Origin of the sequence: Streptomyces sp. SAI-135, from assembly GCF_029893805.1 — a bacterium.
GTDB lineage: Bacteria > Actinomycetota > Actinomycetes > Streptomycetales > Streptomycetaceae > Streptomyces.
This window is the reverse complement of the sequence record NZ_JARXYP010000002.1, coordinates 6,450,816-6,507,272: the sequence shown is the minus strand read 5'-3', so window position 1 is coordinate 6,507,272 and position 56,457 is coordinate 6,450,816. Positions and strand designations below refer to the sequence as shown.

General features: G+C 71.2%; 54 protein-coding genes and 1 pseudogene (2 of these 55 running past the window's edge). 13 read left to right on the top strand and 42 right to left on the bottom strand.

The genetic code is table 11. The features are described 5' to 3' along the window. The 17 genes from whiG to proS all read right to left on the bottom strand — a co-directional run. A protein-coding gene (whiG, locus tag M2163_RS34090; protein WP_280849072.1) for an RNA polymerase sigma factor WhiG crosses the window boundary here: on the bottom strand, positions 1–776 show its 5' portion. The gene continues 67 nt to the left of window position 1, outside the view; the window shows 776 of its 843 coding nt (coding positions 1–776); its start codon is at positions 774–776; its stop codon lies beyond the left edge, outside the window. A 243-nt stretch (positions 777–1,019) separates the two neighbouring features. Continuing rightward, complete coding sequence (gene dprA, locus M2163_RS34085; protein WP_280895864.1) at positions 1,020–2,177, bottom strand: DNA-processing protein DprA; 1,158 nt, start codon at positions 2,175–2,177, stop codon at positions 1,020–1,022. Then, on the bottom strand, positions 2,174–3,799 hold the full coding sequence (locus M2163_RS34080; RefSeq protein WP_280895863.1) for a YifB family Mg chelatase-like AAA ATPase: 1,626 nt from the start codon (positions 3,797–3,799) through the stop codon (positions 2,174–2,176). Before M2163_RS34080 ends, dprA begins: the two co-directional genes overlap by 4 nt. Before the next feature lies 1 nt (position 3,800). Next, on the bottom strand, positions 3,801–4,163 hold the full coding sequence (locus M2163_RS34075; protein ID WP_280849075.1) for a YraN family protein: 363 nt from the start codon (positions 4,161–4,163) through the stop codon (positions 3,801–3,803). A 140-nt stretch (positions 4,164–4,303) separates the two neighbouring features. Continuing rightward, positions 4,304–4,612, bottom strand: a complete 309-nt coding sequence (locus M2163_RS34070) for a DUF2469 domain-containing protein (protein ID WP_003965949.1) — start codon at positions 4,610–4,612, stop codon at positions 4,304–4,306. Positions 4,613–4,668: 56 nt separating this feature from the next. Next, a complete protein-coding gene (locus M2163_RS34065; protein ID WP_280849076.1) occupies positions 4,669–5,193 on the bottom strand; it encodes an NUDIX hydrolase in 525 nt (174 codons plus the stop codon). Next, positions 5,183–5,956, bottom strand: coding sequence for a signal peptidase I (gene lepB / locus M2163_RS34060; RefSeq protein WP_280849077.1), 774 nt, complete (start codon positions 5,954–5,956; stop codon positions 5,183–5,185). The genes M2163_RS34065 and lepB (M2163_RS34060) overlap by 11 nt, the downstream gene beginning before the upstream one ends. A 114-nt stretch (positions 5,957–6,070) precedes the next feature. Then, entirely contained in the window at positions 6,071–7,042 is a 972-nt protein-coding gene (gene lepB / locus M2163_RS34055) for a signal peptidase I (RefSeq protein ID WP_280849078.1), read from the bottom strand. Continuing rightward, the gene (lepB, locus tag M2163_RS34050; RefSeq protein ID WP_280849079.1) at positions 6,930–8,024 is read right to left on the bottom strand and encodes a signal peptidase I; all 1,095 of its coding nucleotides are present in this window, start codon (positions 8,022–8,024) and stop codon (positions 6,930–6,932) included. The genes lepB (M2163_RS34055) and lepB (M2163_RS34050) overlap by 113 nt, the downstream gene beginning before the upstream one ends. After that, positions 8,017–8,712, bottom strand: a complete 696-nt coding sequence (lepB, locus tag M2163_RS34045) for a signal peptidase I (protein WP_280849080.1) — start codon at positions 8,710–8,712, stop codon at positions 8,017–8,019. The genes lepB (M2163_RS34050) and lepB (M2163_RS34045) overlap by 8 nt, the downstream gene beginning before the upstream one ends. Positions 8,713–8,757: 45 nt before the next feature. Then, positions 8,758–9,108 carry a 50S ribosomal protein L19 gene (rplS, locus tag M2163_RS34040; protein ID WP_053848457.1) on the bottom strand — a complete coding sequence of 117 codons (351 nt, stop codon included), beginning with the start codon at positions 9,106–9,108 and terminating at the stop codon, positions 8,758–8,760. 132 nt (positions 9,109–9,240) lie between these two features. After that, positions 9,241–10,074: a tRNA (guanosine(37)-N1)-methyltransferase TrmD gene (trmD, locus tag M2163_RS34035; protein WP_280849081.1), complete on the bottom strand. Its 834-nt coding sequence runs from the start codon at positions 10,072–10,074 to the stop codon at positions 9,241–9,243. 3 nt (positions 10,075–10,077) lie between these two features. Next, positions 10,078–10,620 carry a ribosome maturation factor RimM gene (gene rimM, locus M2163_RS34030; protein ID WP_280849082.1) on the bottom strand — a complete coding sequence of 181 codons (543 nt, stop codon included), beginning with the start codon at positions 10,618–10,620 and terminating at the stop codon, positions 10,078–10,080. A gap of 101 nt (positions 10,621–10,721) precedes the next feature. After that, positions 10,722–10,961 (bottom strand): RNA-binding protein, encoded by a 240-nt coding sequence (locus tag M2163_RS34025; RefSeq protein ID WP_003973401.1) that lies wholly within the window; start codon positions 10,959–10,961, stop codon positions 10,722–10,724. 2 nt (positions 10,962–10,963) lie between these two features. Then, the gene (gene rpsP / locus M2163_RS34020) at positions 10,964–11,383 is read right to left on the bottom strand and encodes a 30S ribosomal protein S16 (RefSeq protein WP_037708517.1); all 420 of its coding nucleotides are present in this window, start codon (positions 11,381–11,383) and stop codon (positions 10,964–10,966) included. A 252-nt stretch (positions 11,384–11,635) separates the two neighbouring features. Then, positions 11,636–12,238, bottom strand: a complete 603-nt coding sequence (locus tag M2163_RS34015; RefSeq protein WP_020138752.1) for a hypothetical protein — start codon at positions 12,236–12,238, stop codon at positions 11,636–11,638. A 261-nt stretch (positions 12,239–12,499) separates the two neighbouring features. Next, positions 12,500–13,915: a proline--tRNA ligase gene (proS, locus tag M2163_RS34010; protein ID WP_280895862.1), complete on the bottom strand. Its 1,416-nt coding sequence runs from the start codon at positions 13,913–13,915 to the stop codon at positions 12,500–12,502. A 200-nt stretch (positions 13,916–14,115) separates the two neighbouring features. Between proS and M2163_RS34005 the strand changes: the two genes are divergently transcribed. Beyond that, a complete protein-coding gene (locus M2163_RS34005; RefSeq protein WP_280849084.1) occupies positions 14,116–14,973 on the top strand; it encodes an SAM-dependent methyltransferase in 858 nt (285 codons plus the stop codon). A gap of 72 nt (positions 14,974–15,045) precedes the next feature. Here the strand turns inward: M2163_RS34005 and ffh are convergent, their stop codons facing one another. The 5 genes from ffh to M2163_RS33980 all read right to left on the bottom strand — a co-directional run bounded on the left by ffh (position 15,046) and on the right by M2163_RS33980 (position 22,636). After that, on the bottom strand, positions 15,046–16,593 hold the full coding sequence (gene ffh / locus M2163_RS34000; RefSeq protein WP_280849085.1) for a signal recognition particle protein: 1,548 nt from the start codon (positions 16,591–16,593) through the stop codon (positions 15,046–15,048). An 84-nt stretch (positions 16,594–16,677) separates the two neighbouring features. Next, the gene (locus tag M2163_RS33995; protein WP_280849086.1) at positions 16,678–19,125 is read right to left on the bottom strand and encodes a [protein-PII] uridylyltransferase; all 2,448 of its coding nucleotides are present in this window, start codon (positions 19,123–19,125) and stop codon (positions 16,678–16,680) included. Between the two features lie 25 nt (positions 19,126–19,150). Continuing rightward, the gene (locus tag M2163_RS33990; RefSeq protein WP_003997576.1) at positions 19,151–19,489 is read right to left on the bottom strand and encodes a P-II family nitrogen regulator; all 339 of its coding nucleotides are present in this window, start codon (positions 19,487–19,489) and stop codon (positions 19,151–19,153) included. After that, positions 19,486–20,817: an ammonium transporter gene (locus M2163_RS33985; RefSeq protein WP_280849087.1), complete on the bottom strand. Its 1,332-nt coding sequence runs from the start codon at positions 20,815–20,817 to the stop codon at positions 19,486–19,488. Before M2163_RS33985 ends, M2163_RS33990 begins: the two co-directional genes overlap by 4 nt. Positions 20,818–21,130: 313 nt before the next feature. Next, positions 21,131–22,636 (bottom strand): hypothetical protein, encoded by a 1,506-nt coding sequence (locus M2163_RS33980; protein WP_280895861.1) that lies wholly within the window; start codon positions 22,634–22,636, stop codon positions 21,131–21,133. 433 nt (positions 22,637–23,069) lie between these two features. Between M2163_RS33980 and M2163_RS33975 the strand changes: the two genes are divergently transcribed. Beyond that, positions 23,070–23,726 (top strand): bifunctional DNA primase/polymerase, encoded by a 657-nt coding sequence (locus M2163_RS33975; protein ID WP_280895860.1) that lies wholly within the window; start codon positions 23,070–23,072, stop codon positions 23,724–23,726. 108 nt (positions 23,727–23,834) lie between these two features. On the opposite strand, the gene ftsY is transcribed toward M2163_RS33975, so the two are convergent. Further along, positions 23,835–25,031 (bottom strand): signal recognition particle-docking protein FtsY, encoded by a 1,197-nt coding sequence (gene ftsY / locus M2163_RS33970; protein WP_280849089.1) that lies wholly within the window; start codon positions 25,029–25,031, stop codon positions 23,835–23,837. A 159-nt stretch (positions 25,032–25,190) separates the two neighbouring features. On the opposite strand from ftsY, the gene M2163_RS33965 reads away from it, so the two are divergent. Then, positions 25,191–26,162 (top strand): LLM class flavin-dependent oxidoreductase, encoded by a 972-nt coding sequence (locus tag M2163_RS33965; protein WP_280849090.1) that lies wholly within the window; start codon positions 25,191–25,193, stop codon positions 26,160–26,162. A gap of 52 nt (positions 26,163–26,214) precedes the next feature. Further along, positions 26,215–26,592 carry a hypothetical protein gene (locus tag M2163_RS33960; protein WP_280895859.1) on the top strand — a complete coding sequence of 126 codons (378 nt, stop codon included), beginning with the start codon at positions 26,215–26,217 and terminating at the stop codon, positions 26,590–26,592. A gap of 116 nt (positions 26,593–26,708) precedes the next feature. Here the strand turns inward: M2163_RS33960 and M2163_RS33955 are convergent, their stop codons facing one another. From M2163_RS33955 to M2163_RS33940, 4 genes and pseudogenes are all read right to left on the bottom strand, one after another. Next, a complete protein-coding gene (locus M2163_RS33955; RefSeq protein WP_280849092.1) occupies positions 26,709–28,127 on the bottom strand; it encodes a sugar porter family MFS transporter in 1,419 nt (472 codons plus the stop codon). Between the two features lie 168 nt (positions 28,128–28,295). Then, a pseudogene (gene smc / locus M2163_RS33950) lies at positions 28,296–31,879 on the bottom strand (chromosome segregation protein SMC). A gap of 239 nt (positions 31,880–32,118) precedes the next feature. Then, positions 32,119–32,322 carry a hypothetical protein gene (locus tag M2163_RS33945; protein ID WP_016432419.1) on the bottom strand — a complete coding sequence of 68 codons (204 nt, stop codon included), beginning with the start codon at positions 32,320–32,322 and terminating at the stop codon, positions 32,119–32,121. 382 nt (positions 32,323–32,704) lie between these two features. Next, positions 32,705–32,986, bottom strand: a complete 282-nt coding sequence (locus M2163_RS33940; RefSeq protein ID WP_037708496.1) for an acylphosphatase — start codon at positions 32,984–32,986, stop codon at positions 32,705–32,707. Positions 32,987–33,158: 172 nt separating this feature from the next. Here M2163_RS33940 and M2163_RS33935 point away from each other — a divergent pair, with 172 nt between their 5' ends. Together M2163_RS33935 and M2163_RS33930 are read left to right on the top strand one after the other, a co-directional pair. Next, positions 33,159–34,241, top strand: coding sequence for a CAP domain-containing protein (locus tag M2163_RS33935; protein ID WP_280895858.1), 1,083 nt, complete (start codon positions 33,159–33,161; stop codon positions 34,239–34,241). Positions 34,242–34,321: 80 nt separating this feature from the next. Beyond that, a complete protein-coding gene (locus M2163_RS33930) occupies positions 34,322–34,723 on the top strand; it encodes a helix-turn-helix domain-containing protein (RefSeq protein WP_007384945.1) in 402 nt (133 codons plus the stop codon). Here the strand turns inward: M2163_RS33930 and mutM are convergent. The 8 genes from mutM to recG all read right to left on the bottom strand — a co-directional run bounded on the left by mutM (position 34,696) and on the right by recG (position 42,001). Next, on the bottom strand, positions 34,696–35,556 hold the full coding sequence (gene mutM, locus M2163_RS33925; RefSeq protein ID WP_280895857.1) for a bifunctional DNA-formamidopyrimidine glycosylase/DNA-(apurinic or apyrimidinic site) lyase: 861 nt from the start codon (positions 35,554–35,556) through the stop codon (positions 34,696–34,698). The genes M2163_RS33930 and mutM overlap by 28 nt on opposite strands. Positions 35,557–35,664: 108 nt before the next feature. After that, complete coding sequence (gene rnc / locus M2163_RS33920) at positions 35,665–36,492, bottom strand: ribonuclease III (protein ID WP_280854082.1); 828 nt, start codon at positions 36,490–36,492, stop codon at positions 35,665–35,667. Between the two features lie 19 nt (positions 36,493–36,511). After that, on the bottom strand, positions 36,512–36,685 hold the full coding sequence (gene rpmF, locus M2163_RS33915; protein WP_006139588.1) for a 50S ribosomal protein L32: 174 nt from the start codon (positions 36,683–36,685) through the stop codon (positions 36,512–36,514). Positions 36,686–36,687: 2 nt separating this feature from the next. Continuing rightward, positions 36,688–37,341 carry a DUF177 domain-containing protein gene (locus M2163_RS33910; RefSeq protein ID WP_280849096.1) on the bottom strand — a complete coding sequence of 218 codons (654 nt, stop codon included), beginning with the start codon at positions 37,339–37,341 and terminating at the stop codon, positions 36,688–36,690. A 132-nt stretch (positions 37,342–37,473) separates the two neighbouring features. After that, entirely contained in the window at positions 37,474–38,556 is a 1,083-nt protein-coding gene (locus M2163_RS33905) for an ATP synthase F0 subunit B (RefSeq protein ID WP_280849097.1), read from the bottom strand. A 57-nt stretch (positions 38,557–38,613) separates the two neighbouring features. Then, positions 38,614–39,093, bottom strand: a complete 480-nt coding sequence (gene coaD / locus M2163_RS33900) for a pantetheine-phosphate adenylyltransferase (protein ID WP_020138732.1) — start codon at positions 39,091–39,093, stop codon at positions 38,614–38,616. Between the two features lie 26 nt (positions 39,094–39,119). Then, complete coding sequence (rsmD, locus tag M2163_RS33895; protein WP_280895856.1) at positions 39,120–39,707, bottom strand: 16S rRNA (guanine(966)-N(2))-methyltransferase RsmD; 588 nt, start codon at positions 39,705–39,707, stop codon at positions 39,120–39,122. Positions 39,708–39,784: 77 nt separating this feature from the next. Next, entirely contained in the window at positions 39,785–42,001 is a 2,217-nt protein-coding gene (gene recG / locus M2163_RS33890; protein ID WP_280895855.1) for an ATP-dependent DNA helicase RecG, read from the bottom strand. A 169-nt stretch (positions 42,002–42,170) separates the two neighbouring features. Here recG and M2163_RS33885 point away from each other — a divergent pair, with 169 nt between their 5' ends. Both M2163_RS33885 and M2163_RS33880 read left to right on the top strand, forming a co-directional pair. After that, on the top strand, positions 42,171–44,006 hold the full coding sequence (locus M2163_RS33885) for an HSP90 family protein (RefSeq protein ID WP_280895854.1): 1,836 nt from the start codon (positions 42,171–42,173) through the stop codon (positions 44,004–44,006). Further along, a complete protein-coding gene (locus tag M2163_RS33880) occupies positions 44,006–46,930 on the top strand; it encodes a tetratricopeptide repeat protein (protein WP_280895853.1) in 2,925 nt (974 codons plus the stop codon). The genes M2163_RS33885 and M2163_RS33880 overlap by 1 nt, the downstream gene beginning before the upstream one ends. 24 nt (positions 46,931–46,954) lie before the next feature. Here the strand turns inward: M2163_RS33880 and M2163_RS33875 are convergent, their stop codons facing one another. Next, positions 46,955–48,661, bottom strand: a complete 1,707-nt coding sequence (locus M2163_RS33875; RefSeq protein WP_280895852.1) for a DAK2 domain-containing protein — start codon at positions 48,659–48,661, stop codon at positions 46,955–46,957. A 255-nt stretch (positions 48,662–48,916) separates the two neighbouring features. Here M2163_RS33875 and rpmB point away from each other — a divergent pair, with 255 nt between their 5' ends. Further along, positions 48,917–49,102, top strand: coding sequence for a 50S ribosomal protein L28 (gene rpmB, locus M2163_RS33870; protein ID WP_020138726.1), 186 nt, complete (start codon positions 48,917–48,919; stop codon positions 49,100–49,102). A gap of 86 nt (positions 49,103–49,188) precedes the next feature. Here the strand turns inward: rpmB and thiD are convergent, their stop codons facing one another. After that, positions 49,189–49,989: a bifunctional hydroxymethylpyrimidine kinase/phosphomethylpyrimidine kinase gene (thiD, locus tag M2163_RS33865; RefSeq protein WP_280895851.1), complete on the bottom strand. Its 801-nt coding sequence runs from the start codon at positions 49,987–49,989 to the stop codon at positions 49,189–49,191. Beyond that, positions 49,986–50,954: a thiamine-phosphate kinase gene (locus M2163_RS33860; protein WP_280895850.1), complete on the bottom strand. Its 969-nt coding sequence runs from the start codon at positions 50,952–50,954 to the stop codon at positions 49,986–49,988. The genes thiD and M2163_RS33860 overlap by 4 nt, the downstream gene beginning before the upstream one ends. Before the next feature lie 207 nt (positions 50,955–51,161). Between M2163_RS33860 and M2163_RS33855 the strand changes: the two genes are divergently transcribed. Both M2163_RS33855 and M2163_RS33850 read left to right on the top strand, forming a co-directional pair. After that, entirely contained in the window at positions 51,162–51,395 is a 234-nt protein-coding gene (locus M2163_RS33855) for an Lrp/AsnC ligand binding domain-containing protein (RefSeq protein WP_003997603.1), read from the top strand. Between the two features lie 20 nt (positions 51,396–51,415). Continuing rightward, positions 51,416–51,898, top strand: coding sequence for a DUF3515 domain-containing protein (locus tag M2163_RS33850; protein ID WP_280895849.1), 483 nt, complete (start codon positions 51,416–51,418; stop codon positions 51,896–51,898). Positions 51,899–52,372: 474 nt separating this feature from the next. Here the strand turns inward: M2163_RS33850 and M2163_RS33845 are convergent, their stop codons facing one another. The 3 genes from M2163_RS33845 to M2163_RS33835 all read right to left on the bottom strand — a co-directional run bounded on the left by M2163_RS33845 (position 52,373) and on the right by M2163_RS33835 (position 55,383). Then, complete coding sequence (locus tag M2163_RS33845; protein ID WP_280849105.1) at positions 52,373–53,530, bottom strand: D-alanine--D-alanine ligase family protein; 1,158 nt, start codon at positions 53,528–53,530, stop codon at positions 52,373–52,375. An 81-nt stretch (positions 53,531–53,611) separates the two neighbouring features. After that, entirely contained in the window at positions 53,612–54,622 is a 1,011-nt protein-coding gene (locus M2163_RS33840; protein ID WP_280849106.1) for an NAD(P)H-dependent glycerol-3-phosphate dehydrogenase, read from the bottom strand. Beyond that, on the bottom strand, positions 54,619–55,383 hold the full coding sequence (locus M2163_RS33835) for a lysophospholipid acyltransferase family protein (protein WP_280849107.1): 765 nt from the start codon (positions 55,381–55,383) through the stop codon (positions 54,619–54,621). The genes M2163_RS33840 and M2163_RS33835 overlap by 4 nt, the downstream gene beginning before the upstream one ends. Before the next feature lie 156 nt (positions 55,384–55,539). On the opposite strand from M2163_RS33835, the gene cofC reads away from it, so the two are divergent. Both cofC and M2163_RS33825 read left to right on the top strand, forming a co-directional pair. Beyond that, positions 55,540–56,178, top strand: a complete 639-nt coding sequence (gene cofC, locus M2163_RS33830; protein WP_280895848.1) for a 2-phospho-L-lactate guanylyltransferase — start codon at positions 55,540–55,542, stop codon at positions 56,176–56,178. A 9-nt stretch (positions 56,179–56,187) separates the two neighbouring features. Next, the gene (locus M2163_RS33825; protein WP_280895847.1) at positions 56,188–56,379 is read left to right on the top strand and encodes a hypothetical protein; all 192 of its coding nucleotides are present in this window, start codon (positions 56,188–56,190) and stop codon (positions 56,377–56,379) included. Between the two features lie 72 nt (positions 56,380–56,451). Here the strand turns inward: M2163_RS33825 and M2163_RS33820 are convergent, their stop codons facing one another. Then, positions 56,452–56,457, bottom strand: the 3' portion of a protein-coding gene (locus tag M2163_RS33820) for an HU family DNA-binding protein (protein ID WP_280895846.1). The gene runs 642 nt beyond the window's last position; 6 of the gene's 648 nt are visible here — the last part of the coding sequence; the start codon falls outside the window, past its right edge; the stop codon is at positions 56,452–56,454.

Below are 56,457 nucleotides of genomic sequence, written 5' to 3'. Positions count from 1 at the left end.
CGGCTCTCGGTCACTCCCAGTACGTTCCCGATCTCGGCGAGCGTGAGGCCCTCGTAGTAGTACAGGGTCACGACGGTCTTCTCCCGCTCGGGCAGCGTGTTGATGGCCCGCGCGAGGAACCGTCTGAGCTCTCGGTCCTCGGCGACCTCCACGGGGTTGTCCGCGGCGGTGTCCTCCAGCGTGTCCATCAGGCTCAGCCGGCCGCCGCCCTCGCCGCCGACGTGCAGGAGCTCCTCCAGCGCCACCACGTTGGCCAACGACAACTGGCTGAAGACCGCGTGCAGATCGTCCACCGCGATGCCCAGCTCGCCGGCGACCTCCCCCTCCGTCGGCGTCCGGCGCAGCCGCGCCTCCAGCGTCGCGTACGCCCGTTCGACGTTGCGCGCCTTCTGCCGTACGGACCGCGGGATCCAGTCCAGCGCCCGCAGTTCGTCGATCATCGCGCCCCGGATCCGGGTGATCGCGTACGTCTCGAACTTGATCTCCCGGTCGACGTCGAACTTCTCGATCGCGTCGATGAGCCCGAAGACCCCCGAGGAGACGAAGTCCGCCTGCTCGACATTGGCCGGCAGGCCGACGCTCACCCGCCCGGCGACGTACTTCACGAGCGGTGAGTAGTGCAGGATCAGCTGCTCTCGCAGCCGCTCGTCTCCCGTGGACTTGTACGACCGCCACAACTCGTCGAGCGTCGAGGGAGCGGGCGGCCGCACGCTGCCACCGTCACGGGCGGCCTGGGGAATCGCCGCCCGGTCGGACCCGGAAGTGTGCTGGGGCATTCGTCGCCTTGTGCCGTTCTGCCGTGAAGTACGCGTTGTACGTGAAGTGCATCGGAATCCCCGTGAGCGTAGCGTGACTGAGGAGTCGCAGTGCGCAAACAGCGTGCCGGGATCCGCGCGCGGGCGCGTTCCGCGGGCCGTGTCCGCGCGGCGCGGCCGCCACCCTGTGTGATCAACCGAACACCCCAACTGCGGTAATTCCCAAGGATTTCGGGGTTCCCCCGGACGGCCGAACACGCTCGGTCAACACGGCTCGCGGCCACCCCGGACCGAGATCATCGCCTGGCGTGTCAACTTCCAGCCGTCGCCGTGTCGTTCGACGTAACCAAGTGCACGGAGTTCGTACAGTCTCGCGACGGCGTCGTCCTCTGTCGTCTGCGCACCGCGCGCGATCTCGGCCGCGCCGGACTCCCGCCGCGCGGGCAGCGCGGACAGGACCCTGCGTGCCGCCGGGGCCAGCAGATCCCGCGGCAGCACCGGTCCGCGCCGGTCGGGGGCCAGCTCCCCCATGTCGCCGACCAGCTCCACGACTTCCGCGGCGTCCGTGACCAGCGTGGCCTCCCCGCGCAGCAGCTCGTGCACCCCGGCGGACAGGCTGCTGGTGGCGGGTCCGGGCACCCCCATCGTGTGACGGCCCAGCCGCTGGGCCGCCCGTGCGGTGACGAGGGAGCCGCTGCGGTGGGCGGCCTCGACGACCACGGTGCCGCGGGTGAGGGCGGCGATCACCCGGTTGCGCAGCACGAATCTGCTGGGTGTCGGATGATCGCCGGGCGGCAACTCCCCGATCACCAGGCCCTGTTCCGCGATCCTGGTGATCAACTGGGTGTGTCCGCGCGGGTAGGGCCGGTCGACCCCGCAGGCCAGGACGGCGACGGTGGCGCCGCCCGCGCCGAGGGCACCGCGGTGGGCGGCACCGTCGACTCCGTAGGCCCCGCCGGACACGACGACCCACCCCAGCTCGGCGAGCCCGGTGGCGAGGGCGGCCGCCATGTGGGCCCCGTACTCGGTACAGGCCCGGGCCCCCACGAGCGCGACGGACCGCAGCGCCCACATCCGCAGGCTGGGCCGTCCCCGTACCCACAGTCCCAGCGGTCGCGCGTCACCGAGGTCGTCGAGCTGTCCCGGCCACTCCGCTCCCCCGGGCACGACGAACCGCGCACCGGCTTCGTGGGCGACGTCGAGATCCCGGCGCGGCGCGGCCACCGCGGCCCTCGCCCGCATTCCGCCCCACCGCTTCTCGCTCACGCCGGGCAGCGGCTCCCCGTCCCCGCGCAGCCGGGCGGCCACCTCCTGGACACCCCGCTCCCGGACCCACCGCCCCGCGACCTCGTCGCCGGGTTCGGTGACCCGGGCGAGGAAGACGCGGTCGAGCAGTTCGCCGTCGGGTTCGTCGGCGGTCATGCCGACGCCCCGATGGCCATCGGCACGCCCCGGGGCACGCCGGTACGCAGTTGCAGGGCCAGGGCGACGTCCGTCGCGTCCGGGCGGTCGTGTCCGACCAGGTCCGCGACCGTCCAGGCGACACGCAGGACGCGGTCGAGTCCCCGGGCGGTCAGGACGCCCCGCTCCAGATTGCGCTCTGCCTCGTCCATCGCCCCGGACACGGCGTGCCAGCGGCTGCGCAGCTCGCGTCCGGGCACCTCGCTGTTGGTCCGCCACGGGGTTCCGGCGAAGCGCGTCGCCGCGCGTTCCCTGGCGGCCCGTACCCGGTCCGCGACCACCGCGGTCGACTCGCCCCGGGCCCCGCGCCCGGCAAGCTGGTCCCGCGTGACACGGTCCACCTGCACCCGCAGGTCGACCCGGTCGAGCAGCGGACCGGAGAGCCGGGCCTGGTAGCGCCGGACCGCCGAGGGCGGGCACTCGCAGAAGTCGTCGGTCTGCGAGAAGCGGCCGCAGGGGCAGGGGTTGGCCGCGAGCACCATCAGGAACTTCGCGGGGAACCGTACGACGCCCGCGCTGCGCGCGATCACCACGTGCCCCGCCTCCAGTGGCTGCCGCAGCGCGTCGAGGGCCTGGGTGCTGAACTCGGGTGTCTCGTCCAGGAAGAGGACTCCCCGATGGGACAGGGACACCGCCCCGGGACGGGCGACCCCGGGGCCGCCGCCGACCAGCGCCTGCATGGTGGCCGAGTGGTGCGGCGCGCAGTAGGGCGCGGCGTCGATCAGGGGCTTGCCCGGTGGCAGCAGACCGGCCACCGAGTGCACCGCCGTGACCTCGAGCGACTCCTCCCGGGCGAGCCGGGGCAGCACGGCGGGCAGCCGTTCGGCGAGCATGGTCTTGCCTGCGCCGGGCGGTCCCTCCAGGAACAGGTGATGGCCACCGGCCGCCGCGACCTCCACGGCCGTCCGCGCCGAGGTCTGTCCGACGACATCGGCCAGGTCGTGGCCGTGGTCCTGCTGCGCGGCTCCGGCGCTGTGCATGCCGGTGGCGGCCCCGGTGCCCGGCACCCGCAGGCCGGCCAGCAGTGGATCGGGGCGGCCCGGCTCGTGCGGCTCCTCGTCGGGCACCGGTTCGTCCGCGAGGACCGCGATCAGCTGGCGGAGACTGCGCACGCCCAGCACGGAGACCCCGGGCACCAGTGAGGCCTCGGCCGCGGCGCACTCCGGCACCACGACCTGGACGTAGCCCGCGTCCGCGGCGGCCAGCACCGCGGGCAGGATGCCCCGGACCGGGCGCACCCGGCCGTCCAGACCCAGCTCCCCGATCATCACGATGTCGGCGAGCACCCGCGGGTCGATCCGCTCGCAGGCGCCGAGCACCGCACACGCGACGGCGAGGTCGAACCCGGAACCCGCCTTGGGCACCGACGCCGGACTGAGCCCCACCGTGAGCTTCTTCTGCGGCCACTCGGCCCCCGAGTTCACGACGGCGGCCCGCACCCGGTCCCGGCTCTCCGTCAAGCTCTTGTCCGGCAGCCCCACCAGGGTGAAGGCCGCGACCCCGGGCTCCAGGTCCGCCTGGACCTCGACCACGACCCCCTCGACGCCCACCAGCGCCACCGAGCACGTACGTGCGAACCCCATCTCAGGCCACCCCCCGCGCGTGCTCGACCACGGGCGCCCCGCGCCGGGGCAGGACGACGCCCACCAGATCGATGCGGACGCCTCCCGGTGGCGCTCCTCCGTGGGCGTGGATCCAGCAGGCGGCGAGACACCGCAGGCGCTCCGCCTTCTCGGGGGTCACCGCGGCCATCGGATGCTCGAAGGCACCCGTCCGGCGCGTCTTGACCTCGCAGACGACGAGGACCTCGCCCTCCCGCGCCACGATGTCGATCTCGCCCGTCCTGCCACAGCGCCAGTTGCGCTCCAGGACCGTCATCCCGGCCTCGGTCAGCCGCCTTGCGGCCAGACTCTCGCCGTACCTGCCGAGTGCACTGCGTGCGTTCATGTCGGCACCACCTCCGGCACCGACGATCACGCAATCCCGCCCACCGAGTTGATCTTGGTGGGCTACTCAGCGGTTGTGGAAAACCCCGTCACTCACACGGGCGAAACCACCCGCGACTCATCTGGGCGAAAAACCAGCCGTCACCCGCCCGGCAGCTCCAGATCGCTCTTGTTCAGCTCCTCGATGTTCACGTCCTTGAACGTCAACACCCGCACCTGCTTCACGAAGCGAGCCGGCCGATACATGTCCCACACCCACGCATCCGCCATGGACACCTCGAAGAACACCTCACCCTGGACCGAGTGCACCTGCATCTCGTAGTCGTTGGTCAGGTAGAAGCGCCGCTCGGTCTCGATCACGTATTTGAACAGACCGACGACATCGCGGTACTCCCGGTAGAGCTTCAGCTCCATCTCGGTCTCGTACTTCTCGAGGTCCTCGGCGCTCATGGCATGTTCCCCTTCAGCCGTGCGATCCCACCATTGTGCGCCAGTCCCGTCAGCACCTAGACGATTTCGGTGTCGAGGGTCACGGGCCCGGCCGGGGGACCTTCGTCGAGCAGCCTGCGCAGCAGCTCGGCGAGTCTGGTCGGATACACCGTCTCATGTGCCCGGGTCAGTTCCTGACACGTCCACCAGCGCGCTCCGGCGACACTGCGCCGCTCCAGGTCGGTCAGGGCCGTGGCCCGGGTGGCCGTCACCGTCGTACGGGCCAGGTAGTACCACTCGTCCTGGTCCCAGCGACGGCCCGCGAACGGGAACGAGCACGTCCGCCGCCAGAGCACCGGCCCGAGTTCCACCTCGGTGATGCCGGTCTCCTCGGCGAGTTCCCGCAGAGCGGCCTCTTCACGGGTCTCGTCGCCCTCCAGTCCGCCGCCGGGCGTGAACCACCAGTCGTCGGACGGATCGTCCGGCTCGTGCCCGTGCAGCAGCAGGATGCGGTCCTCGGGATCGAGCAGCACCACCCGGGCCACCTTGCGCAGTCCGCCCCCGGACGGCTCCCCGTAGGCGGCCGGCGCCTCAGCGGGCACCGACGGGCTCCGTCCGGACCTGGGAACGCCTGGCGAACAGCTTGGCCACGGGCCCGTAGGCACCGCCGCCCAGCACCAGCACCGCGCCGGCGACGATCATGATGAAGATCGTACGCAGCGGGCCGGGCGCGGAGAGCGCGCCGAGCGGCTCGAAGGCGGCGGGACGCTCGACCATGCCCTTCATGGGCCAGACCACGGCGTCAACACGGGCGGTCACCGCGGAGCGCGCGACGGTGCCCTGGGCGGCGTCGGTGAGGTGGGCCGAGGAGTCCAGCGAGCCCTGGCGCTCGTCACCGAGCAGGAACAGTCGGTCCTTGGGCACCTTCACGGTCGGGATGGACTTGTCCTCGACCGGCCCGCCCTTGAGGTAGGTCTCGTCGATCGCCTTGCCGTTGACGGTCAGCTTCCCGTCCGTGCAGCAGGAGACCGTGTCGCCGCCGACCGCGACGACGCGCTTGACCACAGGGGCGTTGCTCACCCAGGTCTTGTCGGTGAAGACGACGACGTCACCCCGGCGAATCTCGTCGCCGTCGACGCGCTGCGCCAGCACCCGGTCGCCCGCGTCGATCGTGGGCGTCATCGAACTGGTGGGCACGGTGTACGGCCGGTAGAGCACCGCTCCCCAGGCGAATCCCCCGAGGAACAGCACGATGCCCAGCGCGACGGCCAGTCCGGACAGTCGCTGTCCGGTCCGGCTGCCCACCGGGCCCGTGTCGGTGCCACCCCTGTGCGGGGCCGTACGTGCAGTGCTCTCGCCACCCATGGACCCGCACCCTACCCGGCGGTACCTGACCGGGGCAGCCCCTCCCGACCGGCCGGAGCACCAAGCTCCGCAAAGCTTTCACCAGGTGGGTGAAGGCCGCTCGGCGAGGAGGGCTCAGCGGGTCCGCTCGACCGCGGCCTTCCTGCGCCGCCACAGCGCCACCGGCACCACACCGACGAGGGCGATCCCCTGCGGCGCGACCGTCAGGGCCGCCGAGGCCGACGACTTGTCGTTGATGCCGGCCTGGTCGAAGGTGTCCGGCTTGGGCAGCGTGCCCCAGCGGTTGACCGGCCAGGCCTTCACGATGGCGCGGCCCACGACGTCGTCGACGGGGACCATGCCGTGGTGCTTGTCCGACTGGTTGTAGCGCGAGTCACGGGAGTTCTGCCGGTGGTCGCCCATCACCCAGATGTAGCCCTTGGGGACCTTCACGGTGAACTGGCCGCCCTGGTCGTCCTGGCTGCACGGGGTGTTGCCGGCGTAGACGTACGACGACTCGCTCAGCGCCTTGCCGTTGACCTTCAGCGGGCCGGTGCCCTCGCAGGAGACCGTGTCGCCGCCGACGCCGATGACGCGCTTGATGAGGTCCTTCTCCTCGGCGGACGGCATCAGGCCGATCCAGGAGAGGAAGGTCTGCAGGGCGTTCGGGTCCGCGGTCGGCTCGCCAGCCAGCCAGTTGTCGGGGTCGTGGAAGACCACGACCTCGCCGCGCTCGGGCTCGGAGCCGAACCACGGGGTGAGCTTGTCGACCAGCACCCGGTCACCCTGCTGGAGGGTGTTCTGCATCGAGTCGGACGGGATCGAGAAGGCCTGCACCAGGAACGTCTTGATCAGCAGCGCCAGCACGAGCGCGATACCGATCAGGATGGGCAGCTCCTTCCAGAAGGAGCGCTGCTTCTTCACCCTGGGGGCCGCGTCCCCGGGCCCACCGCCCCGTGCCTCCCTCGCCGTACCGTCCTCGGTCGCCCCGGAGTCACTCCCGGAGGTCACGGCGCTGTCCGCGGCCGGGCCGGCTGCGTCCACGGGGCGTCCGCGGTGCTCCTCGCCGTCGTGCCCGGATCGTGCACCAACCGCCACATCCCCCACGCCAACTCCTTACTCTGTGCCGCCGCCTGCCCCAGGTACGGCGCAGGCCCACCACTCCCATAACGAGCGGGAGTTCCGCAGGGCTCGGGAGTTGGATCGCTTCGTTCGGATCGTCCTGAGCAACCCTAAGCGACGGCTGGGAGGCTGCGGTCGTCCCGGGCACCGAGTCGGCAACGGAAGAGTAAGTTTTCGGTTCGTCCAGCATGCTCCAGTGGCCGAAAGGCCATGCGATGACCCGGGCCCGTCCGACCACCGAGTCCAGCGACACGGTGCCGCCGTAGTCGGTGTCCTGGTGCGAGCGGGAGTCCGCGGAGTTGGCACGGTGGTCACCCATCACCCACAGCCGCCCCTGGGGGACGGTGACGTCGAACTGCTGGGTGGAGGGGGCGTTCCCGGGATACAGGTAGTCCGTCTCGCTCAGGGGGACGCCGTTGACGGTGACCCGTCCCTCGGTGTCACAGCACTTGACCCGGTCGCCGCCGACCCCGACGACCCGCTTGATGAGGTCCTTCTCGTTGTCCGACGGCAGCAGGCCGATGAAGGTGAGGCCCTCCTTGACCTGCTTGACGACCACGGGGTCGTCCTTCTTCTTCGTGGTCTGCTCGTCCTGGAGCCAGCCGCCGGGATCCTTGAAGACGACGACGTCCCCGCGCTCGGGCTCGGAGCCGAACCACGGGGTGAACTTGTCGACCAGGACCCGGTCGCCGATCCGGATCGTCTGCTCCATCGAGCCCGACGGGATCACGAACGCCTGGACGAGGAACGTCTTCAGGACCAGGGCTATCAGGACGGCCACGCCGACGAGGAGCGGTATCTCCTTGACCGCGCCGCGCCTTCTGCGCCGCTTGACCTTGCGCTGGAGCTTGCGCCGCTCCGCGCGTGAGCGGCCGCCCGAGGGGCTGGCGGAACGCCGTACGCCGGTGGGCAGCAGGTTGTCGGCCGCGGTGCTCGCGACACCGCGGGGTTTGCCCCGGTTACCCATGCGCGCCCTCCGCTGCGGGCACGCGCGCGTAGGCGGCGGAACGGTGCAGGCGGGTGGCGTGGCCGGCGGGCCAGATGATCCAGTCGGCCCGTCCGAGGACGTCGTCGACGGGGATCATGCCGCCGCCCGGTGAGCCCAGATGGTCCCGGGAGTCGCTGGAGACGCTGCGGTGGTCACCGAGGACGAACAGGGTGCCGTCGGGCACCTCGACTTCGAAGGGCACCGAGGACGGGCTGTCGCCGGGGTACAGGAAGCCCGACTCGTCGACCGACCGGCCGTTCACCTCGATCCTCCCCTTCTTGTCGCAGCAGACCACATGGTCTCCCCCCACACCGACAACACGCTTGATGTAGTCCCCGTCCCCGAAATACCCGCTTCCGTCGAACACGACTACATCTCCCCGCTGCGGCTCGGCACCGAAACGGTACGCGAACCTATTTACGAGAACGCGGTCCCCGATCCTCAATCCGTTTTCCATGGATCCGCTGGGGATCTGGAAAGGTTTGACCACGAACGTACTGATCAGCAGGAGAAGGACCAGGCACAGCAGCAGGACCAGGGAGATCCGGCCGCCGGGCAGCCACTGGGTGATTCTCGACACCAACGCGAAACGCGACCGTCCCTCCGCGGCCCCTGAGGCGGGGCGGGAGGAGCGGTCGCGCTCCGTCGGCTGTGCTTCGGTGTCCATCGGGGCCAGATGCTATCCGGCCGCGCTGTGACGTCCGAAAAGCGCTCAGTTCTCGCGCTTCTCCTTGATCTTCGCGGCCTTGCCGCGGAGCTCGCGCAGGTAGTACAGCTTGGCGCGGCGCACGTCACCGCGGGTGACGAGCTCGATCTTCTCGACGATCGGGGTGTGCACCGGGAAGGTGCGCTCGACGCCCACGGAGAACGAGACCTTGCGGACCGTGAAGGTCTCGCGGACACCGGCGCCCTGACGACGGATGACTACGCCCTTGAACTGCTGCACACGGGAGCGGTTGCCCTCGATGACGCGGACGTGGACGTTGACGGTGTCACCCGGGCGGAAGGCCGGGATGTCGCTGCGCAGCGACGCGGAGTCGACGGAGTCGAGCAGGTGAGACATTTCGTCTGCTTTCTTCGCCCATGCCACAGGTCATCGGCGGTAGCTAGTGTTCGTGAGGAGGCTGTCCGTGTCGGGGCGGGCGTCGTGTCCCCCTGTGGCAGGGGCGCACGCCGGACGACGCACAACAGCGACTTATTCTTCCACGCCTTCCGGCCTGCGCCAAAATCGGCCGTACGGCTCCCCCGCCGGGTCCGGTGCCCAGCCCAGGATGGAGAGCATCTCCCGGTCCTTCTTGTCGAAGGCCTTGGGGTCGCAGCGCTCGATGAGGTCGGGCCGGTTGGCGGCGGTACGCCTGAGCGCCTCGTCACGGCGCCAGCGGGCGATCTTGCCGTGGTGGCCGCTGAGCAGGACGTCCGGGATGCCACGGCCGCGCCACTCGGGCGGCTTGGTGTAGACGGGGCCTTCGAGCAGGTTCGCCATCGCGCCGGGCGCGAAGGAGTCGTCGCGATGCGACTCGGCGTTGCCGAGGACGCCGGGCAGCAGCCGGGCCACCGCCTCGGTGACCACCAGCACGGCCGCCTCGCCGCCGGCGAGGACGTAGTCGCCGATGGACACCTCGTGGACCGGCATTCTGGTGGCGTACTCGTCCACGACCCGCCGGTCGATGCCCTCGTAGCGGGCCGGCGTGAAGATCAGCCAGGGGGACTCGGAGAGTTCCACGGCGAGTTCCTGGGTGAAGGGGCGGCCGCTCGGGGTGGGGACGACGAGCGCGGGCGAGTGCGAGCCCGCCTCGTAGCCGTCCGCCAGCACGGAGTCCAGCGCGTCCCCCCACGGATCGGTCTTCATGACCATGCCCGGGCCACCGCCGTACGGGGTGTCGTCGACGGTGTTGTGGCGGTCGTGGGTCCACTCCCGCAGGTCGTGGACGTGCACGTTCAGCTGCCCGCGCGCGCGGGCCTTGCCGACCAGGGAGACGTTCAGGGGTTCGAGGTACGCGGGGAAGATCGTGACGACGTCGAGGCGCATCTTCTACGACTCTTCCCGCGAGGACGCGATCTCGGCCTGGTCGTCGATCAGCCCGGGCGGCGGATCGATGACCGCCCGCTGCTCCTCCAGGTCGATCTCCGTGACGATCTCCTGCACGAACGGGATCATCACCTCGCTGCCGTCGGGCCGCTCCACGATGAAGAGGTCCTGGGAGGGCAGGTGCGAGATCTCGGTGATCCGGCCGACCTGCGTGCCGTCCTCGGTGACGACGTCGAGGTCCATGAGCTGGTGGTCGTAGTACTCGTCCTCCTCCTCCGGCAGTTCGTCGGGGTCGACCTCGGCGATCAGGAGGGTGTTGCGCAGCGCCTCGGCGGCGGTCCGGTCGCGGACGCCCTCGAAGCGCAGCAGGAGGCGGCCGCTGTGGACGCGGCCCGTCTCGATGGTGAGCGGGCCGGTGGCGGCCGGGTCGGTCGCCAGTACGGCGCCGGGGGCGAGCCGGAGTTCCGGCTCGTCGGTACGGACCTCGACGGTGACCTCGCCCTTGATGCCGTGGGCGCGGCCGATCCGTGCGACTACGAGCTGCACTTGCGAAGATCTCCTGTCCTGGGACCCGAGGGACCGTAACGACTACGGGCCGGGGACGGCCCGATGGCCCTCCCCGGCCCGAGCCGGTGCTGCGTTTGACGTCAGCGGACGTGGTCGACGTCGACGAGGTCGACGCGGACACCGCGGCCGCCGATGGCGCCCACGACGGTCCGCAGGGCGCGTGCGGTGCGGCCGTTGCGGCCGATCACCTTGCCGAGGTCGTCGGGGTGGACCCGGACCTCCAGCACCCGCCCGCGGCGCAGGTTGCGCGAGGCGACCTGCACATCGTCAGGGTTGTCGACGATGCCCTTCACGAGGTGCTCGAGAGCCTCCTCGAGCATGCTCAGGCCTCGGTCGACTCGGACTCAGCCGCGGCCTCGTCCTTCTTCTCGGCCTTCTTCTTCTGGGTGATGGCCTCACCCTTGCCCTCGTCGTCGCCACCGAGGGCCTCGAACGAGGGACGCGCGGCCTTCTCGGCCGGCTGGAGCAGCGGAGCCGGGGCGGGCTCGCCCTTGAACTTCTGCCAGTCGCCGGTCTTCTTCAGGATGGCGAGCACGGGCTCGGTCGGCTGCGCGCCGACACCCAGCCAGTACTGCGCGCGCTCCGAGTCGACCTCGATGCGCGAGGGGTTCTGCACCGGGTGGTACAGACCGATCTCCTCGATCGCACGGCCGTCACGACGGGTGCGGGAGTCGGCGACGACGATGCGGTAGTGAGGCGAACGGATCTTGCCCAGACGCTTCAGCTTGATCTTGACTGCCACGGGAGTGGGTTCTCCTGGATTTGACGTGGTTGGGCACGGCGAGAATGCCGCGTGGGGTTGCGGTACCCGAGTGCCCGATGGACGCGTCAGCCGGAGGCGAGAGGGTTCCTGTGCGGCTGTCGAGTACAGCTAGCCATTGTGCCACACCCCGCGGCTCCGCTCCGACCGAGGCCGCGCACGAGCATGCCTGAGGGGCACCCGGCACTCCGGGTGCCCCCGGGCAGGACCGCGGCTGCCACGAGCAGCCGGGTCTCAGCTCGCCGCGGCCCCCACGATCTCGGGAATGCGGAAGGGCTTCCCGCAGCCCCCGCAGACGATGGGCGCCTGGGCCAGGACGGAGGGGACGACCCTCACGTTGCGGCCGCAGTCGCAGACCGCCTTGACCCGCACCCCGCCCCCGGAGGAGCCGTGGCGTGCCGCCGGTCCCCGGAAGGAGCGGGCGGTGTCGGCGGAGGTCGCCGCCGTGTGGGCCTTGAGGGCGCGCTGGAGCCGCTCGATGGTCGGGCGGTAGCGGCGCTTCGCCTCGGGGGTGAGCGTGACCAGGGAGAAACCGCTGCTCGGGTGCGGCTCCTCGGGGTGGTCCAGGCCCATCTCCTCGGCGATCGCGAGGAATCTGCGGTTGTGGTAGCGGCCGGCGCGGGAGGTGTCGCGGATGCCTCGCGCGGCGGCGATGCCGTGGACTGCCTCGTGAAGCAGTCGCTCGAAGGAGAGCTCGTGACCGCACGCGGACGACGACTCCCCGATCAGGGACTCTGGCGCGGCAAGGTCCGGCAGCTCGGGGTGGTACCGCTGAATGTCGGCCCACGCCTCTGCCAGCTCTGCGGCGAGAACAGGTGGTGTCTGTGTCGTGCTCACGTAATGACAACGAGCCAGAGTGCCGCTGTGTTCCTATTCCGGGGCATCCCAAATAATTTGCACGTACCCGTCAGTTGCCGCTGATGCGTGGAGACGAGGGCGGGTGCGCTGATCTGCGGAGAAGCCTCACAGCTCGTCACAAGCTGGTGCGTAGTGTGAGGTACGCCCCGGCGCGTAGATCGTGTCCACGCGCCGGTGCGGTTGTGATCCGCAGGTGCGCAAGAGGCGTTTCGGTCGCTCTCGCAGCGGAAGGGCGCTGTCTCAGTAAGCGCGCGCGACCACTGCGACGTTACCGGGGGCGTCGTCGGTTCCCGGCACCGACCCGTCCTCCGCGATCAGACACCGTACGGTCACCCCGTGCTCGGCCAGCCTGGCCTCGCCTTCCGCCCCGAGCACGGCCCACGGGATCCGCGCCCAGCCGCCGGCCAGGGCGGCCTCGACCGCCTCGTCGAACGTCGACACCTCGGCGGTACGGGACTCGCGGCGCTCCCGGGACTGCGTCAGCAGCAGCGCCTGGTCCTCCTCCAGGACGGCCGGGAGCAGTCGTACGAGATCGTCGACGGCGACCGCCTCCTTGCCCCCGGGGATGCGGCGGGCCACCATCGCGGTGCCGCTCTCCAGGTCACGGGGCCCGATCTCGACGCGGACCGGCACGCCCTTGAGCTCCCAGTCGACCGCGCGGCGGCCGAAGGGGGTGTCGGTGCGGTCGTCGACGTGGACCCGCAGTCCCGCGGCCCTCAGCCGGTCGCCGACCTCGCGGACCTTGGCCAGAACCGGTTCGTCCCCCTTGATGGCCAGCACGACGACCTGGGTCTGCGCGAGCCGCGGCGGGACGCGCAGACCGTGGTCGTCGCCGTGCATCATCACCAGGGCGCCGATCATGCGGGTGGTGGAGCCCCAGGAGGTCTGCCAGACGAGTTCCTGGGTGCCGTCCTTCGACAGGTAGGAGGTGTTGAAGGCTTTGGCGAAGTTCTGGCCCAGCTCATGGCTGGTGGCCATCTGGAGTGCCTTGCCGTCGCCCATCATCCCTTCGAGGGTGAGGGTGTTGATGGCGCCGGCGAAACGCTCCTTGACGGTCTTGCGGCCGGGGACGACGTCCATCGCGAGGACGTTCGTCATGAAGTCCTCGTAGACCTGCCGGTGGATGTGCGAGGCGAACGCGCGCGCGTCCTCCTCGGTCGCGTGCGCGGTGTGGCCCTCCTGCCACAGGAACTCCGACGTGCGCAGGAAGAGCCGGGGCCGCAGCTCCCAGCGGACCACGTTCGCCCACTGGTTGATCAGCAGGGGCAGGTCGCGGTAGCTCTGCACCCACTTCGAGAAGTAGTCGTTGATGATCATCTCGGAGGTGGGGCGGACGACCGCGGGCTCCTCCAGCTCCTTGCCGCCGCCGTGGGTGACCACGGCAAGCTCGGGCGCGAAGCCCTCGACGTGGTCGGCCTCACGGGTGAGGTACGACTGCGGGATCAGCAGCGGGAAGTACGCGTTCTGCGTGCCCGTGGCCTTGATCCGGGCGTCCATCTCGGCCTGCATCCGCTCCCACAGCCCGTACCCGTACGGTCGGATGACCATGGTGCCGCGCACCGGGCCGTTGTCGGCCAGTTCTGCCTTGGTGACCAGATCCTGGTACCAGCGCGGGAAGTCGTCCGCCCGGGGTGTGAGAACAGGTGCCTTTGCCATGGCGCGATGTTACGGGCGCACATTGCCGGGATGTGAATTCTTTTCCCCGGCACATGCCAACCGGCAAGCGGGGCCCTTCTGCCTCTGGACGAGCGGTCGAGTGCGGAGTTACCTGGCATACGGGGGAACTGCAAGCGCACGTCACGGGGGCTACGGAATCGGGCACAGAGTCAACTCTCGGCGGATTGGGGCGCTTATCCATGACACCTACGCTCGTGCGGCAGCACCTGGCCTCGACGAGAGGGGCGTCCCGTGCGGACCTCGGTGCACGCGCGCGTGACTGGTCCGAGATCCAGGAGCGGATGCTGGTTCCGCTGTACGAGGCCGTCTACGAGCGACTGGAAGTGGGCCCTGCGACGCGGCTGTTGGGGCTTGGCTGCGGCAGCGGGCTCGCCCTGCTGATGGCCGCCTCCAGAGGCGCCGCGGTCGCCGGTGTCGAACCGTCCTCCCCCGAGCGGCTGGCGCTCGCGCGGGAGCGGCTGCAGCCGGAGGCGTGGGGCACGCGCGCGCGTGCCGGCGCCAGGCTGGTCGAGGCAGCGCCCGGGGACACCTCCGAGGCCCGGACCGCCCCGTACACCCTCGTCACCGCCTTCGAGCCGATCGGGTGTCTCGCGGGCGACGGGGAAGGGCTCGGTGAGCTGCTGGCCTCGGCGACACCGCTCGCCGCCCGGGGGGCGCCCGTGGTGCTCGTCGGCTGGGGTCCGCCGGAGCGGTGTGCCACGTCGTCCGTGCTGCGGGTGGCCACCAAGCTGGCGGATCCGCTGCGCGGCACGGGCAGGTGGCGCCCGGCCCTGCGCGACGACCTGGAGGAGGTCGCCCAGCGGGCCGGCCTCAGGCCCGACGGCTCGGGACGGGTCTCCTGCCCCTTCGGCTACGCCGACCTCGACAGCGCGCTCAAGGGGCTGCTGTCGACGGGACTGTTCGACGCGGCGATCACGGCGACCGACCGGGCCCAGGTGGACAAGGAAGTGACGGAGGCGCTCCATCCGCATCAGCGCCGGGACGGCACCGTGTGGATGCCGAACGTGTTCCGGTACCTGATCGCGCGCACGCCGTAGCTGTCGCCCCCCTTGCACACCGCAGGGGGCGCCCCTGCGAAGAGGAGCGCCCCCGGCGGCACGGCCGACGAATCAGCCCATGAACTTCTTGAACTCGTCCGGCAGCTCGAAGTCCTGCGGGGCCTGCTGGCCGGGCACCCCGAAGGCGCTGCCGGCCTGGGCGGCCCTGCGGGCGGCCTCCTCCTGCTCCTGCTGCTTGCGCTTCATCGGGTTGCCGGAGCGCTGCTTGCCCTTGGCCTTCTTGGGCTGCTTCCTGGCGCGGCCGGGACCGCCGCCCATGCCCGGCATCCCGGGCATGCCCGGCATCCCGCCTCCCTGGGCCATGCGGGACATCATCTTGCGGGCCTCGAAGAAGCGCTCGACGAGGTTCTTGACCGCGCTGACCTCGACACCGGAACCCTTGGCGATACGGGCGCGGCGCGAGCCGTTGATGATGGTCGGTTCCTGGCGCTCGGCCGGGGTCATCGACTTGATGATGGCGGCGGTGCGGTCGACGTCCCGCTCGTCCAGGTTGTTGATCTGGTCCTTGATCTGGCCCATGCCCGGGAGCATGCCGAGCAGCTTGGAGATGCTGCCCATCTTGCGGACCTGCTCCATCTGGGCCAGGAAGTCGTCCAGGGTGAAGTCCTGGCCCTTCTTGGACGCCAGCTTGGAGGCCATCTTCTCGGCCTCTTCCTGACTGAACGTCTTCTCCGCCTGCTCGATCAGGGTGAGCAGGTCACCCATGTCGAGGATGCGGGAGGCCATCCGGTCGGGGTGGAAGGCGTCGAAGTCCTCCAGCTTCTCGCCGTTGGAGGCGAACATGATCGGCTTGCCGGTGATCTGCCGGATCGACAGGGCCGCGCCACCGCGGGCGTCGCCGTCGAGCTTGGAGAGCACCACGCCGTCGAAGCCGACGCCGTCACGGAAGGCCTCGGCGGTGTTGACCGCGTCCTGACCGATCATCGCGTCGACGACGAAGAGGATCTCGTCGGGGCTGACGGCGTCGCGGATGTCCGCGGCCTGCTGCATCAGCTCCTGGTCGATACCGAGACGGCCCGCGGTGTCCACGATCACGATGTCGTGGACCTTCGCCTTGGCGTGCTCGATGGAGTCCTTGGCGACCTTGACCGGGTCACCGACGCCGTTGCCCGGCTCCGGGGCGTAGACCGCGACCCCGGCGCGCTCGGCGACCACGCTGAGCTGGTTGACGGCGTTGGGGCGCTGGAGGTCGGCGGCGACGAGCAGCGGCGAGTGGCCCTGCTCCTTCAGCCACCGGCCGAGCTTGCCCGCGAGGGTCGTCTTACCGGCACCCTGGAGACCCGCCAGCATGATCACGGTGGGCGGGTTCTTGGCGAACCTGAGGCGCCGGGTCTCGCCGCCGAGGATCGTGACGAGCTCCTCGTTCACGATCTTCAGGACCTGCTGGGCGGGGTTCAGCGCCCGGGAGACGTCGGCACCGAGGGCGCGCTCCTTGACGTTCTTGATGAACGACCGGACGACCGGCAGGGCCACGTCCGCCTCGAGGAGCGCGATCCGGATCTCGCGCGCGGTGGCGTCGATGTCCGCCTCGGAGAGCCGTCCCTTGCCGCGCAGGTTCTTGAAAGTCGCTGAGAGGCGATCGGAAAGAGTATCGAACACGGCGCTCGCGGTCCTCGGGGTCGGTGGCAGCTGGGAATCGCCCTCCAGGGTATCCCGGCGACACACGTGGCCGGGATCCCCCGGTCAGGCCCGCAGGGTCTCCTCCAGCTTCCGGGCCACGGCCGCCGCTTCACCGGCCCCGAGCGGGGCGCCCTTGCCGTCGGTGACGTAGAAGGCGTCCACCGCGTTGGCGCCCAGCGTCGACACGTGCGCGCTGCGCATCCGCACCCCGGCGTCCTCCAGCGCGCGTCCGATCCGGAACAGCAGCCCGGGGGCGTCCTGGGCGCGCACCTCGATCACCGTGGCGTGCCGGGAGGCGGCCGGGGCGACCGTCACGCGCGCGGGGGGCGCGACGACACCCCGGCGCCGCGGATAGGCGGCGTCCCGCTCGGCGAGGCGCCCGGCGACGTCCAGCGAGCCGTCCAGGACCCGTACGAGGTCGGCGCGCAGCCGGGCCGCCTGGGGCAGCGAGCCGTACTGGGCGGCGACCCGCCAGTTCAGCAGGAGCACGGAGCCGTCGACGCCGTCGGGCAGGTCCTGGGCGCTCAGTTCCGCGGTGCGCACGGTCAGCCGGTGCACGGCCAGCACTCCGGCGACCGCGGGCAGCACACCCGGCTGGTCCGGTACGGCGATCACGAGCTCCACGCCGAGCGGTTCCGGGTCGCCCGAGGGCTGGGCGTCCACGGGCGGCTCGGTCTGGGCGCGCAGGGACAGCACCGGGCCGCCGGTCGCGACCGCCTCGATGGCGAGCCGCTCCTGCTCGGCGGTGGGCGCGGCGGCCTCCGGTTCGTCGGGGGCGTCCCCGGCGAGCACCGCGGCCACCCGCTTGACCAGGTCGGCGACGAGCGAGCCCCGCCAGGACGACCAGGCGGCCGGCCCGGTGGCCAGGGCGTCGGCCTCGGTCAGCGCGTGCAGCAGCTCCAGGGTGCCCTGCGACCCGACCGCCTCGGCGACCGAGCGCACGGTGGCCGGGTCCTCCAGGTCACGCCGGGTCGCGGTGTCCACGAGCAGCAGGTGGTGCCGTACGAGGGTCGCGAGGACGGCCACGTCGTCGCGGTCGAAGCCGATCCTCGCGGCCACATCGCGGGCGATGATCTCGCCGGCCACCGAGTGGTCGCCGGGCCAGCCCTTGCCGATGTCGTGCAGCAGCGCGGCGACGAGCAGCAGGTCGGGGCGGTGGACGCGCCGGGTGAACTCCGAGGCGCGCACGGCCGTCTCGATCAGGTGCCGGTCGACGGTCCAGATGTGCACGGCGTTGCGCTGGGGGCGGCAGCGGACCCGCTCCCAGTCGGGCAGCATCCGGGTGATCAGTCCCTCGGCCTCCAGCGCCTCCCAGACGTCGATGGTGGGCTGACCGGAACCGAGCAGGGTGACGAGCTGTTCGCGGGCCTCGGCGGGCCAGGGCGTGGGCAGCGGGCGCACTCCGGCCGCCATGCGCCGCACGGCGTGCAGGGAGAGCGGGAGTCCGGCCTGTGCGGCGGCGGCCGCGGCGCGCAGCGGGAGCACGGGGTCCCGGTCGGGGCGCGCGGCCCGGGCGAGCACCACCTCGCCGTCCTGCTCGACAACGCCCTCCGCCAGGGGCGACCTCTCGGCGACCTGTTTGCCGCCCCCGAGCATGGCGCGCAGGCGCGGCCGCACGGCACGCGACCTGAGCACGCGCCCCACCTCGCGCCAGGTGACGTCACTGGCGTAGGAGATGACCCGGGCAGCCTCGTAGACCTGCCGCAGCAGGGTGTCGGCGTCCAGGAGTCCCAGTTCGGCGGCGACCTGGTCCTGCTCCTGGAGCGCGAGCCGGTCGGTCGCGCGGCCCGTGGCCAGGTGCAGCGCGTCCCGGACGTCGAGCAGCCGGCGCCGGGCGTCGTCGAGGCCCTCGCGCGGGGCGTCGGCCAGCCAGGAGGCGGCGACGGCCCGCAGGGCGGTGGCGTCCCGGAGTCCGCCGCGGGCCTCCTTGAGGTCGGGTTCGAGGAGGTACTGCAGCTCGCCCTGGCGCTCGGCGCGTTCGGCGCACAGCTCCTGGAGCTCGGGGAGACGCTTGGGCGCCTGGTTGCGCCAGTCGGCGAGGACGGCCGTGCGCAGACCCGCCGTCAGTCCCAGATCACCGGCGAGGTGACGGGCGTCCAGGAGGCCGAGCTGGACCTTCAGATCCTCCGCGGCCGTCTTGCGGGCCTCGGCGGGGGTCCGCACGGAGTGGTCGAGGGCGAGGCCGAGGTCCCACACGGGGTACCAGATGCGGTCGGCCAGAGCGGCGACCGCGTCCGAGTCGCTGCCGTCGTGCAGCAGGACCAGGTCGAGGTCGCTGCGGGGTGACAGCTCGGCGCGGCCGTAGCCGCCGACGGCGATCAGGGAGACCCCGCGCAGCTTCTCGGCGCCCGCGGTGAACAGTCCCGAGAGCCAGTCGTCCGTCAGTTCGGCGAGGGCGGAACGGCGCGGCGGCCCGGACCGCGCCCCCTCCTGGAGGAGGCGCAGCCGGGCCGCCGCATAGCCGCTGGGTCCCGAGTCCTCTGCATCCTTGCGCACGTTCGTGCTCGTCACCCAGCAGCTCCTGTTCTGTTCTCGGTCAGAGCGCGTCCGGGCCGCGCTCGCCCGTCCGGACCCGTACGGCCGTCTCGACCGGCAGGGACCAGACCTTGCCGTCACCGATCTTGCCGGTACGGGCCGCCTTGACGATGACGTCGATCAGCTGCTCGGCGTCGTCGTCCTCGGCGAGGACCTCGATGCGGATCTTCGGGACCAGGTCCACGGTGTACTCGGCACCGCGGTAGACCTCTGTGTGGCCCCGCTGACGACCGTAACCGCTCGCCTCGGTGACCGTCAGGCCGTGGACTCCGAAGGCCTGGAGGGCTTCCTTGATCTCGTCGAGCCGGTGCGGCTTGACGACGGCGGTGATGAGCTTCATGCGTCCACCTTCTTGCCCGCGTCGGCGACGGGGGCCGCGACGGAGGTCCGGGCGGCGCCGCCACCGGCACCGCTGAAGTCGTATGCGGTCTCGGCGTGCTCGGCCTGGTCGATGCCCGAGATCTCCTCGTCCTCCTCGACCCGCATGCCGATCGTCTTGTCGAGCAGGAAGGCGAGGATCGCGGAGGCGACCAGGGAGTAGGCGAGGACCGCGAAGACACCGGCGCACTGCTTCCAGAGCTGGTCCGCGTTACCGCCGTAGAAGAGGCCCTTGACGTCGGACTGGCCCGTGCCGCTGGCGAAGAAGCCGATCAGCAGGGAGCCGACGACACCGCCGACCATGTGGACGCCGACGACGTCCAGGGAGTCGTCGTAGTTGAACCGGTACTTCAGGCCGACGGCCGCGGCGCAGGCGACACCGGCGATGGCGCCGACGCAGATCGCGCCGATCGGGGTGACCGCACCACCGGAGGGGGTGATGGCGACCAGACCGGCGACCGCGCCGGAGGCGGCGCCCAGCGTGGTGAACGCGCCGTGGCGGATCTTCTCGTAGATGAGCCAGGCGAGCATCGCGGCCGCGGTGGCGATCTGCGTGTTGACGAACATCAGGGAGCCGACGCCGTCGTCGTTGCCGAGCCACGAGCCGGCGTTGAAGCCGAACCAGCCGAACCACAGCAGACCGGCGCCGAGCATGACCAGCGGCAGGCTGTGCGGGCGCATCGGGTCCTTCTTGAAGCCGACGCGCTTGCCGATGACCAGGATCACGCCGAGCGCCGCGGCACCGGCGTTGATGTGGACCGCGGTACCACCGGCGAAGTCGATCACACCGAGCTCGAAGGCCCAGCCGCCGGTGCCCCATACCCAGTGGGCGACCGGGAAGTACACGACCGTCGCCCACAGCGCGACGAAGAGCGCCCAGGCGGAGAACTTCACGCGGTCGGCGATCGCACCGCTTATCAGGGCCGGCGTGATGATCGCGAACATCATCTGGAAGACGGCGAAGGCGAGAACCGGGATCGTGTACCCGGACCAGATGTCGCCCTTGTCGATACCGGTCCATCCGAAGAAGTCGGATTCCCAGCCGATGAGCGAGCCGTGGTCCGTACCGAACGCCAGGGAGAAGCCGTAGACCACCCACAGGATGGTGACGATACCCATGCTGATGAAGCTCATCATCAGCATGTTGAGGGTGCTCTTGACCCGGACCATGCCTCCGTAGAAGAAGGCGAGACCGGGCGTCATGATCAGCACCAGGGCGGAACAGATCAACATGAAGCCTGTGTTGGCCACAGACAGCTTGTCTGCGGCGAGCGTGATGGCTGGTGCCATCGGCGTCTCCTCGTCGTAGGTACGGCCCCGTGCGGGCGAAGCCAGAGCGGATTGAGGGGTGGGCCGGTTATGCGCCATGAGATTGGCGCAGCGCGGTTTCGGTGGAAGCCCCTCGTTGTTTCGCCGCCGTGACGAAGACACCTGGTGTGTTACGCGTCGATGAACTGGCAGATTTGGGCCACGTCGATCGTTATCGTGGCGCAACCTTCGTAGAAGGAAAGAAACCGGCCGCGGTCGGCCTTCCGATGACCTGGCATGGGGGAGCCGAGTCGGGCAGTTCGGGAGGGCCGGCCGCGGCCGGGGTTCAGGGGATTCAGACGGCTTCCGCGGTCTCCGGGAGTTCCACGGCGAGCTTGTCGGTGAGATCCACGACCTCGGCAAGATCACCGAAATCGCGTACGGCCGTGTCGACCGTCTTTCGAATACGAGTGTTCACACGCTCGGAGCGGACCTTCTTGGCGATCTGCATGGCCTGTTCCACCAGTACGGTGCTCTGTTCGGGCTCGCGCCGCAGCAGGTGCACGGTGGCCATGCCGACGAGATTGAGTGCGTACGACCGCTGGTGCTCGCCGTCGTCGGAGAAGAGCTGCACCGCCCGCTGCATGAGGGGTTCGGCCAGCGAGGCGTAGGTCGGGCTGCGGCCGGCGACGTACGCCAGGTCGCGGTAGGAGTGGGAGTTCTCGCCGTACAGCTCGGCCTCGGAGAAGAAGCGGATCCAGTCGGGGTCCGGCTCGTCCCATTCGTCGGCCTCGGCGAAGGTGTCCTCGGCCATCCGGACCGCCCGCTTGCACTTGCCGGGCTGCCCCATGTTGGCGTACGCGCGGGCCTCCATCGCATACAGCATCGACTGGGTGCGCGGACTCGCGCAGTCCCGGCTGCCGTACTGCGCGAGGTGGATCAGCTCCAGGGCGTCCTCGGGCCGGCCGAGGTGGATCATCTGGCGGCTCATGCTGGACAGGACGTACGAGCCGAGCGGCTTGTCGCCGGCCTCCTTGGCGGCGTGCAGGGCGAGGACGAAGTACTTCTGGGCGGTGGGCTGGAGCCCCACGTCGTACGACATCCAGCCCGCGAGCTCGGCCAGTTCGGCGGCGACCTTGAACAGCTTGCGGGTGGTGGTCTCGGGCTGGGGCTCCTGGAGGAGGTCCGTCACCTCGTGCAGCTGGCCGACGACCGCCTTGCGGCGCAGGCCGCCGCCGCACTGGGCGTCCCACTGGCGGAACATCACCGTCGTCGACTCGAGGAGGTCGAGCTCCGGCTTGGAGAGCCGGCCGACGCGACGGGAGGCGGCCGGGTCGGGCTCCCGGTGCGGGGTGGCGGCGGGGCCGGGGACCAGCCAGCGCTGCATGGGCTCGATGAGGGACGGGCCCGCGGACAGGCCCAGCGAGGTCCCGAGGAAGCCGCGCCGCGCCAGCATGAGGTCGCTGCGCGAGAACTCGCTGAGCAGGGCCACGGTCTGCGGACCCGTCCAGGGCAGGTCGACCCCGGTCGTGGACGGCGACTGGCGGGCGGCGCGCAGTCCGAGGTCCTCGACGGAGACGACGCATCCGAACCGCTCGGAGAACAGCTCGGACAGGATCCTGGGGATCGGTTCGCGGGGGTTCTCGCCGTCCAGCCAGCGGCGCACCCGCGAGGTGTCGGTGGAGATGTGGTTGGCCCCCAACTGCCGGGCCCTGCGGTTGACCTGGCGAGCGAGCTCGCCCTTCGACCAGCCGCTGCGCACGAACCAGGAGGTGAGCAGCTCGTTGGGGCGCTTGTCGGACTGGGAGAAGCTCTGCGCGGCGCTTCCGGTGCCCGTCCCGCTTCCGCTGTTGCCGCCCACTGGAACGCCCCCATCCCTGAGACCACTTGTCGCCGAGTGCGCCAAGCCTTATCAGAATGCCGGTAAATACGGCCGTTCGTCCGGCGGTTGTCAGCCTTCGAACGGGGAACCGACTTGCCTCCGGCATACCCACAAGTGCATGTGCCCCCAGGACTCGTGCACTCAAAGTAATCCTACGATCACGCGTCCAGCCATGGCGATCCCGGAAACGCCACCATTCGCCACCCCTTCGAATGAACTCACGGTCGCCTCCACACGATTCACTTGACATAGACCGAGCGGGATGGGCGGAGCGGTGCACTCGGGGGCGCGCATGCCCCGGCACACCACCCTGAGCACTTCCAGGCGCCACCGTCGCCCGGAAGGGGCAACGGAGAGTGACCGGACGCGTCCGCCTCGTAACCACCGGCGCGCTGGACCCGTTGGAGGGGGCATGGGCTTCACGATCGGCGGCATTCGGGAGATTCGTTCCGGTACGCGCAGGCGCGGCCGCTCCTCGGAGTGCACCGCCGTCGCCGAGTTCACCGGACTCTGGGGCTGGGACGTCGTGCCGGGAGCGCGCGCCTCGGTCGGCGCCTGCTCCTGCGGCCGCGCGGACTGCCCTCACCCCGGCGCCCACCCCCTCGGCTTCGCGCCCCCGGTCCCGGCCGGTGCCACGCTCGACGACGTGACCAAGGCGTGGTCCGAGTTCCCCGGTGCCTCCGTGATGCTGCCGGTCGGCCGCGCCTTCGACGTCGTCGAGGTCGCCGAGCCGGCCGGGCGGCGCGCCCTGGTCCGCCTGGAGCGCATGGGCCTGCCCCTGGGCCCGGTGACGGCGACCCCCGAGGGCCGCGCCCAGTTCTTCGTCGCCCCCGGCGCCGCGGCCGACCTGCCCGAACTCCTCTACCGCATGGGCTGGGACGACCCGACCTCCCTGGACCTGCGGGGCCTCGGCCCCGGCACGTACATCACGGCTCCCCCGTCGGACCGCGGCGGCCTGGGACCCGTCCAGTGGCTGCGGCCGCCCTCGCTGGACACGGCGAGCAGGCCGCCGGCGGCCCGTCTGCTGCTGGGGACGCTGGCCTACGTGGCACACCGGTCGCGCGCATAGCCGTACACAGCGAAGCGCCCGCTCCCCACTGCACCTGGGGGGCGGGCGCTTCTTCGTTCCGCGGCGTGCGCCTCGCGCGACGGCAGGACGGTCGCCGACAACGGCGTCTCAGTCGCCGATGAGGGCATCCACGAACGCCTCCGGCTCGAACGGCGCCAGATCGTCCGCGCCCTCGCCGAGGCCGATCAGCTTGACCGGTACGCCCAGCTCGCGCTGGACCGCGACCACGATGCCGCCCTTGGCCGTGCCGTCCAGCTTGGTCAGGACGATGCCGGTGATGTCGACGACCTCGGCGAAGACGCGGGCCTGCACCAGGCCGTTCTGTCCCGTCGTGGCGTCCAGCACCAGCAGCACCTCGTCGAGCGGGGCGTGCTTCTCGACGACCCGCTTGACCTTGCCGAGCTCGTCCATGAGGCCGGTCTTGGTGTGCAGGCGCCCCGCGGTGTCGATGAGGACCACGTCGACCCCCATCTCCTTGCCCTCCTTCACCGCGTCGAAGGCGACGGAGGCGGGGTCGCCGGCCTCCGGCCCGCGCACGGTGTGGGCGCCCACCCGCTCGCCCCAGGTCTGGAGCTGGTCGGCGGCGGCGGCCCGGAAGGTGTCGGCGGCGCCGAGCACGACGGTCCGCCCGTCGGCGACGAGCACGCGTGCGAGCTTGCCGGTGGTGGTGGTCTTGCCGGTGCCGTTGACCCCGACGACCATCACGATGCCGGGCTTGCGGTCCTCCGGCTCGGTGCGCACCGTGCGGTCGACCTCGGTGCCGACCAGCTTGAGCAGCTCCTCGCGGAGCAGTCCGCGCAGTTCGTCGGGGGTCCGGGTGCCGAGCACCTTCACCCGCTCACGCAGCCCGTCGACCAGCTCCTGGGTGGGGGCCACGCCGACGTCGGCGGTGAGGAGGATGTCCTCGATCTCCTCCCAGGTGTCGTCGTCGAGGTGCTCGCGCGACAGGAGCGTGAGCAGCCCCTTGCCGAGCGCGTTCTGCGAGCGGGAGAGCCGGGTGCGCAGCCGGACCAGGCGTCCGGCGGTGGGCTCCGGGATCTCGATCCCGGCCGCCGCCGGGAGCTCTTCGGTGACGGGCGGCGCGGAGCCGTCCGGGAGATCCACCTCCTCAATGGTCCGGCGCGCTTCGTCGCGCGGCGTCTCGGCCTCGTCGCCGACGTGCGGCTCGGCCGGAGGGGCGGTGATGTCGGGGGCGGCGGGGGGCGGCGGGGGCAGCGGCTTCTTGCGCCGGCTGCCGACGACGAGCCCGCCGAGCACACCGAGCACGACCACGGCGATGACTACAGCAAGGATGACGGTTTCCATAACCCGTCCAGTATCCATCCCGCCCTCCCGGGAGCGACCGCGCCGCCGCGCCCACGTCGGGCATCTTGCCCGCCCGTGCGTGCCACCCCATGGAAATCTGACGCGGCGTCAGCTACCGTCCCCGCCACCACCCGCCTGCCCGGTGAAGGGGGACCCCCCATGCCCGTCACGGTCGTCCGTTTCAACCTCGTCGAGCCCGGCGCGACACCCGCCTCCCTCAGCGCCCGCTACCGGGCCGCCCTGGACATGGCCGCGTACGCCGACGAGCACGGCATCACCACCGTGCAGACCGAGGAGCACCACGGCGTCGACAACAACTGGCTGCCCTCGCCGTTCGCCTTCGCGGGCGCGGTGTTCGGCGCGACGCGCAGGATCGCGGTCACGGTCTCCGCCGTGATCGGCCCGCTGCACGACCCGCTCCGCCTGGCCGAGGAGATCGCCGTACTGGATCTGCTGAGCGGCGGGCGGCTGGTGACGGTCGCCGGGATCGGGTACCGCCCCGAGGAGTACGCCCTGTTCGACGTGGAGTGGAGGCGCCGGGGCAGGATCCAGGACGAGCTCCTGGAGACCCTCCTCAAGGCCTGGACCGGCGAGGAGTTCGAGTACCGCGGTCGCACGGTACGGATCACCCCGCGCCCGCTCACCGACCCGCACCCCCTCCTCCTGGTCGGCGGCTCCTCCAAGGCCGCCGCCCGCCGGGCCGCCCGCCTGGGCCTGCCCTTCTTCCCCAGCGCGCATCTGCCGGAGCTGGAGGCGTACTACAAGGAGCGGCTGGTGGAGTACGGCACCGAGGGCTGGACCATGATGCCGACGGCCGAGACACCGCTGCTGCACATCGCCGAGGACCCGGACCGCACCTGGGCGGCGTACGGCGGCCACTTCCTGCACGAGGCACAGACGTACGCCTCCTGGCAGTCCGGGGACATCCGCTCGGCGGTCCGTTCGGCGGCCACCTCGGTGGACGAGCTGCGCGAGGAGGGCGTGTACCGGATCCTCACCCCGGACCAGTGCGTGGAGCTGGGCCTCGACAACCTCGTCCTGCATCCGCTGGCGGGCGGGATGCCGGTGGAGGAGGGCTGGCGGAGTCTGCGGCTGTTCGCGGAGCGGGTGATCCCGGCACTGGGCGGCTGAACCCGGCGATATCCGGTGGTAGGCGCGCGCCCGGCGATGCTCCACTGGGCCCATGAGCTTGTTGGTGGAAGTGTTCGTCCGCGAGCCGGACGGCGGGCTGCGCATCCTTGACGTCCCCGAGGGCGTGTACCAGTCCGGCGGCTTCGAGTCCTGGCGTACGACGGTGTGGGGCTCGGAGTTCGTGCGTGCGCTCGGCGCGCGCTTCCTGCCCGTGCTGGCCGAGGACGACCTCTATGTCGAGGCCGAGGACGTGCCGGCGCTCCGGCGCGAGGTGGCACTGGTGCGCTCCCGGCTCGACGAGGTCGCCCACGGCACGCAGCGGCCCCGGACCGTCGAGGAGCACCGGCACCAGATCGAGACCCGGCTGCGGATCATCGAGGACAGCATCCGCAAGGCCGAGGAGATCGGCGGCGGCGTCCTCATCTGGTGACCGGGTACGACGCCGCCGCCCCCGGTCCAGGCGGTTGCCTGACCGGGGGCGGCGGACGGTTCGGGGAGAGGGGCGGCGGGGTGTTGGCCCCTCTCCCCGGGCTCGTGGGTGGGCCGTCAGCCCATCTCCTCCAGCTTCTTGCCCTTCGTCTCCTTGACGTACTTGAGGACGAACGGGATGGAGAGGGCGGCGAACACCGTGTAGATCACGTAGGTCGCGGAGAGGTTCCAGTCGGCGAGCGACGGGAAGCTCGCGGTGATGGCCCAGTTGGCGATCCACTGCGCGGACGCGGCCACACCGAGCGCGGCGGCGCGGATCCGGTTCGGGAACATCTCGCCGAGGAAGACCCAGACGACCACACCCCAGGACAGGGCGAAGAAGAGGACGAAGACGTGGGCGGCGATCAGGGCGGTCCAGCCCTGTGCGGCCGGCAGCTTGCCGTCGACGAGGTCGAAGGAGAACGCCCAGGCCTCCAGCGCCAGACCGATCACCATGCCGACCGAGCCGATCAGGGCGAGCGGGCGGCGGCCGACGCGGTCCACGAAGATCATCGCGATCACGGTGCCGACGATGTTGATGATCGACGTGGTGAAGGAGTAGAAGAACGAGTCCGTCGGGTCCACGCCGACCGACTGCCACAGCGTCGAGGAGTAGTAGAACGCGACGTTGATGCCGACGAACTGCTGGAAGACCGACAGGCCGATGCCGACCCAGACGATCGGCTTGAAGAAGAAGGAGCCGCCGAGCAGGTCCTTGAAGGTCGACTTGTGCTCGCTCTTCATGGCGTGCTCGATCTCGGCGACCCGGGCGTTCAGGTCGATCTTGTCGCCCTCGACCTCGGCGAGGATCTCGCGGGCCCGCTCGTGCTTGCCGACGGAGATCAGGAACCGCGGGGACTCGGGGATGGCGAAGGAGAGCAGTCCGTACAGGACGGCCGGGATCACCATGACGCCGAGCATGACCTGCCAGGCCTCAAGTCCCATCAGCTTGCCGCGCTGGTCGCCGCCGGCGGCGTTCAGCAGACCCCAGTTGACCAGCTGCGAGATGGCGATGCCGATGACGATCGCGGCCTGCTGGAAGGAGCCGAGACGGCCGCGGTAGGCGGGCGGGGCGACCTCGGCGATGTAGGCGGGGCCGATGACCGAGGCCATGCCGATGGCGAAGCCGCCGACGATCCGCCAGAACGCCAGGTCGTACAGCGCGAAGGGCAGCGCGGAACCGACGGCGCTGACCGTGAAGAGGACGGCCGAGATCTGCATGCAGCGGATACGGCCGATGCGGTCCGCGATGCGGCCTGCGGTCGCCGCGCCGATCGCGCAGCCGATCAGGGCGATGGCGATGACCTGCGCCAGGGCCGCGGAACCGATGTCGTAGCGGTCCCGGATGGCCTCGACCGCGCCGTTGATCACGGAGCTGTCGTAACCGAAGAGGAAACCGCCCATCGCGGCCGCCGCCGCGATGAAGATGACATGCCCGAGATGATCGGGATGAGCCGCTCCGGCTCCTGACTTCTGCGCCTGCGCTGTGCTGGTCACGTTCAACTCCTAAGGCCATCGGCAACGCTGCCTGAAGGCAAGAACAACGTTCCAGACCCTATGCCTTCAAGTTCCGAAATCAATAGCCGGGGCTGTGTGAGAAAACAGGCACTGATGGGGACGTTGAGTTCAAGGAATGAAGAGATTGCAACGGGGTAGTCGGAGGAGCTAGCGCAGCCGCTGGCTGATCACCTTCGAGACGCCGTCGCCCTGCATGGAGACGCCGTACAGCGCGTCGGCGACCTCCATGGTGCGCTTCTGGTGCGTGATCACGATGAGCTGCGAGGCTTCCTGCAGCTCCTGCATGATGCGGATCAGCCGTTGGAGGTTGGTGTCGTCGAGGGCGGCCTCGACCTCGTCCATGACGTAGAACGGGCTGGGCCGCGCCTTGAAGATCGACACCAGCAACGCTACGGCCGTGAGGGACCGCTCGCCACCGGAGAGCAGGCTGAGCCGCTTGACCTTCTTGCCCGGCGGCCGCGCCTCGACGTCCACACCGGTGGTGAGCATGTTGTCGGGGTCGGTCAGGATCAGCCGCCCCTCGCCGCCCGGGAAGAGCCGGCTGAAGACGCCCTCGAACTCACGGGCGGTGTCCCGGTAGGCCTCGGTGAAGACCTGCTCGACGCGCTCGTCGACCTCCTTCACCACCTGGAGCAGGTCGGCGCGGGTCTTCCTGAGGTCCTCCAGCTGCTCGCTGAGGAACTTGTGCCGCTCCTCCAGCGCCGCGAACTCCTCCAGCGCGAGCGGATTGACCTTGCCGAGCTGCTGGTACGCCCGCTCGGCCGCCTTGAGCCGCTTCTCCTGCTCCGCCCGGTGGAACTGCTTCGGCCGGTTGCGCGGATGGTCCGGGTCCTCGGGCAGCTCCTCCCCCTCGGCCGGCAGGGAGGGCGGGACGAGCTGGTGGGGGCCGTACTCCTCGACGAGGCCCGCCGGTTCGACGCCCAGCTCCTCCAGCGCCTTGGTCTCCAGCTGCTCGATCCGCATCCGCTTCTCGGCGCCGAGCACCTCGCCGCGGTGGACGGAGTCGGTCAGCTTGTCGAGCTCCGCCTTGAGCTCGCGGCCCGTGTTCCGGGCGGCGGCCAGCTCCTGTTCCCGCAGCGCCTTGGCCGCCTCGGCGGCGGTGCGCTCCGCGTCCGCGCGCGCGAGGGACACCTCGACGTGCGCAAGCAGCTGCCGCGCGCCGGAGGCCACGGCCTCGGCGACGGCGGCCTCGTGCCGCAGCCGGGCCCGCCGCTGTTCGGCACGCGCGCGTGCCTCCCGTTCCGCACGGGCGGCGCGGTCGAGGGAGTCGGCACGGCCCGTAAGCCCCTTGACCCGCTCTTCGTGGGTACGGACCTGGAGACGGGCCTCCATCTCGGTCTGGCGGGCGTTGGCACCGTCCGCGGCCAGGCGGTCCCGTACGGAGGTGTCGGGCTCCTCCTCGACCGGCATCTCCTCGGCGACGGCGAGGCGTTCGGCGAGCTCCTCGACCTCTTCGAGGGCCTTCTCCAGCGCGTCCTGCGCCCGGGCGGCCGCCGCGGTGGAGCGCTCGGCCTCGCCTGCCGCGCCCTTCGCCTGGCCGGCGAGCCGGCCGAGCTGCTGGGCCACGGCCGACTTCTCGCGGTCGGCTGCCCGGCGGCGCTCTCCCAGCTCCTCCACCCGGGCGGCTGCTGCCTTGCGGTGTTCGACGGCGGTGTGCTGGGCCTCGGTGAGTTCCTCGCAGCGGATCGCCAGCTCTTCCAGTTCGGCCGCTGCCTCGTCCACGGAGGCCTGCACTTCGAGGAGGCTGGGGGCGCCCGCGGAGCCGCCTTGCGCGAAGTGGGCGCCGAGGAGGTCGCCTTCGGCGGTGACGGCGGTGAGGTGGGGGTTGGCGTAGACGAGGTCCTCGGCGTCCTCGAGGGTGCCGACGACGACGATGCCGTGGAGGAGGCGGTGGATGGCCGGCATGAGGTCGTGGGGGCCGCGGACCAGATCTGCCGCGTGCTGATGAGTGGCGTCCGCGGGTCCGTCGTGGCTGGTCGCGCAGTTCCCCGCGCCCCTGAGTCGGTCCGGTGCCCCGGCGACGAGCAGTGAGGCTCTGCCTCCGTCCTGCTTCCGCAGCAGGCGGATCGCTTCTGCCGCTGCCGACGGGGACGTCACCGTCAGGGCGTCCGCCGCCGCCCCGAAGGCCGCCGCCAGAGCCACCTCGTGGCCCGGTGTCACCGTCAGGAGTTCCGCCGCCGGGCCGATCAAGCCGCTGAGGCGGCCCTTCGCGTCCAGCAGCGCGCCGGTGCCGTCCTTCCTCCTCAACCCCATCGCCAGCGCCTCATGGCGGGCCTGCGTCGCCGCGCGCCGGCGTTCCGCCGCCGTGGTGGCCTCCCGGGCCTCCGTCAGGGCGGCCTCCGCCTCCCGCAGTCGCCGCTTCGCCGCCTCGTGCTGCTCCGCCAGTTCCGCGTCGCCCGCGTCGAGGCCGTCGACCTCGGCCTTCAGTGCCTCGTACTCCTCCTGCGCGGCGAACGCCCGCTCCTGAGCCTCGTCCCTCGCGGCCGCGAGACGGTCGATCTCGGCCTGGGCGGAGGCGGCGCGGGACCGGGCGGCGTTGACCTGGCCGCTGAGCCGGGCGAGGCCCTCACGCCGGTCGGCGATGGCCCGGGCCACGTCCTTCAGACGCCGTTCCTCCTGGGCGAGCTCGCGCTCCAGTTCGGCGCGGTGCGCGACCGTGTCCTCCAGAGCACGCTCGGCCGCCTCCAGGGCCGCTTCCAGCTCGGCCTCCTGCTCGCGGACACGGGCGGCCTCGCGCTCCATGTCCTCGGGGTCACGGCCCCGGCGCTCCTCCGGCGGCGCCGAGGTGGCGCTCTTCACGCGCGCGTCGGCCAGCGTCAGACCGTGCCGCGGACCCGCTCGGCGAGCTGGGAGAGCTCGTACCAGGTCTGCTGGGCGCGCTGGAGCCGGGGCGTGAGCTGCCGTACCTCGTCCTCCAGAAGGGCCTCACGCTGGAGGGCCTTCTTCAGCTCCTGCTCCGCGGCCTCCTTGCGCTCCTTCAGCGCGGCCTCGTCCGCGACCTCGGCCTGCAGCGCCTGCCGCAGTCGTACGAGATCGTCGGCGAGCAGCCGGAGGCGGGCGTCCCGCAGGTCGGCCTGGATGACGGCGGCCCGCCGGGCGACCGCGGCCTGCCTGCCGAGCGGTTTGAGCTGGCGCCTCAGTTCGTCGGTGAGGTCCTGCACGCGCGCGAGGTTGGCCTGCATCGCGTCCAGCTTGCGCAGCGCCTTCTCCTTGCGCTTGCGGTGCTTGAGGACGCCGGCGGCCTCCTCGATGAAGGCGCGGCGGCCGGTGGGATCCGCGTGCAGCACGGAGTCGAGCTGGCCCTGACCGACGATCACGTGCATCTCACGGCCGATGCCGGAGTCGGACAGGAGTTCCTGGATGTCCAGGAGACGGCAGGTGTCGCCGTTGATCTGGTACTCGCTGCCGCCGTTGCGGAACATGATCCGCGTGATGGTGACCTCGGCGTACTCGATGGGCAGCGCACCGTCGGAGTTGTCGATGGTCAGGGACACCTCGGCGCGGCCCAGCGGCGGGCGGCCGGTGGTGCCGGCGAAGATGACGTCCTCCATCTTGCCGCCGCGCAGCGACTTGGCGCCCTGCTCGCCCATGACCCAGCTGAGCGCGTCCACGACATTGGACTTGCCCGAACCGTTCGGACCGACCACGCACGTGATCCCCGGCTCGAACCGGAGCGTGGTCGCCGAGGCGAACGACTTGAACCCTCGGAGGGTCAGGGCCTTGAGGTGCACGCCGCTGGACTCTACCTTCCGGGGGTGTCTCACTCCATGAACGTGCTGTTTCCCGCGGTTTCACCCTTGAACGTGGAGGGCACACCAAACGTTAAGAGAGTGAAAGGGTGCACGGGGGCAAGAAAGAAGGGACGCCGAAGCGTCCCTTGCAAACTCTGACAACTGAGCGGTTGATACGGGTCAGCGGTTGATACGGGCCGCCCGACCACTGCGTGAGCTGTCGTGGAGCGATGCAGTGATCAGGTGAGCGCAGGCTCCGCCTGGTGTGCGTCGATGCTCTCCATGATCCTGTCGTGAGAAGCGGCAGCCGCGAGCGCGTCGTTCTCCGCCTGGATCCGTACGAGCTCGGATTCCAGGTCCTGGACGCGCTGCTGGAGCCGTCGCATCTCGGCGAGGAGTCGAGGGTCCGAGCCGCCGACGTAACCGAGAAGCGCCTTTGCCATGATGGATGGTCCTCCACACTGAGTGACCGACCGATGCGGTGTGGGTCGTGAGGGATTCGCACCCGCGGTGCTTGACACTCTTGAGTTCGTGCTGCCGTTCATCCATGCCAAACAGCTAAGGTGCGCGGGGTGCTTTCAGCGTCTCACCAAAAAGTTTGACGGTCAACACGATCACGCCCCGTATTGGTGGCAACCCGCACCGGCGCGGCCTGAGAACGGCGGCGCTGCGGCTCCCTCGGGACCCCGGGGGCGTGACGATCATTCTTAGCCCGGGAGCCTGCCACGGCACGGGCTTCTTGGCAACCACCTGGGCCTTTCTGCTTCCGGCAGTTGCCAGTGGCAAGTCCGCCCGCTCCCGCCTCGGCCGTTTTACAGAAACGGCTCATCGGATGGCGAAGCCGTCGTAACCCCCGCGAGGTGTGTCCCAGATCTCGGTGACGCCGTCGACGCGTCCGGGCGTGTCGTCGCCCAGGAGCCAGTCGAGGAGTTCGTGACAGCCCTTTCGCGGCCCCTCCGCAACCACTTGGACGCGTCCGTCGTCCAGATTGAGAGCAAAACCACTCAGGCCGCCGATCTCCAGGGCCTTGGCCCGCGTGAACCAGCGGAAACCCACACCTTGGACGCGTCCGCGCACCCAGGCGACCAGTCGTACATCCTCGCTCATGGGTGCAACCTAACCGGCCAATGTCTCTCCGGACACTCCTTCATCGGGCGCCATGCGGTACTGTCCGCTGCCAATGAATCTCATACGAAACTCACTCGATCGTGTGGGTTTTGTGACTTTGGTTGACCGGGGGGACGCGTCGACCTCAAGAACAGACGAGGAAGGCAAGGACATGGGACGCCACCGACGCTCCGCCGCCGGCCGCGCCGCCACGGGCCGCGCCACGGGGTTCACACAGACGCACGGCTCCTTCGGGAGCTACGACCCGCAGGACTCGTACGACTTCGCCTCGGCGGCCACCACGACCTACTCGGTCCACGAGGACCCCGACCCCTACGCGCGCAGTGACGCCTACCTGTTCGCGTCGGAGGAGGAGTACGCGCTGTACCGCGGCGAGGGCTACACGCCCGCCGGCGGTCCGCGCCGCAGCGGCTCGCACCGCCGGCGCAAGAAGAACCTCGTGACGCCGGTCAAGACCGGTCTGCTCGGGGTCTCGGCCGCCGTCGCCATCGGCACGGTCGCGGTCGCGGTCGCCACGGGCGTGGTGCCCGGCCTGGACAACTACAAGCTCGGCGGCGGCAGCACGACCGGCGGTGACGTCCAGGCGGCGGGCTCGCCGACCAACTCCCCCGCCGAGCAGGGCGGCGCCACCGGCAGCGCCGACAGCCGCGAGGACGGCTCGTCGACCAGCCGCGGCGCCGAGCGCGCCTCCTCGCCCACGCCTGCCCCCTCGACCTCGGCGACCACCCCGCCGGCCGAGAAGCCGACCGAGAAGCCGGCGGCCACCCCGAGCAAGAAGCCCGAGACCACTCCTTCGCAGAAGGAGCGGGAGCCGGCGAAGAAGGAGACCCCCGCACCGCCGGTGGAGGTCTCCACGGAGGCCGCGGCCGCCGCCCAGGTGCTGGAGCTCGTCAACGTCGAGCGGGCGAAGGTCGGCTGCAGCCCGGTCGCCGCCAACAGCGCGCTGGCCGACCTGGCCGCGGACTTCAGCAAGGCCATGGCCAAGCAGGGCTTCTTCGACCACACCGACCCGAGCGGCGCCACACCGTGGGACCGTGCGGCGCAGGCCGGGATCACCAGCCTCGGCGGCGAGAACATCGCCCGCGGCCAGGCCGACCCGGCGGCGGTCATGGAGGCCTGGATGAACAGCCCCGGCCACAAGGCCAACATCCTGAACTGCGACTTCAAGACGCTCGGCGTCGGTGTGCAGTTCGGTGCGGGCGGCCCCTGGTGGACCCAGGACTTCGGCTACTAGGAGACGCCACAGAACAGATTGCACTAACTTCTGGTTAGTGCAATCTGTCGGTTAGTGCTCTCTTCCAGTACGCTCGTGATATGGACACCACGCAGCAGCCCCCGGAGGCGCGGGACCTCCCGTACGACGTGTTCGCCAAGGCCTGCCCCTCGCGCGGCACCCTGGAGCATGTGACGGGCCGCTGGGGCGCACTCACCCTCGGCGCCCTGTACGAGGGCTCGCTGCGCTTCAACGAGCTGCGCCGCCGGGTCGACGGCGTGAGCGAGAAGATGCTCTCCCAGACGCTCCAGGGCCTGGAGCGCGACGGCCTGGTGCACCGCGAGGCCCAGCCCACCAACCCGCCCCGGGTCGACTACGAACTGACCCCCCTGGGCCACGAGGTCGCCGAGCGCCTCCTGGGCCTCATCCGCTTCGTCGAGGGCCGCATGGACGACGTCCTGGCCGCCCGCGAGCGCTACGACGTGACGCGCGGCGCCCGCTGACACCTCGGGCAGAAGTAGCTGGACCGGTTCATCCAGGGCCGCCGGCGCATCGGCGTACCGCACCGCTTGCACGGCAGCCCCTCACGGCCGTACGCGTCGAGGGACCGGTCGAAGTACCCGGACTCGCCGTTGACGTTGACGTACAGGCTGTCGAAGCTGGTGCCGCCGACCGCGAGGGCAGCGTTCATCACGTCCCGGACGTGGCCCAGGAGTTCGGCCGTGCGCGGGCGGGTGAAACCGGCGGTGGGGCGCTCGTAGTGGATGCGGGAGCGCCAAAGTGCCTCGTCCGCGTAGATGTTGCCGACCCCGCTGATCAACGACTGGTCCAGCAGGGCCCGTTTGATGGTGCTGCGCTTGCGGCGCAGGGCCTGGTGGAAGGCGTCGTCGTCGAAGAGCGGGTCGAGGGGGTCGCGCGCGATGTGCGCGATCACGTCGGGCAGGCCGTCGGCGGTGTTGTCGTGCAACGACAGTCCGCCGAAGGTGCGTTGGTCGACGAAGCGGAGTTCGGTGTCGACCTCGTCCGCGAAGGCGACCCGGATCCTGAGGTGCTTCTCGTCGGGCGCGGCGTGCGGCTGGACCAGCAGCTGGCCGCTCATCCCGAGGTGCGCCAGGACCGACTGGTCCGTGTCCTCCAGGGGCAGCCAGAGGTACTTCCCGCGGCGGCTCGGGGTGCCGACACGGTGACCCTTGAGGCGGTGCGCGAAGTCGTCGGCACCGGCGAGGTGGCGGCGGACCGCCCGCGGGTGCAGCACCTCGACCTCGGCGACCGTGCGGTGGGCGACCCACCTCTCGAGACCGCGCCGTACGACCTCGACCTCGGGCAACTCGGGCATGGGGTTCCCCCGTCACAAACCGGTGCACGAGCCGAGCGCCCGCCCCCGGTGTGCGGGGCAGGCGCTCGGCTGCGCTGTTCTTCCAGACGCGCTGGGTGCTTCCAGGCGTCAGGCGGAGACGGACGACGGGCCTTCGTCGTCGTCCTCGGAGGCTTCGACGGCCTGGACGGCTTCGACGGCTTCGACCGCCTTCTCTGCCGCCGCCTTGGCGCGCTCGTCCGCGGCGGCCCTGATGGACCTCCAGGCGGACTCCGCGGCCTGCTGCTCCGCCTCCTTCTTGCTGCGGCCGGTGCCGGTGCCGTACGAGACGCCTCCGACGCGGGCGGCAGCAGTGAAGGTCTTCTCGTGATCGGGGCCGGTCTCCGTGACCAGGTACTCGGGCACGCCGAGCCCCTCGGTCGCGGTGAGCTCCTGGAGACTGGTCTTCCAGTCCAGGCCGGCACCGAGGTTGGAGGACTTCTCGATCAGCGGATCGAAAAGCCGGTGGACGAGCTCGCTCGCCGCATCGAGACCCTGGTCGAGATAGACCGCGCCGATCACCGCTTCCAGGGTGTCGGCGAGGATGGATGCCTTGTCCCGGCCGCCTGTGCCCTCTTCACCACGGCCGAGCCGGATGAAGGAACCCAGGTCGAGCCCACGGCCGACCTCCGCCAGCGCACGCGAGTTGACCACCGCGGCCCGCAACTTGGCCAGCTGGCCTTCGGGCAGGTCGGGGTGGGTGGTGTACAGCGTGTCCGTGACCACGAGGCCGAGCACCGAGTCCCCGAGGAACTCCAGGCGTTCGTTGGTCGGCAGACCGCCGTTCTCGTACGCGTAGGAACGGTGGGTCAGCGCACGCACCAGAAGGGCGGACTCGAGCTTGTACCCGAGCCGCCCTTCAAGCAGCGTGTGGGACGAGGCCTGGTTGTCGCCCGAGTTCTTCTTCGGCGTGGACACAGTGCCTCTCACCAGCCGCTCAGACCTCGAGGACCTGGCGCTTGTTGTAGGTGCCGCAAGCGGGGCACGCGATGTGCTGCAGCTTGGGCTCGTGGCAGCGCTCGCACGCAACCAGGGTGGGGACCGCAGCCTTCCACTGCGACCGGCGGTGGCGCGTGTTGCTGCGCGACATCTTCCGCTTCGGAACAGCCACGGCTACTTCTCCTGCTTCTCGTTGGCGGGCGCCGATCGAGGCGCGTCGCCACTCATCTCGTCCTTCTCGCCGTCTTCGAGTGAACCGGCGAGTCCCTGCAGTGCCGCCCAACGGATGTCGACGGCGTCGTGGTGGTGGTCCGGGTCGTCCGCCAGCCGGGCTCCGCACTCGGAGCACAGGCCGGGGCAGTCGTCCTGGCACACCGGCTGCATCGGCAGTGCGAGCACCACCGCATCGCGCAGCACGGGTTCGAGGTCGAACAAGCCGTCCTCGATGAAGAGCCTGTCCTCGTCTTCCTCGACGTCGTCGGCCGGTTCCGCTTTCACACGGCCACGGTCGTCGGCGTCAGGGTACGAGAACATCTCCTGGAAGTCCGCTTCGAGCGCCAGCTCAAGCGGCTCCAGACACCTTACGCACTCCCCCTCGGCCCGTGCACGGGCGGTGCCTGTGACAAGCACCCCTTCCATGACGGACTCCAGACGGAGTTCGAGCTCGACCGGGGCGCCTTCCGGCACTCCGATCACTCCCTGGATGCCGAGATCCTTGGGAGCGTCGATCTCACGGGTCAGGCGCTGCAGCGCGCCAGGACGCCGACCCAGCTCGTGTGTGTCGAACACGAGAGGGTTGCGGTGGTCGTGGCGGGCGTTCAGGGCCATTCCTGCTTTCGATCTTCGAGCTCAGAGGGACGCCGCCCTTCGGTGTTCCCGGGCAGCGTTGATCGCGGACGTACACGCGACCGAAGAGCCAGGATACTGGACCTTTCGCTCACGGCCCAATCCGGTGGTTCCTTACTGGCCGCGACCCTGCTCGTACGCCCTCAACTGCTCCGGCGTGATCATGCCGGTGTCGAAGAGGCTGGTCTCGTCGAGGGCGTAGCTCTGCTGGGCGTGCTGGGCATGCGCGTGCTGGGCCTGGGCGTGCTGGGCCTGCTGGGCCTGGTGCTGCTGGTCGTAGGCCGCCTGCTGCTGGTCGTAGCCCTGGTAGGCATAGGGATCGGCCTGCTGGTAGCTGTACGGATCCTGCTGGTTGTAGGGATCCGGCTGCTGCTGGTAGGCCGCGTAGGCGTCTGTCTGCTGCTGGTAGCCGTACGCCGGCTGCCGGCTGTAGTCCGGCTGCTCGGCCGGTGCCTGGGCCGCGGCCTGGCTGTCCTGCTCGGCGAGGGCGGCGAGGTCGGCCAGGTAGTCGGCGTCGCTGGAGTGCTGGACGGTGGAGGTGTTGTCGGCGAGGGCGCCGAGGTCGTCGGTGGCGATCCGGCCGTGCAGCTTCTGGCGGCCGCGGCCGACGGCCTCCAGGGTCTTGGCGAGGACCGCCTCGAAGGCGCCGAGCTTGGCGTCGACGTAGGAGTCGGCGTCCTTGCGCAGGGTCTCGGGGTCGTGGCTGCGCTCGGGGGCGTCCTCGTCCTCGTAGCCGTTCTCGTCGAGGCCCGGGCCGGTGCCGAGGAGCTTCTCGCGGCCGCGGCCCACCGAGCCGAGGGTCTTGGTGAGGACGACCTCGAAGTTGGCGAGCTTGGAGTCGACGTAGTCGTCGGCCTCCGCGCGGACCTCCTCGGCCTCCTGGCGGGCCTCGTTCAGGATCCGGTCGGCCTCGGCCTGGGAGCGGCGGGCGATCTCGGTGTCGGAGATCAGGGAGCCGCGCTCGGCGTGCGCCGTGGAGATGATGCGCTCGGCCTCCTGGCGGGCCTGCTCCACCATCTGCTCACGGTCGCCGATCAGCTCCTGGGCCTGCGCGAGGGAGCCGGGCAGCGCCTGGCGCAGCTCGTCGAGCATCGCGAGCAGCTCGGCGCGGTTGACCATCACCGAGGCCGACATGGGCATCGACCGGGCGCCGGAGACCGTGGCCACGATCTCGTCGAGCTTCTTCTGCACGTCCACCTGTGCTCGCCACTCTCTACAGCTGTGTTGGAGACGGACGGGACGACTGTAGCCCCATCAGCCCTTGCGGAGGCGCTCGTTCAGGGCTTCGAGGACCCGCGGGGGCACCAGGTGGGAGACGTCTCCGCCCCAGGTGGCGACCTCCTTGACGAGCGAGGAGGACAGGAAACTGTAGGTGGGGTTGGTCGGCACGAAGAGGGTCTCGACACCGCTCAGACCGTTGTTCATCTGGGCCATCTGCAGCTCGTAGTCGAAGTCGCTGACCGCGCGCAGGCCCTTGACGATGGCCGGGATGTCGCGCTCCTTGCAGTAGTCGACGAGCAGGCCGTGGAAGGCCTCGACGATCACGTTGCCGTACTCGGCGGTGACCTCGCGGATCAGGTCGATCCGCTCGTCGATCTCGAACAGGCCCTTCTTGGACTTGTTGATCATCACCGCGACATAGACCTCGTCGTACAGCCTGGAGGCGCGGGAGATGATGTCTAGGTGTCCGTTGGTGATCGGGTCGAACGACCCGGGACAGACGGCGCGGCGCACTTGAGATCCCTCGCTCTCCGGTCCGGTCATCGTGCGTCTTCGCACGTAGAGGCGGCGCGACCGTACCAAAACGTTCCCTCGCCGTAGCGACGGGCCTTGACCGCGTCGAAACCGGGCGGCCACTGGAATTCTCCGCCTCTGGTGCTGCGCTCCACGGTGACGAGGGCCTCGGGCGCGAGCCAGTGTTCCGTGCGGAGTGTGAGCAGGATCTCGCGAAGATCGTGATCTGTGACTCGGTACGGGGGGTCCAGGAAGACGAGGTCGTACGGCTCTGCCGGCGCCCCCGCGCCGATGATCTGTTCCGCCTTGCCCGCGCGGACCTCGGCACCGGGGAGGCCGAGGTTCCTGACGTTCTCGCGGATCGTGCGGGCGGCGCGGGCGTCGGCCTCCACGAGGAGGGTGTGGCCCGCGCCCCGGGAGAGGGCTTCGAGGCCGACCGCGCCCGATCCGGCGTACAGGTCCAGGACCCGCTCGCCCGCCAGGGGGCCGCCGAGGAGGGACTGCCAGGTGGAGAAGAGACCTTCGCGCGCGCGGTCCGAGGTGGGACGGGTGCCATTGCCCGGCGGGACGGCCAGGCGGCGTCCGCCGGCTCTGCCCGCGATCACGCGCGTCATCTTCGGTCCTCGTTCGGGGATGGTGTCGGAGGTGGTGTCTGGGGACGGTTTCGGGAGGTGGTGACGGATCCAGTTTCTCAGCCCTTTTCCAGGTACTGCTCCCTCTCCTCGTCCAGGAGCGCCTCCAGGGCCGTGCGCAGACCGGGAAGGGCTGTCAGCTCCGGGTCCGCCTCCACCACCGCCGTGGCCTCCTCCCTGGCCTCCGCGATGATCTCCTCGTCCTCGATCACGGCGAGGACCCGCAGGGAGGTCCGGGCGCCGGACTGGGCCTGTCCCAGGACATCGCCCTCGCGGCGCTGCTCCAGGTCGATGCGGGACAGCTCGAAGCCGTCCAGGGTCGAGGCCACCGCGTTCAGCCGCTGGCGGGCCGGGCTCGCCTCGGGCATCTCCGAGACCAGGAGGCACAGGCCCGGCGCCGAGCCCCGGCCCACCCGGCCGCGCAGCTGGTGGAGCTGGGAGACGCCGAAGCGGTCGGCGTCCATGATGACCATCACCGTGGCGTTCGGGACGTTGACGCCGACCTCGATGACCGTGGTGGCGACCAGGACGTGGGTCTCGCCGGCGGCGAAGCGGCGCATGACCGCGTCCTTGTCGTCGGGGTGCATCCTGCCGTGCAGGACCTCGACCCGCAGGCCGCTGAGGGGGCCCTTGGTGAGCTGGTCGGCGACGTCCAGGACGGCGAGCGGCGGGCGCTTCTCGGCCTCGTCCTCGGGGGACTTCTTCCTGGCGGCTTTCTTCGGGTCGTCGTCCTCGTCGCCGATGCGCGGGCAGACCACGTAGGCCTGGTGGCCGTTCTCCACCTCCTCACGGACCCGCTCCCAGGCGCGGGCGAGGAAGTGGGGCTTGTCGGCAGCGGGCACCACATGGCTGGCGATCGGGGAGCGGCCGGCCGGGAGCTGGTCGAGAACGGAGGTCTCCAGGTCGCCGAAGACCGTCATGGCGACCGTGCGCGGAATGGGGGTGGCCGTCATGACGAGGAGGTGGGGCGGCTGCTTCCCCTTGCCGCGCAGGGCGTCGCGCTGCTCGACGCCGAAGCGGTGCTGCTCGTCGACCACGACCAGGCCCAGGTCGTGGAACTGGACCTTGTCCTCGATCAGCGCGTGGGTGCCGATCACGATCCCGGCCTCACCGGTGACCAGATCCAGCATCGCCTGCCGGCGCGCGGCCGTCCCCATCGACCCGGTGAGCAGCACGACCTTGGTGGCATGCTCCGCGCCGCCCAGCATCCCGCCCTCGGCGAGCTCGCCCATCATCTCGACGATCGACCGGTGGTGCTGCTGCGCGAGCACCTCGGTGGGCGCCAGCATGGCGGCCTGCCCACCCGCGTCGACGACGGCGAGCATGGCGCGCAGGGCCACCATTGTCTTTCCCGAGCCCACTTCCCCCTGGAGCAGCCGGTGCATCGGGTGGTCCGTGGCCAGGTCGTCGAAGATCTCCTTGGAGACCTTCTGCTGGCCTTCCGTGAGGGTGAAGGGGAGGCGGTCGTCGAAGGCGGTGAGGAGGCCGTCCGGGGCGGGTCTCCGCGGGACGGCCGGGAGTTGGGCGTCCGCGTGGCGGCGGCGGGCCAGGGCGACCTGGAGGACGAAGGCCTCGTCCCACTTGAGGCGGGCGTGGGCGTCGGCGATGTCGGCCTTGGTGTGCGGGCGGTGGATCTTGAGGAGGGCCTCGGGCAGGGGAACCAGACCGCGGCCCTCGCGCAGTGACTCCGGGAGGGGGTCGATCGCCTCCTGTGCGCTCGGCAGGACGGTCTGGATCGCCTTGCCGATCTTCCAGGACTCCAGTTTCGCGGTGGCGGGGTAGATGGGGATCAGGGCGCCCGCCCAGCTCTCCACCGTCTCCGCCGCCTCGTCGTCGGCACCGCGCAGCAACTCGTAGGCCGGATGCGCCAGTTGGAGGCGTCGGTTGAAGAGGGAGACCTTGCCGGCGAACAGCGCGCGGGTGCCCGGCAGGAGTTCCTTGTGGGGCTTGTGCACGCCGTTGCCGAAGAAGACCAGTTGGAGGCGGCCGCTGCCGTCCGTGATGGTGACCTCCAGCCGCTGCCCCTTGCCGCGCGGCGCCTTGGCCGAGGCGAAGGTGTGCAGCCGGGCGTCGGCGACCTGGGCGACCACGGTGACGTGCTCGTCCATGGGCAGGTCGGCGAGGTGGGTCAGCTGCCCCCGCTCCTCGTATCTGCGCGGGTAGTGGTGCAGGAGGTCGCCGACGGAGTGCAGGCCGAGGTGCTCGGCCATCACCTTCGCGGTGGCGGGGCCGAGCACCTTCTTCAACGGTTCTTCCAGTGCGGGCACGAGATCCATTGCACACCACGTCACTGACATTGCCGTATACATACCGGGAAACCCCTGGTCAGACGGCTGGTTGGGGACTTAGGATGGCGCGCTCCGGCCATCCCCGCGGACTCCCGCCCCCACCGGGACCGCCCGACCCCGCGCCGCGCGAACGTTCCCCCCCACCGGCGCTGCGACGATGGATTCCCAGACCTCACAGTCATCACAGACACCCCAGGTACCTCAGCAACCTCACACGTTCCAGGTCGACCTGCGCGGTCTGGTGGACCTCCTCTCCCATCACCTCTACTCCAGCCCGAAGGTCTATCTCCGCGAACTGCTGCAGAACGCGGTGGACGCGATCACGGCCCGGCGGGCCGAGCAGCCGGACGCCCCGGCCCGCGTGCGGTTGTACGCCGAGAACGGCACCCTGCGGGTCGAGGACTCCGGGGTCGGACTCACCGAGGCGGACGTGCACGACCTGCTGGCCACCATCGGGCGCAGTTCCAAGCGGGCCGAGGGACTCCAGGAGGTCCGCTCGGACTTCCTCGGGCAGTTCGGGATCGGGCTGCTCGCGTGCTTCGTGGTCGCCGAGCGGATCCGCGTGGTCAGCCGCAGCGCCCGTACGCCGGACGCCCCGCCCGTGGAGTGGACGGCGAGCGACGACGGTTCGTACCGGGTGCGGACGCTGCCCTCCGAGGCCCGTCCGGAACCGGGGACGACCGTGCACCTGGTCGCCCGCGCGGGGGCCGGCGAGTGGCTCGCTCCCGAGCGGGTCCTGCGGCTCGCCCGGGACTTCGGTTCCCTGCTGCCGTACGACGTCCGGGTCGGCGACGATGCGGTCACCGATCTGCCCGCGCCCTGGGACCGCCCCTACCCCTCCCCCGCCGCCCGCAGGGTGGCCCTGGCCCGGCACTGTCACGAGCTGTTCGGCTTCACCCCGCTGGACTCGATCGAACTGAACGTGCCGCTGGCCGGGATCCGGGGCGTGGCGTACGTCCTTCCCGCGGCGGTCAGCCCCGCCCAGCGGGCCACGCATCGCGTGCACCTGAAGGGCATGCTGCTGACCGAGCGGGCCGAACAGCTGCTGCCGGACTGGGCGTTCTTCGTGCGCTGTGTCCTGGACACCGACAGTCTGCGGCCCACGGCCTCACGCGAGTCGCTGTACGAGGACGAGACGCTGGCGGCCGTGCGGGAGGCGCTCGGGGAGCGGATCAGGGCCTGGCTGACCGGGCTCGCCGCCGGGGATCCGGAGCGGCTCGCGGCGTTCCTGTCCGTGCACCACCTGGGCGTGAAGTCACTCGCGCGGCACGACCGGGAGATGCTGCGCACGATGCTGCCCTGGCTGCCGTTCGAGACGACCGACGGGCGGCTGTCGCTGGAGGAGTTCGCGCAGCGGCACGCGGTGGTGCACTTCACGCGGACCGTCGAGGAGTACCGCCAGGTCGCGCCGATCGCCTCCGCGCAGGGCGTCGGGGTGGTCAACGGCGGTTACACCTACGACAGCGATCTGGTCGAGGCGCTGCCCTCGGTGCGGCCGGGGACGGTCGTCGCCGAGCTGGACGCGGACACCGTCACCGCGCACATGGACCTGGTCGATTCCGCCGAGGAACTGGCGCTGTCGGGCTTCCTGGCGGCCGCGCGGGCCAGGCTCGACCCGCTGGGCTGTGACGTGGTCCTGCGCTCCTTCCGGCCGCTGTCCGTGCCCGCGCTGCACCTGGACGACCGGGACGCCCGGCACGAGCAGGCGCGGGCGGAGGCCGAGGACCAGGCGGACGACCTGTGGGCGGGCATCCTCGGCTCGCTGCGCGGGAGCGCCCCACGCGCGCGTCTCGTGCTGAACCACCTCAATCCGCTGGTACGGCGGATCGGTGCGCTGGGCGATCCGGAGCTGATCGGCACGGCGACCGAGTCCCTGTACGGGCAGGCGCTGCTGATGGCCCAGCGGCCGCTCAGGCCGGCGGACTCGGCGCTGCTTAACCGGGCCTTCATGGGGTTGCTGGAGTGGGCCACGAACGGCGAGGAGGGCCGCTGATGAGCGGAGTCGACGGGAGTGCGGCCTTCGACGCGCTGCGCCGGGCGATGGCGGAGAACGCCGAGGAGCCGGAGGGGCCCGCCCGCAACGCGCGCGCGGAGCAGCTGCTCGCCGAAGCCGAGAAGCTGAACATCCCGCTCGCCGTGATCGAGGCGCTCGGACACCAGCTGAAGGTCTACAACTACAGCTCCGAGAAGGCCAAGATGTTCGTCCCCTTCGCGCGGCTGCTGCGCATGTGGGACGAGCGCCCCGAGGACTTCGACGAGTACGAGACGCACTCGCTGCACTGGGTGTTCAAGTGGATGACGACCGGCATGCTCGACCAGCCGCACATCCCGCTCGCCGCCATGGAGAAGTGGCTGGGCGAGATGGAGCACCGCTACCGGCTGGCGGGTCACTCCGAACGGGCCGTGCGCAGCGCCGAGTACAGCGTGGCCGCGCACGTCGGGGACCTGGAACGGGCCGAGCGCGCGTACGCCGCGTGGCTGGCCGCCGACCGGGACGCCATGGCCGACTGCCACGCCTGCGAGCTGCACGAGCAGGGCTGGTGGCAGTCGCAGCGCGGCCGGGACGCGGAGGCGCTCGACCTGTGGGCGCCGGTCCTGGAGGGCGCGTTCACCTGCGCCCATGAGCCGCACGCGGTCCTGGCGTCCTCCCTCAAGCCGTTGCTGCGGCTGGGCCGCCTCGACGAGGCGCGCGCCAACCATCTGCGGGGCTTCCGGCTCGTGCGGTCCATGGAGAGCATGCGCGGCGCCTACGCGGACCACGTCGAGTTCTGCGCGCTCAGCGGCAACGAGGCCCGCGCCCTGGAGCTGCTCGCGGAGCGTCCCGCGTACTTCACGGACGACGGCCACCCGCGCAGCAGGCTGGACTTCACGGCCGTGGTGGCCCTGCTGACGGACCGGCTGACCGAGCTGGGCCTGGGCGAGCGGCCGGTGCCGGGGCCCGCGGGCCGGTCCTGGACCGCGGCCGAACTCGCCGCCCACGCGCGCGGGGAGGCCCTCGCGCTCGCCGCCCGCTTCGACGAGCGCAACGGCACGGCCCACGTCAGCGAGCAGGTACGCGCGCGTATGGCGCAGCGGCCGCTGGTGGAGCGGCTGCCGCTGGGGGTGCGGGCGGTCAGGACCGTGGCCGCTCCCGTGCCGGTGCCCGCGGCCCCCGCGACCGCCGGGGAACCGGATCTGCCCGCGCTGGTCGCCGAGGCCCGGCGGCTGTCGGACACCCTGCGGCCGAACGCCGTGGAGGCGTGGGCGGCGGTCGCCCGGGCCGCCGAGGGCGTCGAGCTGGACCCGCGCGACCGGGCGGAGGTGGCCGACCACGAGGCGATGGACCGGGGCCCGGAAGGTCTTGAACTGTTCGAGCGGGCCGCCGAGTTGTACGCGGAGGCGGGCGACCCGGGCGAGGCGCTGGCGGCACGCGCGCGTGCGGCGTACGTACGCGCCCTCGCGGGCGAGGTGGACGCGGCGCTCGCGGCGGTCGCCGGCCCGTACGACGAGGTCCTCGCGCTCTACTCCGCGGACGAGACGGGCGTGGGGCAGACGGCGTCGGTGCTGATGTCCCGGGCGCGGATCCTGATGCGGCGGCTGCACGAGAGCGATGACGCGGCGTGTCTGGCCGAGGCCGAGTCGGCCGTGCGGGAGGTGCTGGCCCTCGTGGAGGGGCGGGCCGGGGACGACGTGCGGCTCGCCGCACGGGTCGCCGAGGCGCAGGCGATGCTGGCGGAGCAGGCCGCGCGGACCGGGGACCTCCCGGCGGCGGCCGAGCTGTTCGAGCGGGCCGCGGCGGGGTTCGTGGCGGCGGGCGTGCCGTGGTTCGCGGTGGAGTACGAGGCCAGGCTCGCCGGGCTCCTGCACCACCTGGGCGACCTGGACGGGACGGAACGGGCGCTGCGGGCGGCCCTGGAGCACGGCGGGTCCCACCTGGAGGCGGTCGGGCGGGCCCAGCTGCACCTCCAGCTCGCCGAGGTGGTCGGCGGCCGGGGGCTCGCCGGGGAGGCCGCCGAGCATGCCCTGGAGGCCGCCCACTGGGCCGACGAGGCCGGCCAGGGGCCGACGCTGGGTGCCCTGGCCCGGCACCAGCTGGGCGGGTTCCTGCTCGGTCTCGGCCGGTGGGCCGAGGCCGCCGAGGTGCTGGAGGCGGCGCTGCCCGACCTGAGCGCGGAGCGGCACGGCGAGGGGACGGTGGTGCAGACGCAGTGGTGGCTCGGCGACTGCCTGAGCGAGCTGGGCGAGCACCGGGAGGCGGCCGAACGGCGCCTGCAGGCCGCCGAGATCGCCCGGCACTGGCCCGAGCAGCACGACCACGCCACGCTCGCCCACCTCGCCGCCGAGTCCCTCGGGGCCGCCGGGCTGCCCGCCGAGGCCGACCGGGCGTACGCGCGCGCGGGTGCGCTGTGGCGTGAGCTCGGCCATGTGCACGGTCTGGTGCGCTCCCTGCGGGCCCGTGCCTGGCTGGCGCTGCGCACACAGGACGGGGCGGACGCGGCACGGCAGTTGATGGCGGACGCGGTCCGCGAGTGCGAGACCGCGCTGGGGGACGCGAGCGCGGACGAGGAGACGCGGCAGCGGCTCGTCGGTGAGCTGGGGCACACGCACCGGCAGTTCGGGGATCTGCTCGCCCGCTCCGTGCCCGAGGACGCGGAGGACGACTCGATCCGGGCGGTGCTGGAGGAGGCGCTGGCCGAGGTGGTGGAGGCGGTCGTCGTGTTCGCCTCGCTCGGGGACGGCGCCCTGGACGCCCGGACCGGTGCCGAGCTGGCGGCGGGCTGGCTGGCGGCCGACCTGAGCCGGCCGGCCGAGGCGGCGGCACGCGCGCGTGCGGTGCTGGACGCCTACGGCGACGCGGAAGCGGACGACGGGACGGCACAGTCCCGTCGTGACGAGGCGCGCCGGCTGCTGGGGCTCATGGAGGAGCAGGACGGCTGAGCGCCGGGGATCCGTGCCCGGGGTCTATTCGACGCCGATGAGCAGCAGGGCGCCCTGCCGTCCGCCCCGGTACACGACCGTGTCCACGGCGAGGTACGACTCCCGTACGCGCGCCTCCAGGTGCTCGGCGACGGTCTCGGGTGCCTCGTCGCCGAGGACGAGGGTGACCAGCTCGCCGCCGGCCGAGAGCATGCGGTCCAGGACGGCCTCGGCGGTGACGGTGACGTCCGAGCCGATGACGGCCACGTCCCCGTCGATGAGCCCGAGGACGTCGCCGGCCTGGCAGATGCCGGCCATGGTCCAGGACTGGCGTTCGGCGACGGCGACCTCGGCGTAGCGGGTCGCGCCGGCCGCCGAGGTCATCTGGACGACGTCCTCGTCGAACCGGCGCTCCGGTTCGTGCACGGCGAGCGCCGCGATGCCCTGGACCGCGGAGCGGGTCGGGATCAGCGCGACCCTGATCCCCTCGGTGCGGGCCTGCTCGGCCGCGGCTGCCGCGGTGTGGCGCAGGTCGGCGTCGTTGGGCAGCAGCACGACCTCGCGCGCGTGGGCCCGTCGTACGGCCTCCACGAGCTCGCCGCTCGCGGGCGGCTCCCCGGGACGGGCGAGCACGGTGGTCGCCCCGGCCTCGGTGTACAGCCCGGCCAGGCCCTCACCGGGCACCACGGCGACGACGGCCCGCTGGGCGGGCTCGCGGCGCGGCCGTTCGGCACCGGTGGTGTGCACGTCTCCGAGGCCGAAGTGCGTGATGCGGATCCGGTAGGGCCGCCCGGCCTCGACGCCCACCTCCACGGCGGCGCCCGCGTCGTCGACGTGCACATGAACGTTCCACAGTCCGTCGCCGCCGACCACCACGAGGGAGTCCCCGAGTGCGTCGAGTCGCTGCCGCAGCCGCTCCACGGCGGTGTCGTCGGCCTCCAGGAGGTAGATCACCTCGAAGGCGGGGCCGTGGGTGCCGGGGGCGTCGGCGCACTCCTCGATGACGTCCGCGGGGACCTCGGCGGAGGTCATGTCCGTGTCGTCGCCCGCCACGCGCGCGTGCCCCAGGTCGCTCACCACCGGCACCGCCCTGGGCACCTCCCCGGTGAACGTCTCCACCAGCGCCCCCAGCACCGCCACCAGCCCCCGGCCACCGGCGTCCACCACGCCCGCCCGCTCAAGGACGGCGAGCTGGCCGGGTGTCGCGGCGAGGGCGGCACGCGCCCCGTCGTAGGCGGCCCGGGCGATCGTGCCGCAGTCGCCCTGCGCTCCGCCGGCCGCGTCGGCGGCGGCCGAGGCGACCGTGAGGACGGTGCCCTCGACGGGGTGGGCGACGGCCCGGCGGGCGGAGTCGGCCGCGTGCCGCAGGGCGAGCCCGAGCCCCTCGCCGTCGGTGTGAGCCGTCTCATCGTCGGCGGCGAGCACCTGGGCCATGCCCCGCAGCAGCTGGGCGAGGATCGTGCCCGAGTTGCCGCGGGCGCCTATGAGGGCGCCGTGCGCCATCGCGCGCGCGGCCTCGGCCAGTGCCGGTTTCCCCGAGCCGTGGGCGTCGTGGGCCTCGAAGACGGCCTCCACGGCCGCGGCCGCCGACTCGGCCGTGAGATAGAGGTTGGTGCCGGTGTCCCCGTCGGCGACCGGGTAGACGTTGATCGCGTCGATCTCCTCGCGCGCCCGGCCCAGCGCCCGCAGCGTCAGACCGCACCAGGTGCGCACCGCGAGAGCATCGAAGAATGTCTGCGGCACCTGCGCCACCTGCGCCTCCCCGGGCTCCTGGACTGGACGCAGCGTAGACCCCGGGCGGGTGCCGGCCGGAAGAGGGCCGGGAGCGAGTGCCTGATCAGACATGGTAGTTTCGTTCTACTGGCGCAGTCGTTGTATGCTGCTCCGGTTGCCCGATCCCGATCGGGCCATTCCCCTGGCAGCGCCACTCAGATCTTTGATCCTGCGATCTCGATCCCGGCCCGCCGGGATCCACCGTAAGTGCATCTGAAGTCTTTGGAGTGACCCGTGGCTGCCAACTGCGACGTCTGTGGCAAGGGGCCGGGCTTCGGCAACAGCGTGTCCTTCTCGCACCGCCGTACGTCCCGTCGCTGGAACCCGAACATCCAGCACGTCCGTACCGTGATCGGCGGGACGCCCAAGCGCCTGAACGTCTGCACCTCGTGCATCAAGGCCGGCAAGGTCTCGCGCTGACGCACCGCTGAAGCGCGCGGCCACTGCTGGTTCGCTGCAGAGCCGGTCCACCTCACGGTGGGCCGGCTTTTCGCATGCCCCGGACGTCAGGATCCCGGCGTGTCCCGGGTGAGCGCCCAGCCGTGATCCACGGGCCCGATCCCGCCGCCGAGCGCGAAGCCGGCGGCGATCGCGCCGGTGACGTACTCCTTGGCGGCCGTCACCGCCTCCGGCACGGACCGGCCCTTCGCGAGGTACGAGGCGATCGCGGAGGCGAGGGTGCAGCCGGTGCCGTGGGTGTGCCGGTTGTCGTGGCGGGGCGCGCGCAGCCAGTGCTCCGCGGTGCCGTCGGTGAGCAGGTCGACGGCGTCGCCGGTCAGATGGCCGCCCTTGATCAGCACCCACTTCGGTCCGTACGACAGGACGGCCGCGGCGGCCTCCCGCAGCTGGGACTCCGACTCCACCCGCACCCCCGTGAGCTGGGCCACCTCGTCGAGGTTCGGGGTGGCGACGGTGGCCACCGGGAGCAGCAGCCGCCGTACCGAGTCCAGGGCGGACGAGGCCAGCAGCGGGTCGCCGTGCTTGGAGACGCCGACCGGGTCGATCACGGCCGGGGCGTCCGTGGCCCCGACCAACTCGGCCACGGTCTCGACGAGTTCGGCCGAGGCGAGCATCCCGGTCTTGACGGCCTGCACGCCGATGTCGTCCACGACACTGCGGTACTGGGCCCGTACCGCCTCCACCGGCAGTTCCCAGGCACCCTGTACGCCGAGGGAGTTCTGCGCGGTGACGGCGGTGACGACACTCATGCCGTGCACGCCGAGCGCGAGCATCGTCTTCAGGTCGGCCTGGATCCCGGCGCCGCCGCCGGAGTCGGAGCCCGCCACCGTGAGCACCAGGGGCTTCACGACTCTATGTCCCCGCCGAAGTGGTCCCAGCCGCCCTTGCTGGTCCAGGGCGCCCCGTCGACCGTCACCTGGGGCAACGCGGACGGGTTGAGGACCTCGCCGATCACCTTCCAGCGGGCCGGGAGCTTCACGTCCGGCGGGAAGGTCGCCACGATCGCGTGGTCCTCTCCCCCGGTCAGCACCCACCGGAGGGGGTCGACACCGACGGCCTGCCCGATGTCGTTCATCTGGGTCGGGATGTCGATCGCGCCGGAGCCGATGTCGATCCGGACCTTGCTGGCCTCGGCGATGTGTCCGAGGTCGGCGATCAGTCCGTCGCTCACGTCGCACATCGCGGTCGCGCCGAGCGCGGCGGCGGCGGGGCCCGCGTGGTACGGCGGCTCGGGGCGCCGGTGCGCCTCGACGAACGCGCGCGGCGAGCGGAAGCCGCGGGCGAGCACCGCGTACCCGGCGGCCGACCAGCCCAGCCAGCCGGTCACCGCCACGAGGTCGCCGGGCTGGGCACCGGCCCGGGTCACCGGCTCCTGGCCCCGCAGATCACCGAGGGCGGTGATGGAGACCATGATCGTGTCTCCTCGTACGACGTCCCCGCCGACCACCGACGCGCCCGCGACCTGGCACTCGTCGCGCAGGCCGTCCATGAGCTCCGAGGGCCAGGTCACGGGGAGTTCGGCGGGTACGACCAGGCCGAGCAGCAGGGCGGTCGGGACCGCGCCCATGGCGGCGATGTCCGCGAGGTTCTGCGCGGCCGCCTTGCGCCCGACGTCGTAGGCCGTGGACCAGTCGCGGCGGAAGTGCCGGCCCTCCAGAAGGATGTCGGTGCTCGCCACGACCCTGCGGTCGGGTGCGGCGACCACCGCGGCGTCGTCGCCGGGGCCCACCCGGACCGCCGGGGTGGTGGTGAGACGGGAGGTGAGCTCCCTGATGAGCCCGAACTCGCCGAGCTCACCAACAGTGCCCTTCATGGCCCTTTACGCCCCTTCTGTGCCGTGCCGTGCCCGGTCGCGCGTCATCAGTGTCCTCGATACGGTCGAGGGGACCGTGAACTTCTGCCGTGTCCGCACCCCGGCACGGGTGTCCGCGTCCCCGCGGGTCTCCCCGCAGCGAGCGGCGACGCGATACCGTGGCGTTCCTTTTCCCCACATGATCCTCGTGGCCGCCCTGGAGGTTCCGTGGTACAGGCGTACATCCTGATCCAGACGGAGGTCGGCAAGGCGTCGACCGTCGCCGAGACGATCAGCAAGATCCCTGGAGTCATCCAGGCCGAGGACGTGACAGGACCGTATGACGTGATCGTCCGCGCACAGGCCGACACCGTGGACGACCTGGGTCGGATGGTGGTCGCCAAGGTCCAGCAGGTGGACGGCATCACGCGTACCCTGACCTGCCCGGTCGTCCATCTGTAGCCCCCGTCTACCCTTGGCCGGTGAACTTCTTCCGTCACCGGCCTCTCGGTCTGTCCGCGCTCGCCCTGCTGATCACGGTCGCGGGCTGCTCCTCCGCAGACGACAGCGCGTCGGCGGCGGTTCCCTCGCCGGGGGCGGGCGTCACGAAGCTGTGCCGAGAACTGGACCGGGTACTGCCGTCCAAGGTCGACGACCAGGACCGTCGGGATCCCGAGCCCGCGTCCGCGCTGACCGCGGGCTGGGGTGACCCGGCGATCATACTGCGGTGCGGTGTCGAGCGACCCGCCGAGATGGACGATCCGGAGGCCGACGGGGTCGAGGTGAACGGGGTGGGCTGGCTGTTGGAGAAGCAGGACGACGGGTCCTTCCGGTTCACGACGACGCTGCGCAAGGCGTACGTCGAGGTCACGATCCCCGAGTCCCGCACCGAGGACGGCATGGCACCGCTGGTGGACCTGGCGCCCGGCATAAAGAAGGCGATCCCCAAGGGAATCGCCGACTAGCCACACCCGAACACGCCGAGCCCCGTGCAACCGGCCTCGGAACTCCCGCCGACCGACGGCACAGTTCTCACCGACCGGCGGTGAGGTTCTTACCAACCGGTGTCCGGCGGCGGGAGTCTTGAGGACAGGCCGCCACCGAGGCACTCCGACCCGCCCTTGAGCGACAGCCGAGCAGTTGCGGCCCCACCGCCGAAGCACCCCCGACCAGACGCGGAAACAGCACCCACGCCCCGCGGACTCTCACCGACCAGCCCCAGAACCACTCGCGCGCCCCAGCGAAAGCCCTACGGCTCGACCGCCACGGCACTCCCGACGACCACCGAGTCACCTTCGACCAGCCGCCGAAGCCCTGCCGACCGACCCCCGAAGCCCCGTCGCCCCGCGGCGACCGGCAAGCTCCCGATCACCCCGGAAGCCCCACCGACCGCGACGGAAGCCCGGTCGGCCCCCGTCGCCGAAGTCGCCCGTGCCGCGCTACCGAAGCCCCGTCGGCCTGCGCAGGGCCGCTTCGATGAGGCGGTCCACCAGTTCCGGGTAGCTGATCCCGCTCTTCTCCCACATCTGCGGGTACATCGAGATCGGCGTGAAGCCGGGGAGCGTGTTGATCTCGTTGATCACGAACTCGCCGTCCTCGGTGAGGAAGAAGTCCGCGCGGACCAGCCCCTCGCAGGAGGCCGCCTCGAAGGCGTCGACCGCGAGCCGCTGGACCTCGGCCGTCTCCTCCGGGGTGAGCGGCGCCGGCACGATCCCCGGCGTCGAGTCGATGTACTTGGCCTCGAAGTCGTAGTACGCGTGCTCCGGCGGCGGCGGGATCTCCGCGGGGACCGACGCGCGCGGGCCGTCCTCGAACTCCAGGACGCCGCACTCGATCTCGCGGCCCCGCAGCGCCGCCTCCACGAGGATCTTCGGGTCGTGGCTCTGCGCCTCGGCGATCGCCTCGTCCAGGCCGGCCAGGTCGTCGACCTTGGTGATGCCGATCGACGAACCCGCGCGTGCGGGCTTCACGAAGAGCGGCCAGCCGTGCTCCCCCGCGAAGTCGACGATCTTCTTGCGGGCGGCGGACTCGTCCCGCTCCCACTCGCGCGGCCGGATCACCACGTACGGGCCGACCTTGAGCCCGAAGGAGGTGAACACCCGCTTCATGTACTCCTTGTCCTGGCCGACGGCCGAGGCGAGCACGCCCGAGCCGACGTACGGGACGCCGGAGAGCTCCAGGAGGCCCTGGAGGGTGCCGTCCTCGCCGTAGGGGCCGTGCAGGACGGGGAAGACGACGTCGACCTCACCGAGCGCCTTGGGCACCGATCCGGGCTCGCTGTAGACGACTTCGCGGTTCGCGGGGTCCACGGGGAGCACCACGCCGCCCTCGCTGGACTCGGCGAGCTCCTCGACGTCCGGCGTCCGGCGCTCGGTGATCGCCATGCGTTCCGGTTCGTCGGCCGTGAGCGCCCAGCGGCCGTCCTTGGTGATGCCGATCGGCAGGACGTCGTACTTCGTCCGGTCGATGGCCCGCAGTACGGCGCCGGCGGTGACCACGGAGATCCCGTGTTCGGAGCTGCGCCCGCCGAACACGACGGCCACGCGCGGCTTGCGAGGCGGCTGCTCAGGGCTCTGGGGGAGGTTCTCGGTGCTCATATCGCGATGAGAGTACCCGGTGGTAGTGCGCTGAGACAGCGCCCACCCCTGCGGCGAACGAGGCAAAAAAGCCGTCGTGGCTCAGTGTCGCTCGGGCTTCGCGCTGCGCGACATCAGCTCCTTGACGGCCACCACCGGGGACTTGCCCTCGTGCACGATGCCGACGACCGTCTCGGTGATCGGCATGTCGACGCCGTGCCTGCGGGCGAGATCCAGCACGGACTCGCACGACTTCACGCCCTCCGCGGTCTGCTTGGTGACCGCGATGGTCTCCTGGAGGGTCATGCCCTTGCCGAGGTTGGTGCCGAAGGTGTGGTTGCGCGAGAGCGGCGAGGAGCAGGTCGCCACGAGGTCGCCGAGACCGGCGAGTCCGGAGAAGGTGAGCGGGTCCGCGCCCATCGCGAGGCCCAGCCGGGTCGTCTCCGCCAGACCGCGCGTGATGAGCGAGCCCTTGGCGTTGTCGCCCAGTCCCATGCCGTCCGCGATGCCGACGGCGAGACCGATGACGTTCTTGACGGCACCGCCCAGTTCGCAGCCCACCACGTCCGTATTGGTGTAGGGGCGGAAGTACGGCGTGTGGCAGACGGCCTGGAGGCGCCGGGCCACCGCCTCGTCGGTGCAGGCGACCACGGCGGCGGCCGGCATCCGGGCGGCGATCTCCCGCGCGAGGTTGGGCCCGGTGACCACGGCGATGCGGTCGGCGCCGACCTTGGCGACGTCCTCGATCACCTCGCTCATCCGCATGGCGGAGCCGAGCTCGACGCCCTTCATGAGGGAGACGAGGACGGTGTCGGGCGCGAGCAGCGGGGTCCACTCGGCGAGGTTGGCGCGCAGGGTCTGCGAGGGGATCGACAGGATCGTGAAGTCCGCGCCGGCGGCGGCCTCGGCGGCGTCCGTGGTCGCCCTGACGTTCTGCGGGAGCTCCACGCCGGGGAGGTAGTCGGGGTTCGTCCGGCTGGAGTTGACGGCCTCGGCGACCTCCGGACGACGGGCCCAGAGGGTGACCTCGCAGCCCGCGTCGGCGAGCACGACACCGAAGGCCGTGCCCCATGAACCGGCGCTGAGAACCGCCGCCTTGACGGGTTTGCTCACTTGCTCTTCTCCCCCTCGTGACCGCTCTGGGCCTGGGTCCGGCGCCGCTGCTCGATCCGCTCGCGGCGCGGATCGTACGCCGTCTCGGGTGCCTTCTCGCCCCGGATGATCTCCAGCTGGGCGGTGACGGCGGCCATGATGACCGCGGTGGCCTCCTTCAGGAGGTCCGGGGTCATCTCCTTGTCGTAGAACGGCGACAGGTCCACGGGGGGCCCCGCGAGGACGTGCGAGGTCTTGCGCGGCCGGAAGTGCAGCTTCTTGGCGTACGGCGGCAGCAGTTCGTTGGCGCCCCACTGCGCGACCGGGATCACCGGGCACTTGGTCTGCAGGGCCACGCGCGCGGCGCCGGTCTTGCCGGTCATCGGCCACTGGGCGGGGTCCCGGGTGATGGTGCCCTCGGGGTAGAACGCGACGCATTCGCCGCGTTCCACGGCGTCGATGGCGGCCCTGAAGGCGCTGAGCGCGTCGGTGGTCTCGCGGTAGACGGGAATCTGTCCCGTGCCGCGCATGACGGCGGCGACGAATCCCTTGCTGAAAAGACCGCTCTTCGCGAGGAATCGCGGAACGCGCCCGGTGTTGTACTGGAAGTGGGCGTACGCGAAGGGATCGATGTGCGAATTGTGGTTGACCGCGGTGATAAATCCGCCGTCAGCCGGAATGTGCTCCATTCCACGCCAGTCCCGCTTGAGCAGAACCACGAGCGGCGGTTTGGCGATCACCGCGGCCAGGCGGTACCAGAAGCCGATTCTGCGGCGGGGCACGCGGGACACCTTCCTCTAGGGCCTGGGGGGCCGCACAAGTGTCGCCCCGGGCCGTCCGTCTGTCGAGAACACCGTACGCCCCGCCACCGACACCGCCAGATGGGGCGCGTGACGACTGAGTGACAATGGCGGCGAGAAGAGAAGGACGGAACGCTGGTGCAGTGGACGTTGGTCATCCCGCTGAAGCCCCTGGCGCGGGCCAAGAGCAGGCTCTCGGACACCGCCGACGACGGGGTGCGGCCCGGCCTGGCCCTCGCCTTCGCCCAGGACACCGTGGCGGCCGCGCTGGCCTGCCCGTCGGTCGGGGATGTGGCGGTCGTCACGGACGACGCCCTGGCCGGCCGGGAGCTGACGGCCCTCGGCGCCCGCGTCGTCCCCGACGAGCCCCGAGGGGGCCTGAACGCGGCCCTGGCGCACGCGGCGGCCGTCGTACGGTCGACGCGTCCCGGCAGCGCCCTCGCCGCCCTGAACGCCGATCTTCCGGCGCTGCGGCCCCTGGAATTGGCGCGGGTCCTCGACGCGGCCGCCGAATTCCCGCGCGCTTTTCTCGCGGATGCCGCGGCAATAGGCACCACCCTCCTGGCGGCCCGGAAGAACGTGGAATTGCGCCCTGCCTTCGGCCCCGATTCACGCGCCCGCCACCGTGCCTCGGGAGCGGTGGAACTGGCCCTCACCGCGGTGGATTCCGTACGGCAGGACGTGGACACCGGCGAGGACCTGCGGGCCGCGCTCGCGCTCGGGGTGGGACCCCGGACGGCCGCCGCCGCGGCGCGGCTGCTGATACCCGGGCAGTAGGCTGCGGCCATGCAGGCGACCGCGTACACGTACGACCCCGAAAGCCGTAGTGGGCAGGTGCTTCTGGACGACGGCACCCCAGTGCCCTTCGACGCGCCGGCGTTCGACGCGGGAGGCCTCAGACTGCTGCGTCCCGGGCAGCGGGTGCGGATCGAGATGGCCGGGAACAAGATCACCCTGGTGACCCTCCAGACCTTCTGAACCCCCCTCGCACACGCCGCGGGCCGGACTCCCATGCGGAGTCCGGCCCGGCGCGTGAGTGCCCCTGTGCCCTTACCT

What these genes read in the sequence shown, in the direction of transcription:
- dprA (WP_280895864.1), bottom strand. Translation starts at nt 2,177, where the DNA reads ATGACCGCCGACGAACCCGACGGCGAACTGCTCGACCGCGTCTTCCTC.
- M2163_RS34080 (WP_280895863.1), bottom strand. Translation starts at nt 3,799, where the DNA reads ATGGGGTTCGCACGTACGTGCTCGGTGGCGCTGGTGGGCGTCGAGGGG.
- M2163_RS34075 (WP_280849075.1), bottom strand. Translation starts at nt 4,163, where the DNA reads ATGAACGCACGCAGTGCACTCGGCAGGTACGGCGAGAGTCTGGCCGCA.
- M2163_RS34070 (WP_003965949.1), bottom strand. Translation starts at nt 4,612, where the DNA reads ATGAGCGCCGAGGACCTCGAGAAGTACGAGACCGAGATGGAGCTGAAG.
- lepB (WP_280849077.1), bottom strand. Translation starts at nt 5,956, where the DNA reads ATGGGTGGCGAGAGCACTGCACGTACGGCCCCGCACAGGGGTGGCACC.
- lepB (WP_280849079.1), bottom strand. Translation starts at nt 8,024, where the DNA reads ATGGGTAACCGGGGCAAACCCCGCGGTGTCGCGAGCACCGCGGCCGAC.
- lepB (WP_280849080.1), bottom strand. Translation starts at nt 8,712, where the DNA reads ATGGACACCGAAGCACAGCCGACGGAGCGCGACCGCTCCTCCCGCCCC.
- rplS (WP_053848457.1), bottom strand. Translation starts at nt 9,108, where the DNA reads ATGTCTCACCTGCTCGACTCCGTCGACTCCGCGTCGCTGCGCAGCGAC.
- trmD (WP_280849081.1), bottom strand. Translation starts at nt 10,074, where the DNA reads ATGCGCCTCGACGTCGTCACGATCTTCCCCGCGTACCTCGAACCCCTG.
- M2163_RS34025 (WP_003973401.1), bottom strand. Translation starts at nt 10,961, where the DNA reads ATGCTCGAGGAGGCTCTCGAGCACCTCGTGAAGGGCATCGTCGACAAC.
- proS (WP_280895862.1), bottom strand. Translation starts at nt 13,915, where the DNA reads ATGGCAAAGGCACCTGTTCTCACACCCCGGGCGGACGACTTCCCGCGC.
- M2163_RS34005 (WP_280849084.1), top strand. Translation starts at nt 14,116, where the DNA reads ATGACACCTACGCTCGTGCGGCAGCACCTGGCCTCGACGAGAGGGGCG.
- M2163_RS33990 (WP_003997576.1), bottom strand. Translation starts at nt 19,489, where the DNA reads ATGAAGCTCATCACCGCCGTCGTCAAGCCGCACCGGCTCGACGAGATC.
- M2163_RS33985 (WP_280849087.1), bottom strand. Translation starts at nt 20,817, where the DNA reads ATGGCACCAGCCATCACGCTCGCCGCAGACAAGCTGTCTGTGGCCAAC.
- M2163_RS33975 (WP_280895860.1), top strand. Translation starts at nt 23,070, where the DNA reads ATGGGCTTCACGATCGGCGGCATTCGGGAGATTCGTTCCGGTACGCGC.
- ftsY (WP_280849089.1), bottom strand. Translation starts at nt 25,031, where the DNA reads ATGGAAACCGTCATCCTTGCTGTAGTCATCGCCGTGGTCGTGCTCGGT.
- M2163_RS33965 (WP_280849090.1), top strand. Translation starts at nt 25,191, where the DNA reads ATGCCCGTCACGGTCGTCCGTTTCAACCTCGTCGAGCCCGGCGCGACA.
- M2163_RS33960 (WP_280895859.1), top strand. Translation starts at nt 26,215, where the DNA reads ATGAGCTTGTTGGTGGAAGTGTTCGTCCGCGAGCCGGACGGCGGGCTG.
- M2163_RS33945 (WP_016432419.1), bottom strand. Translation starts at nt 32,322, where the DNA reads ATGGCAAAGGCGCTTCTCGGTTACGTCGGCGGCTCGGACCCTCGACTC.
- M2163_RS33940 (WP_037708496.1), bottom strand. Translation starts at nt 32,986, where the DNA reads ATGAGCGAGGATGTACGACTGGTCGCCTGGGTGCGCGGACGCGTCCAA.
- M2163_RS33935 (WP_280895858.1), top strand. Translation starts at nt 33,159, where the DNA reads ATGGGACGCCACCGACGCTCCGCCGCCGGCCGCGCCGCCACGGGCCGC.
- M2163_RS33930 (WP_007384945.1), top strand. Translation starts at nt 34,322, where the DNA reads ATGGACACCACGCAGCAGCCCCCGGAGGCGCGGGACCTCCCGTACGAC.
- mutM (WP_280895857.1), bottom strand. Translation starts at nt 35,556, where the DNA reads ATGCCCGAGTTGCCCGAGGTCGAGGTCGTACGGCGCGGTCTCGAGAGG.
- M2163_RS33910 (WP_280849096.1), bottom strand. Translation starts at nt 37,341, where the DNA reads ATGGCCCTGAACGCCCGCCACGACCACCGCAACCCTCTCGTGTTCGAC.
- rsmD (WP_280895856.1), bottom strand. Translation starts at nt 39,707, where the DNA reads ATGACGCGCGTGATCGCGGGCAGAGCCGGCGGACGCCGCCTGGCCGTC.
- recG (WP_280895855.1), bottom strand. Translation starts at nt 42,001, where the DNA reads ATGGATCTCGTGCCCGCACTGGAAGAACCGTTGAAGAAGGTGCTCGGC.
- M2163_RS33885 (WP_280895854.1), top strand. Translation starts at nt 42,171, where the DNA reads ATGGATTCCCAGACCTCACAGTCATCACAGACACCCCAGGTACCTCAG.
- M2163_RS33880 (WP_280895853.1), top strand. Translation starts at nt 44,006, where the DNA reads ATGAGCGGAGTCGACGGGAGTGCGGCCTTCGACGCGCTGCGCCGGGCG.
- M2163_RS33860 (WP_280895850.1), bottom strand. Translation starts at nt 50,954, where the DNA reads ATGAAGGGCACTGTTGGTGAGCTCGGCGAGTTCGGGCTCATCAGGGAG.
- M2163_RS33845 (WP_280849105.1), bottom strand. Translation starts at nt 53,530, where the DNA reads ATGAGCACCGAGAACCTCCCCCAGAGCCCTGAGCAGCCGCCTCGCAAG.
- M2163_RS33825 (WP_280895847.1), top strand. Translation starts at nt 56,188, where the DNA reads ATGCAGGCGACCGCGTACACGTACGACCCCGAAAGCCGTAGTGGGCAG.